Annotated in this window: 37 protein-coding genes; 23 read left to right on the plus strand and 14 right to left on the minus strand. The window is 63.2% G+C overall.

Going from position 1 to position 43,039, the window contains the following annotated elements; translation table 11 throughout:
* Positions 1-97: 97 nt before the first annotated feature.
* From HX839_RS06800 to HX839_RS06825, 6 genes are all read left to right on the plus strand, one after another.
* Complete coding sequence (locus HX839_RS06800; RefSeq protein ID WP_008439430.1) at positions 98-961, plus strand: YicC/YloC family endoribonuclease; 864 nt, start codon at positions 98-100, stop codon at positions 959-961.
* An 11-nt stretch (positions 962-972) separates the two neighbouring features.
* Positions 973-1,593 carry a guanylate kinase gene (gmk, locus tag HX839_RS06805; protein ID WP_003213284.1) on the plus strand — a complete coding sequence of 207 codons (621 nt, stop codon included), beginning with the start codon at positions 973-975 and terminating at the stop codon, positions 1,591-1,593.
* Positions 1,594-1,760: 167 nt separating this feature from the next.
* Complete coding sequence (rpoZ, locus tag HX839_RS06810; RefSeq protein ID WP_003176920.1) at positions 1,761-2,024, plus strand: DNA-directed RNA polymerase subunit omega; 264 nt, start codon at positions 1,761-1,763, stop codon at positions 2,022-2,024.
* A gap of 60 nt (positions 2,025-2,084) precedes the next feature.
* On the plus strand, positions 2,085-4,190 hold the full coding sequence (spoT, locus tag HX839_RS06815; protein WP_008439435.1) for a bifunctional GTP diphosphokinase/guanosine-3',5'-bis pyrophosphate 3'-pyrophosphohydrolase: 2,106 nt from the start codon (positions 2,085-2,087) through the stop codon (positions 4,188-4,190).
* A 24-nt stretch (positions 4,191-4,214) separates the two neighbouring features.
* Positions 4,215-4,595 carry a RidA family protein gene (locus tag HX839_RS06820; RefSeq protein WP_003213288.1) on the plus strand — a complete coding sequence of 127 codons (381 nt, stop codon included), beginning with the start codon at positions 4,215-4,217 and terminating at the stop codon, positions 4,593-4,595.
* Positions 4,596-4,658: 63 nt separating this feature from the next.
* Positions 4,659-5,402: a hypothetical protein gene (locus HX839_RS06825; RefSeq protein WP_177066880.1), complete on the plus strand. Its 744-nt coding sequence runs from the start codon at positions 4,659-4,661 to the stop codon at positions 5,400-5,402.
* A 43-nt stretch (positions 5,403-5,445) separates the two neighbouring features.
* Here the strand turns inward: HX839_RS06825 and HX839_RS06830 are convergent, their stop codons facing one another.
* A complete protein-coding gene (locus HX839_RS06830) occupies positions 5,446-6,297 on the minus strand; it encodes an SDR family oxidoreductase (protein ID WP_008439436.1) in 852 nt (283 codons plus the stop codon).
* Positions 6,298-6,486: 189 nt separating this feature from the next.
* On the opposite strand from HX839_RS06830, the gene exbB reads away from it, so the two are divergent.
* The 9 genes from exbB to HX839_RS06875 all read left to right on the plus strand — a co-directional run bounded on the left by exbB (position 6,487) and on the right by HX839_RS06875 (position 15,124).
* Positions 6,487-7,473 (plus strand): tonB-system energizer ExbB, encoded by a 987-nt coding sequence (gene exbB, locus HX839_RS06835; RefSeq protein ID WP_087693713.1) that lies wholly within the window; start codon positions 6,487-6,489, stop codon positions 7,471-7,473.
* A gap of 6 nt (positions 7,474-7,479) precedes the next feature.
* Entirely contained in the window at positions 7,480-7,905 is a 426-nt protein-coding gene (exbD, locus tag HX839_RS06840) for a TonB system transport protein ExbD (RefSeq protein WP_177066881.1), read from the plus strand.
* Positions 7,902-8,651, plus strand: a complete 750-nt coding sequence (locus tag HX839_RS06845) for an energy transducer TonB (RefSeq protein WP_003213297.1) — start codon at positions 7,902-7,904, stop codon at positions 8,649-8,651. The genes exbD and HX839_RS06845 overlap by 4 nt, the downstream gene beginning before the upstream one ends.
* A gap of 167 nt (positions 8,652-8,818) precedes the next feature.
* On the plus strand, positions 8,819-9,154 hold the full coding sequence (locus tag HX839_RS06850; protein ID WP_003213299.1) for a cupredoxin domain-containing protein: 336 nt from the start codon (positions 8,819-8,821) through the stop codon (positions 9,152-9,154).
* A 3-nt stretch (positions 9,155-9,157) separates the two neighbouring features.
* A complete protein-coding gene (locus tag HX839_RS06855; protein WP_177066882.1) occupies positions 9,158-9,976 on the plus strand; it encodes an FTR1 family protein in 819 nt (272 codons plus the stop codon).
* Positions 9,977-9,995: 19 nt separating this feature from the next.
* Positions 9,996-10,526 carry an iron transporter gene (locus HX839_RS06860; RefSeq protein ID WP_087693714.1) on the plus strand — a complete coding sequence of 177 codons (531 nt, stop codon included), beginning with the start codon at positions 9,996-9,998 and terminating at the stop codon, positions 10,524-10,526.
* 114 nt (positions 10,527-10,640) lie between these two features.
* Positions 10,641-11,561: a hydrogen peroxide-inducible genes activator gene (locus HX839_RS06865; RefSeq protein WP_003213305.1), complete on the plus strand. Its 921-nt coding sequence runs from the start codon at positions 10,641-10,643 to the stop codon at positions 11,559-11,561.
* 8 nt (positions 11,562-11,569) lie between these two features.
* Positions 11,570-13,645, plus strand: coding sequence for an ATP-dependent DNA helicase RecG (recG, locus tag HX839_RS06870; RefSeq protein ID WP_003213306.1), 2,076 nt, complete (start codon positions 11,570-11,572; stop codon positions 13,643-13,645).
* Positions 13,646-13,723: 78 nt separating this feature from the next.
* Positions 13,724-15,124, plus strand: a complete 1,401-nt coding sequence (locus HX839_RS06875; protein ID WP_003213308.1) for an aminoacyl-tRNA deacylase and HDOD domain-containing protein — start codon at positions 13,724-13,726, stop codon at positions 15,122-15,124.
* Between the two features lie 135 nt (positions 15,125-15,259).
* Here HX839_RS06875 and HX839_RS06880 read toward each other — a convergent pair whose 3' ends face one another.
* The 13 genes from HX839_RS06880 to tagH form a co-directional block, all read right to left on the minus strand.
* Entirely contained in the window at positions 15,260-15,640 is a 381-nt protein-coding gene (locus tag HX839_RS06880) for a hypothetical protein (RefSeq protein ID WP_008439448.1), read from the minus strand.
* Between the two features lie 125 nt (positions 15,641-15,765).
* Positions 15,766-16,689: a type VI secretion system-associated lipoprotein TagQ gene (gene tagQ / locus HX839_RS06885; protein WP_003213311.1), complete on the minus strand. Its 924-nt coding sequence runs from the start codon at positions 16,687-16,689 to the stop codon at positions 15,766-15,768.
* An 84-nt stretch (positions 16,690-16,773) separates the two neighbouring features.
* Entirely contained in the window at positions 16,774-18,486 is a 1,713-nt protein-coding gene (locus tag HX839_RS06890) for an SUMF1/EgtB/PvdO family nonheme iron enzyme (protein ID WP_003213313.1), read from the minus strand.
* On the minus strand, positions 18,479-19,663 hold the full coding sequence (locus HX839_RS06895) for an ABC transporter permease (RefSeq protein ID WP_177066883.1): 1,185 nt from the start codon (positions 19,661-19,663) through the stop codon (positions 18,479-18,481). Before HX839_RS06895 ends, HX839_RS06890 begins: the two co-directional genes overlap by 8 nt.
* Entirely contained in the window at positions 19,663-20,367 is a 705-nt protein-coding gene (locus tag HX839_RS06900; protein WP_008439454.1) for an ABC transporter ATP-binding protein, read from the minus strand. Before HX839_RS06900 ends, HX839_RS06895 begins: the two co-directional genes overlap by 1 nt.
* Positions 20,367-23,375 (minus strand): serine/threonine-protein kinase, encoded by a 3,009-nt coding sequence (locus HX839_RS06905; protein ID WP_177066884.1) that lies wholly within the window; start codon positions 23,373-23,375, stop codon positions 20,367-20,369. Before HX839_RS06905 ends, HX839_RS06900 begins: the two co-directional genes overlap by 1 nt.
* A complete protein-coding gene (locus tag HX839_RS06910; RefSeq protein ID WP_003213320.1) occupies positions 23,372-24,091 on the minus strand; it encodes a PP2C family serine/threonine-protein phosphatase in 720 nt (239 codons plus the stop codon). The genes HX839_RS06905 and HX839_RS06910 overlap by 4 nt, the downstream gene beginning before the upstream one ends.
* The gene (tagF, locus tag HX839_RS06915; RefSeq protein WP_102370167.1) at positions 24,092-24,745 is read right to left on the minus strand and encodes a type VI secretion system-associated protein TagF; all 654 of its coding nucleotides are present in this window, start codon (positions 24,743-24,745) and stop codon (positions 24,092-24,094) included.
* Positions 24,742-28,242: a type VI secretion system membrane subunit TssM gene (gene tssM, locus HX839_RS06920; RefSeq protein ID WP_177066885.1), complete on the minus strand. Its 3,501-nt coding sequence runs from the start codon at positions 28,240-28,242 to the stop codon at positions 24,742-24,744. The genes tagF and tssM overlap by 4 nt, the downstream gene beginning before the upstream one ends.
* Positions 28,239-29,528 carry a DotU family type VI secretion system protein gene (locus HX839_RS06925; protein ID WP_008439459.1) on the minus strand — a complete coding sequence of 430 codons (1,290 nt, stop codon included), beginning with the start codon at positions 29,526-29,528 and terminating at the stop codon, positions 28,239-28,241. The genes tssM and HX839_RS06925 overlap by 4 nt, the downstream gene beginning before the upstream one ends.
* A 6-nt stretch (positions 29,529-29,534) precedes the next feature.
* The gene (gene tssK / locus HX839_RS06930; protein ID WP_003213330.1) at positions 29,535-30,869 is read right to left on the minus strand and encodes a type VI secretion system baseplate subunit TssK; all 1,335 of its coding nucleotides are present in this window, start codon (positions 30,867-30,869) and stop codon (positions 29,535-29,537) included.
* A gap of 14 nt (positions 30,870-30,883) precedes the next feature.
* Positions 30,884-31,390, minus strand: a complete 507-nt coding sequence (gene tssJ, locus HX839_RS06935) for a type VI secretion system lipoprotein TssJ (RefSeq protein ID WP_003213332.1) — start codon at positions 31,388-31,390, stop codon at positions 30,884-30,886.
* Positions 31,391-31,442: 52 nt separating this feature from the next.
* Entirely contained in the window at positions 31,443-32,774 is a 1,332-nt protein-coding gene (gene tagH, locus HX839_RS06940; protein WP_177066886.1) for a type VI secretion system-associated FHA domain protein TagH, read from the minus strand.
* Positions 32,775-33,177: 403 nt separating this feature from the next.
* On the opposite strand from tagH, the gene tssA reads away from it, so the two are divergent.
* The 8 genes from tssA (at position 33,178) to tssH (ending at position 43,006) form a co-directional block, all read left to right on the plus strand.
* On the plus strand, positions 33,178-34,197 hold the full coding sequence (tssA, locus tag HX839_RS06945) for a type VI secretion system protein TssA (protein ID WP_177066887.1): 1,020 nt from the start codon (positions 33,178-33,180) through the stop codon (positions 34,195-34,197).
* Positions 34,198-34,251: 54 nt separating this feature from the next.
* Complete coding sequence (gene tssB, locus HX839_RS06950; protein WP_003213340.1) at positions 34,252-34,758, plus strand: type VI secretion system contractile sheath small subunit; 507 nt, start codon at positions 34,252-34,254, stop codon at positions 34,756-34,758.
* A gap of 2 nt (positions 34,759-34,760) precedes the next feature.
* Positions 34,761-36,257, plus strand: coding sequence for a type VI secretion system contractile sheath large subunit (tssC, locus tag HX839_RS06955; RefSeq protein WP_003213343.1), 1,497 nt, complete (start codon positions 34,761-34,763; stop codon positions 36,255-36,257).
* 153 nt (positions 36,258-36,410) lie between these two features.
* On the plus strand, positions 36,411-36,899 hold the full coding sequence (locus HX839_RS06960) for a type VI secretion system tube protein Hcp (RefSeq protein WP_003213345.1): 489 nt from the start codon (positions 36,411-36,413) through the stop codon (positions 36,897-36,899).
* A 78-nt stretch (positions 36,900-36,977) separates the two neighbouring features.
* On the plus strand, positions 36,978-37,493 hold the full coding sequence (tssE, locus tag HX839_RS06965; protein ID WP_003213348.1) for a type VI secretion system baseplate subunit TssE: 516 nt from the start codon (positions 36,978-36,980) through the stop codon (positions 37,491-37,493).
* Positions 37,490-39,349: a type VI secretion system baseplate subunit TssF gene (tssF, locus tag HX839_RS06970; RefSeq protein ID WP_003213350.1), complete on the plus strand. Its 1,860-nt coding sequence runs from the start codon at positions 37,490-37,492 to the stop codon at positions 39,347-39,349. Before tssE ends, tssF begins: the two co-directional genes overlap by 4 nt.
* A complete protein-coding gene (gene tssG / locus HX839_RS06975) occupies positions 39,313-40,356 on the plus strand; it encodes a type VI secretion system baseplate subunit TssG (protein WP_177066888.1) in 1,044 nt (347 codons plus the stop codon). The genes tssF and tssG overlap by 37 nt, the downstream gene beginning before the upstream one ends.
* Positions 40,349-43,006: a type VI secretion system ATPase TssH gene (gene tssH, locus HX839_RS06980; protein WP_177066889.1), complete on the plus strand. Its 2,658-nt coding sequence runs from the start codon at positions 40,349-40,351 to the stop codon at positions 43,004-43,006. Before tssG ends, tssH begins: the two co-directional genes overlap by 8 nt.
* The last annotated feature ends 33 nt before the right edge of the window (positions 43,007-43,039 follow it).

Consider the following 43,039-nt stretch of genomic DNA (forward strand, 5'->3'; position numbering starts at 1 on the left):
CGTCCCCTTGAGCTACAATCCTGCGCCTTCGCAGCCTGTCGGCTTCAATCTACCCATCAGCCCGCCTGTTTGCGGGACTGCATCGCGAGGTACCTCCATGGTGCACAGCATGACCGCCTTCGCCCGCGTCGAAAAAGCCGGCGTCCAAGGCACCCTGAGCTGGGAATTGCGCTCGGTCAACAGCCGCTACCTGGAGCCGCACCTGCGCCTGCCGGAATCGTTTCGCGACCTCGAAGGCGCGGTTCGTGAGGCACTGCGCCAGGGCATCTCCCGCGGCAAGCTGGAATGCACCCTGCGCTTTACCGAGGAAACCACCGGCAAGCCGTTGCAGGTGGATCGCGAGCGCGCCGCCCAATTGGTCGCCGCCGCCGAAACCATCGCCGGCCTGATCAAGCAGCCTGCCGCCATCAACCCGCTGGAAGTCCTGGCCTGGCCCGGCGTGCTGGTGGCCGACGCCACTGACCCACAGGCGTTGAACGCCGAGGCGCTGGCCCTGTTCAACCAGGGCTTGAAAGAACTCAAGGCCGGCCGCGAGCGTGAAGGGGCCGAACTGGCCCGCCTGATCAGCGACCGCCTGACCTCCATTGAAGAAGACGTGGTGACCCTGCGCGAACTGGTGCCGCAGATGCTTGCCACCCAGCGCCAGAAGGTCCTGGACCGCTTCGCCGACATGCAGGCCGAACTGGATCCGGTGCGTCTGGAGCAGGAGATGGTCCTGCTGGCACAAAAGAGCGACGTTGCCGAAGAGCTCGACCGCCTGAGCACCCACATCCTGGAAGTGCGCCGCGTGCTCAAGTCCGCCGGTGCCGCCGGTCGGCGCCTGGACTTCCTGATGCAGGAACTCAACCGCGAAGCCAATACACTGGGCTCCAAAGCCTTTGATCCGCGCAGCACCCAGGCTGCGGTCAACCTCAAAGTGTTGATCGAGCAAATGCGCGAACAAGTACAGAATATCGAGTAAGGCACCCTGACATGACCCACAGCACCGGCACCCTTTACATCATTTCTGCCCCATCGGGCGCGGGCAAAAGCAGCCTGGTCAAGGCCCTGACCGACGCTGACGAGCAGATCCGCATCTCGGTGTCCCACACCACCCGCGCCATGCGCCCGGGTGAAGTGAACGGCGTGCACTACCACTTCGTCGAGCGCACCGAGTTCGTCAAGATGATCGAGCACGGTGATTTCCTGGAGCGCGCCGAGGTCTTCGGCAACCTCTACGGCACCTCGCAAAGCCACCTGCAGCAGACCCTGGACGAAGGCCACGACCTGATCCTGGAAATCGACTGGCAGGGCGCCGAGCAAGTGCGCCAGCTGATGCCCAAAGCTCGCTCGATCTTCATCCTGCCGCCTTCGCTGGAAGCGTTGCACCAGCGCCTGACCAATCGTGGCCAGGACAGCGACGAGATCATCGAAGGTCGCATGCGTGAAGCCGTCAGTGAAATGAGCCACTACGTCGACTACGACTACCTGATCATCAACGACGATTTCGCTCACGCGCTGGACGATCTGAAAGCGATTTTCCGCGCCAATCAGCTCCAGCAAAAGCGTCAGCAGCAGCGTTTCGGCAAATTATTGGCCGAACTGCTCGGCTGATTGGCTCTTCCCAAAACCGCTGCAGGGGCTTTACATTGGCACTTGTAGCGCGTTTGCGATGGCCTGCGAAAAATCAGCGCTTCCCTAAACGCTGGTGATTTTTTAAACTGTTCAGTCCGCTCGCCCAACCGGGCAGCGCGCATATTGCATTCGCTCCGAGGAATACCATGGCCCGCGTAACCGTTGAAGACTGCCTAGAACACGTGGATAACCGCTTTGAGCTGGTCATGCTCTCTACCAAGCGTGCCCGTCAACTGGCCACTGGCGGCAAAGAGCCCCTGGTCCAGTGGGAAAACGACAAGCCTACCGTTGTAGCCCTGCGTGAAATCGCTGAAGGCCTGATGAGCTACGAGTTCATCGCCAACGCCGAAATCGTTGAAGACGAACCGCTGTTTGCAGCGTTCGAGGACGAGTCCAACGAGGCCGTCTAAGCCTATGCCTGGTCGACGTAGCACGGCGCGGGGTCACAGCCAACGGCAGGAGTTAATACTTTGCCGAGCATAGACGCCCTCGCCGATCGCTTATCGACCTACCTCGGCCCAGACCAGGTCAACCTGGTCCGCCGAGCGTATTTCTACGCCGAACAAGCCCACGACGGCCAACGCCGCCGCAGTGGCGAGGCGTATGTCACGCATCCTCTTGCCGTGGCCAATATTCTTGCCGACATGCACATGGACCATCAGAGCCTGATGGCCGCGATGCTGCATGACGTGATCGAAGACACCGGCATTGCCAAGGAAGCGCTCAGTGCGCAATTTGGCGAAACCGTGGCCGAACTGGTCGACGGGGTCAGCAAACTGACCCAGATGAACTTCGAGACCAAGGCCGAAGCCCAGGCGGAAAACTTCCAGAAGATGGCCATGGCCATGGCCCGGGACATCCGGGTGATCCTGGTCAAGCTGGCCGACCGGCTGCACAACATGCGCACGCTGGAAGTGCTGTCCGGTGAAAAACGCCGGCGCATCGCCAAGGAAACCCTGGAAATCTACGCGCCCATCGCCAACCGGCTGGGCATGCACGCCATTCGTATCGAGTTCGAAGACCTCGGCTTCAAGGCCATGCACCCGATGCGTTCCGCGCGCATCTACCAGGCAGTGAAACGCGCCCGGGGCAATCGCAAGGAAATCGTCAACAAGATCGAAGAATCCCTGAGCCATTGCCTGGCGATCGATGAGATCGAGGGCGAAGTCAGCGGCCGGCAGAAACACATCTACGGCATCTACAAGAAGATGCGCGGCAAGCGCCGGGCCTTCAACGAGATCATGGACGTGTACGCGTTCCGGATCATCGTCGACAAGGTCGATACCTGCTACCGCGTGCTGGGTGCTGTACATAATTTGTACAAGCCCCTGCCCGGACGCTTCAAGGATTACATCGCGATTCCCAAGGCCAACGGCTACCAGTCGCTGCATACCACGCTGTTCGGTATGCACGGGGTGCCGATCGAGATCCAGATCCGTACCCGCGAAATGGAAGAGATGGCCAACAACGGCATCGCCGCCCATTGGCTGTACAAATCCACCGGCGACGAGCAGCCAAAAGGCACCCATGCCCGCGCCCGCCAGTGGGTCAAGGGCGTGCTGGAAATGCAGCAACGTGCCGGCAACTCCCTGGAATTTATCGAAAGCGTGAAGATCGACCTGTTCCCGGACGAGGTCTACGTGTTCACGCCCAAAGGCCGGATCATGGAGCTGCCAAAAGGCTCCACGGCGGTCGACTTTGCTTACGCGGTGCACACCGACGTGGGTAACAGCTGCATAGCCTGTCGGATCAATCGTCGACTGGCCCCGCTGTCGGAACCGCTGCAAAGCGGCTCCACGGTGGAGATCGTCAGCGCACCGGGCGCGCGCCCGAACCCGGCCTGGCTCAACTTTGTGGTCACCGGCAAGGCTCGCACCCACATCCGTCACGCCCTGAAACTGCAACGCCGTTCCGAGTCCATCAGCCTGGGCGAACGCCTGCTGAACAAGGTGCTCAACGGCTTCGACAGCTCCCTGGACAAGATCCCGGCCGAACGCGTGCAGGCGATGTTGCACGAGTACCGCCAGGAACTGATCGAAGACTTGCTGGAAGACATCGGCCTGGGCAACCGCATGGCCTATGTGGTCGCGCGCCGCCTGCTGGGCGAAGGCGAACAGTTGCCAAGCCCCGAAGGCCCGCTGGCGATTCGCGGCACCGAAGGCCTGGTGCTCAGCTACGCCAAGTGCTGCACGCCGATCCCGGGCGACCCGATTGTCGGCCACTTGTCCGCCGGCAAAGGCATGGTGGTGCACCTGGACAACTGCCGCAATATCAGTGAAATCCGCCACAACCCCGAGAAATGCATCCAGCTTTCGTGGGCAAAGGATGTCACTGGCGAATTCAACGTCGAGCTGCGGGTCGAGCTGGAACACCAGCGCGGCCTGATCGCCCTGCTGGCCAGCAGCGTGAACGCGGCCGACGGCAATATCGAGAAAATCAGCATGGACGAACGCGATGGCCGCATCAGCGTGGTCCAACTGGTGGTCAGCGTGCACGATCGCGTGCACCTGGCCCGCGTGATCAAGAAACTGCGCGCCCTGACCGGGGTCATCCGCATCACCCGCATGCGCGCCTAGCCCATCCATTACAAGGAGTCATTCATGACCAAGACTGTTATCACCAGCGACAAGGCACCAGCAGCAATCGGTACTTATTCCCAGGCGATCAAGGCGGGCAATACCGTCTACATGTCCGGCCAGATTCCACTGGACCCAAAAACCATGGAGCTGGTTGAAGGCTTTGAAGCCCAGACCATCCAGGTCTTCGAAAACCTGAAGTCGGTTGCCGAAGCTGCGGGCGGTTCGTTCAAGGACATCGTCAAACTGAACATCTTCCTCACCGACCTGAGCCACTTCGCCAAGGTCAACGAGATCATGGGCAAGTACTTCGAACAGCCGTACCCAGCCCGCGCCGCCATCGGCGTTGCCGCCCTGCCAAAGGGCGCGCAGGTTGAGATGGACGCCATTCTGGTCATCGAGTAAAACATCCGGCGCAGCGCTTCCACGGGAAGGCTGCGCCGAATTGGTTCTTGGAAGGATTTCGTAATGCGCAAAGCGCTCGTTGCCTCTTCGTTGCTCGCCCTGTTGCTCGGCGGCTGCGCCAGCAATCCCGCCGACCTGGATGTGAGCGGCACCTGGATCAACCAGGCCGCCATCGACGCGGCAGCCAAGGGCGGCCCTTTGCGTGAAGCCCTGCAGAGCTATGGTCCGAACCTCGAATGGGAGGTGAACACCAAAGCGTCCCAGGCCCGCTACTACAACGGTTTTGAAGTAGCTGAAGGCAAATTGCTGGGTGAAAAATCCGGCGCCTGGAGTGTCGATTTCTACGGCAGTTCCGCCACTGAACTCAAGCGCAAAGGCAAACAACTGCTGCAAGGGGCCAATGATAACGAGCCCGAGCAACTGTTCGCCCGTGCCAAGGATCCAGCCCCCGAAGGCGCGCCACTGGGTGCCAACTTCGAACGCACCCTGTACGCCGCCTACATGGGCGGCACCTGGAAAATCAGCAGCGGCACTGGCGAAGGCGCCACCGTACAGTTCCAGGCCAATGGCCAGGTGACCGGCTTGCCCGGCGCCGATCAGTACTCGCTGTGCCTGGCGGGCGATTGCGCCTCCATGAGCGGCGGCTACGACAGTATCTGGCTACAGTTGAACGGCCAGGGCAACCCGTGGATCTTTGCGCGCAAGGGCAAGCAAATGGAGATCTTCCAGGCGATCAACACCGCCCAGGCCGACGAGGTACCCTCGTTTACCCCCGGGCCACGACAGTGGTTGCTGGAAAAACAGTGACGCAAAAAAGGAGCCCTCAGGCTCCTTTTTCTTCACGCCGCGATCAACCCTCCAGGATCGCCGCATACCCTTCGCGATAACTCGGATAACGCGGCACCCAGCCCAACGCCTTGGCCCGGGCGTTGCTGCACTGCTTGCTACCGGCGCGTCGCACGCTGGCGTTCTCGGCCCATTCGGTCACGCCAAGGTACTCGCGCAACCAGGCAACCACCTCGGCCAGCGGGGCCGGAGCATCGTCGACGCCGATGTAGCACTTATCCAGCACACCGCCCTGCTCCACGTGCTGCAGCAAAAACGCCAGCAAACCCGCCGCGTCATCCGCGTGAATCCGGTTGCCATATAAAGGCGGATCAATCGCCACGCGATAGCCCTGGCGCACTTGGCTCAACAACCACTCCCGACCTGGACCATAAATCCCGGTAAGGCGCACGACACTGGCGGGAATGCCGCTATCCAACGCCACTTGCTCGGCTTCCAGCATGACTTGGCCGGAATAACCGCCTGCCTTGGTCTCGGAGCTTTCGTCGACCCACTCACCGTTCTGCTGCCCATACACACTGCTGCTGGACACAAACAACAGGTGCTTGGGCTCCTGGCCGTAGTCGTTCAGCCACTCCAGCACATGCCGCAACCCTTGCACGTATGCCGCACGATAACCCGCCTCGTCGTGATCGGTGGCGGCCGCGCAATACACCAGGTAATCCACCCCGCCCACCGGCCAGGTATCGGGACAGTCTTCATTGAACAGGTCGCCGGCAATCCCGATAACGCCCTTGGGAAGGCGCGAAATATCCCGCCGCAGGCCATGAACCTCCCAGCCCTGGGCCAGCAATTGGGTGGCCAGACGGCTACCGACATCGCCGCAACCGGCAATCACCACAGAAGGCGCAGACATCACAAAACTCCGTTCTTAAAGGTCAAGGTTAGCCCCCGCAGATGACCAGCGGCCAGCAAAACGACAAATAAAGTAACTGTATTACTTCTGTTAACAAGAATTACTTGCAATAATAACCGCCCATTTGTCCTCGACCCGTTACGGTCTGGAAGGACGCTCACTCATTTTTTTCTCTCAGGTCCGGCCAGCATGACACGCAATACATCCCCCGCTTCGCCAACCAAGCCTCACAGCCCATCCCGCGCCTGGCGTGCGATTGCTGCAGTGCTGTTCAGCGTCCTGCTGGCACCGACCGCCGCGTTCGCCGACAACACCGCGCCGGCCGCCCCGCCTGCAGCGAGCGCGCCAGCTACAGAGCAAAACGCTCCTGCGCCAGCCGCTGCACCGGCCGCGACCGACCCGGCCCTGGCCGCCGAAGGCGCACCGGCTGACGAATCCGGCGTCGTGCTGGAAGAAGACAACAGCCTGGGCATGGCCCACGACCTGTCGCCGTGGGGCATGTACCAGAACGCTGACATCATCGTGAAGATCGTGATGATCGGCCTGGCCATCGCTTCGATCATCACCTGGACCATCTGGATCGCCAAGGGCTTCGAGCTGCTGGGCGCCAAGCGTCGCCTGCGCACTGAAATCGTCCACCTGAAAAAAGCCACCACCCTGAAAGAAGCCAGCGAAAGCGCGGCGAAGAAGGGCACCCTGGCGCACCTGCTGGTTCACGACGCACTCGAAGAGATGCGCCTGTCTGCCAACACCCGTGAAAAAGAAGGCATCAAGGAACGCGTCAGTTTCCGTCTTGAGCGCCTGGTTGCCGCCTGCGGTCGCAACATGAGCAACGGCACCGGCGTGCTGGCCACCATCGGTTCCACCGCGCCCTTCGTCGGCCTGTTCGGTACCGTATGGGGCATCATGAACAGCTTCATCGGCATCGCCAAAACCCAGACCACCAACCTCGCCGTCGTGGCTCCCGGCATCGCCGAAGCCCTGCTGGCAACCGCACTGGGCCTGGTTGCCGCGATTCCTGCGGTGGTGATCTACAACGTCTTCGCCCGTTCGATCGCCGGCTACAAGGCTCAGGTATCGGACGCTTCGGCAGAAGTCCTGTTGCTGGTCAGCCGTGACCTCGATCACCTGCCTTCCGAGCGCAGCTCGCAACCGCACATGGTGAAAGTGGGGTAATCGGCCATGGGCCTGCATTTGAATCAAGGCGACGACGAGCTCGTCGAGAACCACGAAATCAACGTCACGCCGTTTATCGACGTGATGCTGGTGCTGCTGATCATCTTCATGGTGGCAGCACCGTTGGCCACCGTGGATATCAAGGTCGACCTGCCCGCTTCCAGCGCGAAACCTGCGCCGCGGCCGGAGAAACCGATATTCCTCAGCGTGAAGGCGGACCGGCGTCTGTTCCTGGGCGAAGAAGAAGTCAAATCCGACACCCTGGGCGCGGTGCTCGACGCCAAGACCCAGGGCAAGAAAGACACGACCATCTTCTTCCAGGCCGACAAGGGCGTGGACTACGGCGACCTGATGAGCGTGATGGATGCCCTGCGGGCAGCCGGCTACCTCAAGGTAGGCCTGGTCGGACTTGAGACGGCAGCCAAGAAATGATCACGACGCGCCACAAACTGACGCGTTATGGCACCAGCCTTGCCGTCGTGCTGGGCGTCCACGCCGTCGCGATCATCATCGCGCTCCAGTGGTCGGCGCCACATATGGTCCAGCTGCCTCCGGCCGCCATGGTCATCGACCTGGCACCGATGCCGGCGCCACCACCTCCGGCCCCGCCGAAGGTGATCACGCCGCCACAGCCGCCTGCGCCAGTCGAAGAGCTGCCATTGCCGAAACTGGCCGAGGCACCTAAGCCGACGATCCAGGTGCCAAAGCCGGTCAAGCCCAAGCCAAAACCACAGCCGCCCAAGCCTGTGGAGAAGAAGCCCGATCCGCCCAAGGAAAAACCTTCCGAAGAGCCGCCGAGCGAAACTCCGCAGAACAACGCGCCTACGGAAAAATCCGCCCAGCCACAACCGGGCCCTTCACCGCAGCAGATCGCGGCCAAGGCCACCTGGGAAAGTACCCTGCTGGGCCACCTGCAGAAGTACAAGAAGTACCCGCCGGGCGCCCAGGCGCGTGGCAAGGAAGGCCTGAACCGCCTGCGTTTCGTGGTGGATGCCGATGGCAACGTGCTGTCCTACGAACTGGTGGGCCGCTCCGGCAACGCCGACCTGGACCGCGCCACCCTCGACATGATCCGTCGTGCCCAGCCGCTGCCCAAGCCGCCGGCCGACATGTTGAAAGGCGGGAGCATCGAGATCGTTGCACCATTCGTTTACAACATCGAAAAACGTCGCCGCTAAACCCTACCGTGGGCACTCTCGGGTGCCCACGGCTGTTGCTCCCTCCCCCCGCATCACCGCAACCTGAACCAGACTTGAACGAGTCAACACCTAACTCGATCTTCACTTGTAACACTTAAAGACAACGCTAATTATCCGCGAATAGTTCTCATTAGCGGACATTCGGCATGCCCAACCTTGCCCGGCTGGCTCTCCTCCTACTGGCTTTACCCGTCGCTGCACAGGCGGACCAGCTGGTCACCCTGGTCATTCAGAACCACACCTTCAGCCCCTCGACGTTCGAGGTGCCGGCCGGTGAGCGCTTTCGCATTCAACTCACCAGCCACGATGAAAGCGTCGACGAGTTCGAAAGCTACGACATGAAATTCGAAAAAATCATCGTCCCCGGCAACACCATCACGGTGTTTGCCGGCCCGCTGCATCCCGGCACCTACACCTTCTTCGATGACTACCACCCCGACCAGGCCAAAGGCACGGTCACCGCCGTCGCGGCCAAGGAGTAAGCCATGCTGGCCTGTCTGTTGATCGTGTTTCGAGAAGTGCTGGAAGCCGGGATTGTGGTGGGCATCGTGATGGCCGCCACCCAGGGCCTGGCAAGACGTGGGCTGTTCATTGGCGGCGGAATCGCAGCCGGCGTGCTCGGTGCCGGCATCCTCGCACTATTTACCGGCGCAATTACCCAGGCGCTGCAGGGCTTTGGCCAGGAGATTTTCAACGCAGCCATCCTGGTAGTCGCCGTGGTCATGCTGGGCTGGCACAACTTATGGATGGCCAGTCATGGTCGCGAGCTGGCGACCCAACTGCGCAGCGCCGGCAATTCAGTACTCAAGGGTGAAAAATCACTCTGGGCCCTGGCCGTGGTCATCACCGTGGCCGTGCTGCGCGAAGGCTCGGAAATCGTGCTGTTCCTCTATGGCATCGCCGCCTCCAGCCAGACAGACCCACTGTCGATGTTGGCCGGCGGCGTGCTCGGCATCGTCGCCGGCGCCGCGCTGTCCTGGCTGATGTACCGCGGCCTGGTCGCCATCAGCCTCAAGCGCCTGTTCTCGATTACCGGCTGGATGATCGCCTTGCTTGCCGCCGGCATGGCTGGCCGGGCCGCCGCGATCCTCGCCGGTATCGACCTGATTCCCGCCTGGGGCTACCAGCTCTGGGACACCTCCTGGCTGGTCTCCGATGGCAGCCTCACCGGCCGCGCATTGACCGCGCTGGTGGGCTACACCGACCGACCTCTGGGCGTTCAATTGGTGGCGTGGCTCGTCACCCTCTCGGTCCTGGTGCTGGGTAACCGTTTACTGCATTCACGCCCGACACAATCACATTAACCGCCCCAGGAGCCCCACCATGAAACACCTGCGCAACCCCTTCGCCGCCGCACTGCTGCTCGTCAGCGCCGTGGCCGCTTCCTCCCTCGCCCAAGCCCGCGAATACCCGATTGGCGGACCGGTGCAGATCAATGACATGGAGATCGCCTCCTCGTACCTGGTGGGCATCGAAATGGCGCCCATGCCGCCAGGCATGGTGATGAGCAAGGACTCGGTACACCTTGAGACCGATGTGCACGCCACCGCCGACAACAAATACGGCCTGTCCAACGGTGAGTGGGTGCCCTACCTGACCATCAGCTACTCACTGGTCAAGGAGGGCTCGCCCGACTACAAGGAAATCGGCACGCTGTTGCCGATGGTGGCCAAAGACGGCGCCCACTACGCCAACAACGTGAAAATGGACGGCCCCGGCACCTACACCGTGGTGTTGCGCTATGAAAGCCCACAGATCAAGGGCTTCTTCCACCATGTAGACAAGGAAACCGGCGTGCCTGAATGGTGGGCTCCCTTCACCGAAACCTTCACCTTCAAGTACCCGCAAAAGTGAAATACGGGGCGGCGATACCCGATTAACCGGTGTCGCGGCCCCTACGCTGTCTGATAACGTGCGTCTATCGATTGCAGCCGGTATGCTTGGCCCGCAACCTCATGGACGCCCGCTATGACTCTTACAGAATTACGCTACATCGTTACCCTCGCCCAAGAGCAGCACTTCGGCCACGCGGCCGAGCGTTGCCACGTCAGCCAGCCGACGCTATCGGTGGGTGTGAAGAAGCTTGAAGACGAACTCGGTGTGCTGATTTTCGAGCGCAGCAAAAGCGCTGTGCGCCTGACGCCCGTCGGCGAAGGCATCGTCGCCCAGGCCCAGAAGGTTCTGGAACAGGCCCAAAGCATTCGCGAGCTGGCCCAGGCCGGCAAGAACCAGCTGACCGCCCCGCTGAAAGTCGGCGCCATCTACACCGTCGGCCCGTACCTGTTCCCGCACTTGATTCCGCAACTGCACCGCGTCGCGCCGCAGATGCCGCTGTATATCGAAGAAAACTTCACCCACGTGCTGCGCGACAAACTGCGCAACGGCGAGCTGGACGCGATCATCATCGCCCTGCCGTTCAACGAGGCGGATGTGCTGACCCTGCCGCTCTACGATGAACCGTTCTACGTGCTGATGCCGGCGTCCCACCCATGGACGCAGAAAGACACCATCGACGCGGGCCTGCTCAACGACAAGAGCCTGCTGTTGCTGGGCGAAGGCCATTGCTTCCGCGACCAGGTGCTGGAAGCCTGCCCGACCCTGACCAAGGGCAACGACGGCGCCAAGCACACCACCGTGGAGTCCAGCTCCCTGGAAACCATTCGCCATATGGTCGCCTCCGGACTGGGTATCTCGATCCTGCCGCTGTCGGCGGTCGACAGCCATCACTACGCCCCCGGCGTAATCGCCGTGCGCCCACTGACGCCGCCGGTACCGTTCCGCACCGTGGCGATTGCCTGGCGTGCGAGCTTCCCGCGTCCGAAAGCGATTGAAATCCTCGCCGACTCGATCCGCCTGTGTTCGGTGGCCAAGCCGCCTGCTGCGAGCTAAGTAACGGTATGACTGAGCTGTCGCAGGTATCGGTGACGGCACTCAAGGGTGTCGGGGAGGCCATGGCCGAGAAGTTGGCCAAGGTCGGGCTGGAAAATCTCCAGGACGTGCTGTTCCACCTGCCCCTGCGTTACCAGGACCGCACCCGCGTGGTGCCCATCGGCCACTTGCGCCCTGGGCAGGACGCCGTGGTTGAAGGCACCGTCAGCGGCGCCGACGTGGTCATGGGCAAGCGCCGCAGCTTGGTGGTGCGCCTGCAAGACGGCACCGGCGGCCTGAGCCTGCGCTTCTACCACTTCAGCAACGCCCAGAAGGAAGGCCTCAAGCGTGGTACCCGCGTGCGCTGCTACGGCGAAGCCCGGCCCGGCGCTTCGGGGCTGGAAATCTATCACCCGGAATACCGCGCGATTACCGGCGACGAACCGCCGCCGGTAGACACCACCCTCACGCCAATTTACCCGCTCACCGAGGGCCTGACCCAGCAGCGCTTACGCCAACTGTGCATGCAGACTCTGACGATGCTCGGGCCAAAAAGCCTGCCCGACTGGCTGCCCCAGGAACTGGCGCGCGACTATCAACTGGCGCCGCTGGATGATGCGATCCGCTACCTGCATCACCCACCCGCCGATGCCGACGTCGACGAGTTGGCTCTCGGGCATCACTGGGCCCAGCATCGCCTGGCGTTCGAAGAACTGCTGACCCATCAACTGTCCCAGCAGCGCCTGCGCGAGAGCATGCGTTCGCTGCGCGCGCCGGCCATGCCCAAGGCCAAGCGCCTGCCTGCGCAATACCTGGCCAACCTGGGGTTTGCACCGACGGGCGCCCAGCAACGGGTCGGCAACGAAATTGCCTACGACCTGAGCCAGAAAGAACCGATGCTGCGGCTGATCCAGGGCGACGTGGGCGCGGGTAAAACCGTGGTCGCCGCCCTCGCCGCGTTGCAGGCCCTCGAAGCCGGCTATCAGGTGGCGCTGATGGCGCCCACCGAGATTCTCGCCGAGCAGCACTTCATCACCTTCAAGCGCTGGCTCGAACCGCTGGGCCTGGAAGTCGCGTGGCTGGCCGGCAAGCTCAAGGGCAAGAACCGCGTAGCCGCCCTGGAGCAGATCGCCGCCGGCGCCCCGATGGTGGTGGGCACCCACGCGTTGTTCCAGGACGAAGTGAAGTTCAAGAATCTGGCGCTGGTGATCATCGACGAACAGCACCGCTTCGGTGTGCAGCAGCGCCTGGCCCTGCGCCAGAAAGGCGTGGGCGGCCGCATGAGCCCGCACCAGTTGATCATGACCGCCACACCGATCCCGCGCACCCTGGCCATGAGCGCCTACGCCGACCTCGACACTTCGATCCTCGACGAACTGCCGCCGGGCCGAACGCCGGTCAACACCGTGCTGGTCACCGACACCCGCCGCGTCGAAGTCATCGAACGGGTACGCGGCGCCTGCGCCGAAGGCCGTCAGGCGTATTGGGTGTGCACGCTGATCGAAGAATCCGAAGAGCTGACCTGCCAGGCCGCCGAAACCACCTATGAAGACCTCACCAGCGCCTTGGGTGAACTCAAGGTCGGGCTGATTCACGGTCGCATGAAGCCGGTGGAAAAGGCCGCGGTAATGGCCGAGTTCAAGGCCGGCAACCTGCAATTGCTGGTGGCGACCACGGTGATCGAAGTCGGCGTCGACGTCCCCAACGCCAGCCTGATGATCATCGAGAACCCCGAGCGCCTGGGCCTGGCGCAACTGCACCAATTGCGCGGCCGCGTCGGCCGGGGCAGCGCCGCCAGCCACTGTGTGCTGCTGTACCACCCGCCGCTGTCGCAGATCGGTCGCCAGCGCCTGGGGATCATGCGCGAAACCAACGACGGCTTCGTGATCGCCGAAAAAGACCTCGAACTGCGCGGCCCCGGCGAGATGCTCGGCACCCGCCAGACCGGCCTGCTGCAATTCAAGGTCGCCGACCTGATGCGCGATGCCGACTTGCTGCCCGCCGTGCGCGACGCGGCCCAGGCGTTACTGGAGCGTTGGCCGGAACACGTCAGCCCGCTGCTGGATCGCTGGCTGAGACATGGGCAGCAATACGGCCAAGTGTGACGGCTGACTCACTTAGACAACCCTCACTTGTATCAAGCTGGTTATACTCCAATGACTGTAGGAAATTGGATTCAGGCCATGTCAGAAGTTGCCCTCGCCACAGCTCCACCGACTGCACCCTCGGTGATTCGGACGCTGCTTGCAAAGCTCGCCATCAGCTACACGGAAGTTACCGAACGCCCCGGCCTGAACCCGGCGCAGAAGGTTCAAGCCGTACTGCTCGATGATGCCGTGGGTGCGCTCATGGTGCTGTTTCCACAGAACCAGTTGCTGGACCTTAATCGCCTCGCCGAGCTCACCGGTCGGCGCCTCAAGGCCGTGTCGCCGGAGCGCCTGGAGCGCATGCTCGGCAAGCACAGCCTGAGCCTGCTGCCCGGCCTGCCGCCGCTGACCAGTTCTCCCTGCCTGTACGAAGAAAGCCTGTTGCGTGAGCCGACCGTGCTGGTGCACTCGGGCGAAGCCGGGCTGCTGCTGGAGATTTCCAGCGACGCGTTCAAGAGCATGCTGACCAAGGCCAGCGCCGCGCATTTCGGCGAGCCGCTGAGCAACATCCGGCCAAACCTGGATCGCCCCAACGACGACCGCGAGGAAATCACCCAGGCGATGCAGGCGTTCACCGCCCGCCGTATCCAGCAGCGCCTGGAAGCCACCATCGAAATTCCACCGCTGGCCGATACCGCGCAAAAGATCATCAAGCTGCGGGTCGACCCCAACGCCACCATCGACGACATCACCGGCGTGGTCGAAACCGACCCGGCCCTGGCCGCCCAGGTGGTGAGTTGGGCCGCGTCGCCCTACTACGCCTCGCCGGGCAAGATCCGCTCGGTGGAAGACGCCATCGTGCGCGTGCTGGGCTTTGACCTGGTGATCAACCTCGCACTCGGCCTGGCCCTGGGCAAGACCTTGAGCCTGCCCAAGGACCACCCGCAACAGGCCACGCCGTACTGGCACCAGTCGATCTACACCGCCGCCGTCATCGAAGGCCTGACCCGCGCCATGCCCCGCGCCCAGCGCCCGGAAGCCGGGCTGACGTACCTCGCCGGCCTGCTGCACAATTTCGGCTACCTGTTGCTGGCCCACGTCTTCCCGCCGCACTTCTCACTGATCTGCCGGCACCTGGAGGTCAACCCGCACCTGTGCCACAGCTACATCGAGCAGCATCTGCTGGGCATCAGCCGCGAGCAGATTGGTGCGTGGTTGATGCGCTATTGGGACATGCCGGACGAACTGTCCACCGCCCTGCGCTTCCAGCACGACCCGACCTACGACGGCCAATATGCGGAATACCCGAACCTGGTGTGCCTGGCGGTGCGCTTGCTGCGCAGCCGCGGCATCGGCTCGGGGCCGGATGAATCCATCCCGGACGAACTGCTTGAGCGCCTGGGGCTGACCCGGGACAAGGCAGAGGACGTGGTGAGCAAGGTGCTGGACGCGGAAACGTTGTTGCGCGAGTTGGCTTCGCAGTTCAGTCAGGGATAAATCGGGCGCCTGTTACACCGTATTCGCGAGCAAGCCCGCTCCCACATTCGACCGAGTTCCAACTTTGGAATGGGATTGAATGTGGGAGCGGGCTTGCTCGCGAATGCAGGCGACGCAGTATTGCTGAAGAACCCCCTAGCCTTTGGGCTTTTTCTTCGGCTTCAAATACTTGGTCAACCCCTGGAACCAGATCACCAGCGCCGGGTTGCCCTTGATCTGGATCGACTTGTCCTGAATCCCCGTCATGAACGCCAGTTGCTTGTTCTTCGCCTGCATCGTGGCGAAGCCGTAGGCGGCGTCTTTGAAGGCGATGGCAAACGCAGGCGCGGGATGAACACCCGAGCGGCTGGTAATGCGCTGGTCTTTGACGATGAAGTGACGGGCAACCTTGCCGTCGAGGGTCTGCAACTGGAACGCCAGGTCCTTGTCACCCAACTGCTGCTGGAACGCAGGGTTGGTGCGGCTGGCTTTGCCCATCAACAGGCCAAGCATCCAGAGAAGAAAACGAAATTTCATGCACACGGCCTCAGTGTAATTATTGGGTGGCCGCAGCAGTTTAACGATTTGTGCAAATAACGCTACCGATCTCCCGTTTTAGCAGGAGATCGGCTGGCGTTTAACGCTTATAGCAACAACTTTCCTCAGACGTTAGGGCAAGGAACCGGTGCCCAATCCGCCAGGTTCGGATCACGGCAAGTGCCTTCGATCTGCGCTTTACCGGCGCTGGCAACCTGCTTGCTTTCAGCTTGCTTGGTCTGGGCGGTCTGGATGGTTTTCTCGGTGGCTACGGCTTCTTTCGGCACGGTTGGCAGTACCGGCTTTTTCGCGACTTTTACCGGCTTCTTGCCTTTGGCTGGCGTCACCACCGGCGTGGTATCGGCAGTCGCAACAGTGACCACGTCAGCACGTTGTACGCCCACTTGTTGCAGATCCTGCTCGTACGCCTGGGTGTAGTTGTTCAGGTCTTCGCTGGCCTTGCCGTTCACCGCGACGATCAGGTCGTTGGACTCTTTCAGGCCCGAGACGATTTCTGCCAGGCGCTTGCGGCCTTCAACGTCGTTGACGGTCTTGGCCTTGCGGTCGGCCACCAGCTTGGTGAACGCGCTCTGGTAGCACTGCTGGGACGCCTTGGCGTACGCGGTGCTGCGGTCGATGTCCGAAGCGCGCTTGTTGACGTCGGTGGCGTAGGAGGCGATGCGCTGGTTGTCATCGGTGATCTGCTTCTGGCGCTCGGTGTAGTAACCCGCAGCACCACCGGCCAGGGCGCCGCCCGCTGCACCGATGGCAGCGTTGCGGCCGCGCTTGTCGGAGTCGCCGGTCAGGGCGCCCAGCAATGCACCACCGGCCGCACCCAGGGCGGCGCCGGTGACCACCGACTTGGTCAGGTCCGAATCGGTAGCACGCAGGTGCTGCACCGGCTCGTAGCAGTTCGGGTAGTACTCGACCTTGGTGGTCGAGGCGACCTTGTTGGTCGGCGACGTTGCGCAACCGGTCAGCACCGTGCTGAAGCCTGCGGCAATCAGCAGCAGATGACGCTTGGAAACCGCCTTACGGGAAAAAATCATCGTTGTGTTCTCTTTTAAGTTTGACTTGCCCAGCACGGCCCACCGCCGCCTGAGTCCCTTCCAAGCTCGCCGTACAACCAGCGGTCAAGACCGCTGACCGCTCGCTGCGAGCAATTCCTTCAAAATCGTCGCCGGGTCGGCCCGCTGTTGCTTGCGGTAGTTGCCCACATGGCGAACGAATAACGTCGCACGCGTCACCAGGCTCTTGCCCAGTACCGGCTTGCGATCCAACTCTTCCTTGATCCGTTGAAACTGCGCCTGGATCACCGCATCGGTGTAGCGCGTGCCGGTGGCCAGGTTGTCGATGTAGATCGCCACCGCGCCGTCCAGCGCACTGCGCCCATTGGTGATCGCCGTGGCGAACAGCTGCGCGCTGGCCTCGTCCTTGGCGTCGATGGCCTGTTGGCGGCTCTTCTGCAAATTGATCAGGCGGATGTTGTAGTTGTTGATGGTCTCGGCCACCAGGGCCGCGGACTGAATCAGGTTGCCGGCCGCTTCTTCGCGCTGCTGGGCGATCAGCGAGACGTTGCGCTTGAGCTCTTCGTTGACCAGGCCGAGCTCGGCTTGCAGGCGCGGGTCGACGCTGGCGGCAATGATGCTGTCCAGGCGCTTGGTCGGGTCCTGGGCGTCGTCGATGGCATCGGTCAGCGAGGCCAGGCGACCTTCCTTCTGCCACTGGGCGAACAGTTCCTTGTAGCGCGAACGCGGTGCCGACAAGGCGCCAATCGCCACGCGAAAGCCGGTGGTCTCGTTGCTTTGTTCGGTGCCGTCGGCGGCAAACAACGGGTACTCGCGGCGCATGCCGGTGAACAGCGTGCCCTCGCCTTCCAGGTAATTACCGCCCTTGACCACAAAGCCGCCGTAGGTGCCCTGACGACGCCCGGCGTGCACCAGTTGGAAGGATTCCTGGACCATTTCCGCTGCGTTGCCGATCACATCGAACATGCCGATCGGGTTGGGCAGCTTGGTGCCAATGGGCATCAGCCGTGCGGCCTGGCCGGTGCCACCCGCGACCTGATTGAACACCGCGTAATCGGCAAGGGGGCCGTCGCTTTCGCTGCCCTCGGTACGCCGTGGAAACAGCCGGCCTTCAAGGTCCTGACGGCTGACCGCCTGGCCACCGCGCGCGGCAAACTCCCACTCCACTTCGGTAGGCAGGCGCACAAAGCCCAGGCCGCCGTCATCTGCCGAAGCACCGCGACCACTCACCGGCAGCAGCTCGCGGTGGTATTTCATCAACCAGGCGCTGTACACCGCCGAGAAGCGTTCGGCTTCAAAGCGCGACAGCTTGACCTTGGGCAAGCGCGCCGCCATCCCGGTAGGTACATCGCACGCCGGGGCGGGTTCGCCACTGGCCAGGGATTGCGCCTGGGACATGACCTGCGCATATTGCCGCGCAGTGACTTCGTACTTGCCGATGAAGTACAGCATCGGCTTGAGCGGGGTCTTGGCGTCGGTCTTCGGCATCAGCGGCGCAATGACCTTGTTCCAGTCCTTGGGCAGGTCCTTGAGGGTGAACTGGCCGTTGATGAAGTCGCGGCGATAACCGGAAATGAACGACTGCTGATAGCCCGCTTCACCTTCGCTGAACGGGTAGCCGAGGCTGATCTCGCGGTCATCCAGAGTGCCCTGGGCCAGCACGTAGGCATAGCGGAACACCATGTTGCCTTCGCAGGGCAGCGGCAGGCTGACGTCATCCGGCAACGGCTTGGGGTTGTCCAGCTTGTCGCTCGCCTCATCGGCCCAGGCCACACAGGACAGGGTCAGCGCCATGGCGGCGCCCAGTAACTTATACATCTCTGATTCCTTCAGAAGCCTGGATACGCGCCACACGCCAACCACCACACGCCGCCGCCACGGCGCTGACGCCGAGGACAGCTGCCAGGGCCAGGCCGTAGTGACGCGCCAGCAGGTGACTGGCGTATTCGCCCGGCACCTGCACGAATAATTGGTTCAGGCCGGACTCTGCCAAGCCATATAAAAGCCCACTCAATACAGCGGCAAACCCCGCGCTGTAGAGCGCCTGCAACACCACAAACAGCAACAACCCGGCGGTGGAAAACCCCAACAGCCGCAATACCGACAGCTCCCGACGCTTGCGTGCAACCGACGCCAGCGCCCCGGCAAAGATCGCGGCAAACGCGCCCGCCAACGCCAGCCCGGCGATGATCCAGAACACGATCGACAGGTTGCGGCTCAACGACTGCACCTGGGCGATGGTCTGGGCCTGGGTCGACACCAACAGATTCTGCCCGGCGAAATACACCCGCAGCGGCTCCACATCCACCAGGCGCCGCGCATACAAACGGAACGCCGGGTATACCCGTTGCTCGCTGACGCCCATCGCATCGCCGTCCCAGCCAAACGCCGGCACCGCGCGGCCATCGCGATAATCTTCCGCTGCTTCCAGCAAGCCCAAGGGTGCAAACAATCCATCCCGGGCGAAGGCTTCCAGCGGCGCTACCTGCAGCACTTGAACCCGCAGGCGTTGCGACTCGATGCGCCCCGCCACCTGGCGCCCAAAACTCGCCTCCAGCCAATCCCCGGCCTTTGCCCCGAGCTTTTCGGCAGCGGTGTGGCTCAGCACGATCTGATCCAGGCCCTTGGGCATCGGCAGGCCGGCCAGCAATGGGTCGTTGGCGGCGGTCGGCAGCATCTCCACCGTCACCGCCCCCAACTGCGCCGTCGCCGCAATCTGCCGGGTGCGCGGCAAGGCGAACGCCACGTCGCTGCGCTGGCGGAGCTGCTCGACAAATTCACTGCTGAATCGACCACCGCCCAACGGAATAATTTCCCGGGTGGCCGGGTCGTTCTCCAAACGTTCGGTCAAACTGCTAACCAGTCCAAATTTCAGGCCGAACAACACCAGCAACGGCGCGATCACCGCCACCAGCGCCAGCACCGAACACACCGACAGCCACGCATCGTTGCGGTAATCCTGCCAGGCCAGGGAAGCCACCAGGGCGATACGCATCAGCACGCCTCCCCAAGGGTGGCGGTGACGCCGCCGTCGGCGTCGCGACGGCAACTGATGCGCCGCACCTGCAAGCCGCTGGCCCGGGCCAGGGGTTCATCATGGGTGGCGATCACGCAGCACGCGCCGTTATGCCGGGCCTGGGCCAACAGCGCCTGCATCACCCGCTCGGCGTTCAACGGGTCGAGCGCAGCGGTGGGCTCATCCGCCAGCAACAGCTGCGGACCGTGGGCCAGGGCTCTTGCGCAACTGACCCGCTGACGCTGGCCGACGGACAACGCCGCCGGCTTCTTGTCCAACTGATCAGTGATTTCCAACTGCTCGGCCAACCGCGCCACGCTGCCGTCGTCTTTCAAACCCAGGAGTTGCCGCGACAACGCAATGTTGCCGCGCACATCGAGAAAGCCCAGCAGGCCGCCGGTTTGCAGCACGTAACCCAGGTGCCGACTGCGTAGCTCCGCCAGCGCGCTTTGCTGGTCACCACGCCAAAGCCCGGCAATGTCGACGCGGTTGAAATCGAACTGCCCGACCTGGTCCGGCGCCAACACCAGCGCGAGCAAATCCAGCAAGGTGCTCTTGCCACAGCCACTCGGCCCGACCACCGCCAACTGTTCACCCGCACGCAGTTGCAAGCCCGGTATCACCAGGCTGTAGCGCTGGGCACCAACGCCCCGGCTCTTGTGCACTGCGCTCAAGTTCAGCATTACGGCAGCGTCGACAGCGGCACGCGGTACAACGCATCACCCGGCTCGGCATCGCCGAAACGGACCCAGTTGGCCACATCGTTATGGAAGGTTTCGTAGAGGCGGATCTTCGAATCCAGCTCGTCGATAAAGTCTTCCTGCTCGGCCACGCTCAACGACAGCCACAAATCCTGGGTCATGTTCAGCGACTTGCTGCGGTACGGCAGGCCTTCCAGGTATTCGCCAAGGATGCCGCCGTCCGCCAGGTTGCCGCCCTTTTTCAAGGCCTGTGGATCACGGCTCATATAGGCCGAGGCGCTGGCGATTTCCTGGAAGAAATCCTTCGGTGAGGTCTGGGTTTTGCGCGCGGCGTCGACGATCAGTTTCAAGGACTGCTGCAAATCGTTGAGCTGCAATTTGGTCAGCATCACGCACACCTGAAAGGCCGGCAGCGCGGTATTGGTCAGGTCGCGATCGGCGGTCCAGGCACTCACCAGTTGCGGTGCCTGGCTCGCGGTTTTGCGGCCAAGGAAATCCATGTGCATCGCGTAACCGACGGCGGCGGATTTGTCCGCCAGGGTCGGCGCGGCACTGAGCAGCGGCACCGGCTGCGGCGTGTTGCTGCGCACCTGATGCACCAGGTTGGCGAACACCGTGCCGATCTCGTCGACCCGCTCGCCGAACTTGCGCACATCGCCACCGGGCACCGGCGTGTACAGGTCGCCGATCTGCGGGTTGGCATCGGCGGTCAGGGTGCGGTACTGGGTTTCGGCGCCGCTGTGGGTTTTCTTCCCGGCGTCGGTGCGCAGGTGCAAGGCGTAGATCTTGATCTGCTTGCCCAGCGCCGCCTGGCGCACTTCGGCTTCGTTCATCTGAGTGGTGGCGAACGGGTCGTTCTTGCGCAGCGCACCGGCGTCGGTCACCAGCAGGATCAAGCGCCCGCCGTAGCCGGACCAGTCCATGCCTTCCACCGCCTGCATGACACCGGCGAACGCGTCTTCGTTGAACGAGTGGCTGGACACCGTCGACGCTTTGACCTGCCGCGCCATGTCGAGGAAGCGCTGCGGGTCGCGCCCTTGGTCGAGGGTGATCAGGGTCTTGGCCACATACTCCAGGCCGGGGGTTTTCTTGATGCTGTTGCGAAAACCCACCAGGCCAAAGCTCACGCTGTCCAGTTCGCCACGCTCGGCGATGCGGGTTTGCAGCTCGTGGACCACGTCGCGAACCTGGTCGATGTAGGGCTGCATCGACACCGTGGTGTCGACCACCAGCACCACGGCCGTGCGGAAGGCATCGGCGCTGGCGTCGGTCACCGGCGTTCGAGCGACAGCCTTGGCGATGACATCAGGTGTGCTGCCAGGGTCGATGGAGGCGACGTTGAGCAGCTGCACCGGCTGGCCGTTTTCGTCGAAGCTCTCCTTGGAGTCGAAGATCGGCAGCAAATAGAACTGGTTCTGCGGGACGGCGCTTGCGGTCGGCTCCAGGGCCAGCACCTGCTGGTTGTCCTCGGTGTTTTTCTGCACCTTGAGCAGCAGGTTTTTCGCTGCGGCAGGATCGGCCAGCAGCTTTTCCACTTCCGCAGATTGGCGCAGGAACATCACCGGCGCCCGGCCCGAACGCTCGGTGAACTTGAGCACCAGGCTCTGCTTCCAGTCGCTGGCTTGCGCCGCCGGCAGCCAGCCGTCGCTGCGCCCGTCGGTGGCGGCGCCAACCCGTAGCCAGGGGCTGCCGTCGACGTCCTTGCGTTGGTAGACATAGAGCACGGAAAACGCCGGCAAACCTTCGCCAGGCGCCCCGCCCGCTTCGTGGGAAAGCTTGGCGCCGGGCTTGCTCAGTACCCGCTGGAACAAGGTTTTCTTGCCGGCCATCAGCAACGGGCGTTGACCGCCGTCAACCTGCGCCGCTACCGGTTGCGCGGCAGGCGGCGCGATGGTCTTGGCCGCCTCGGCAACCGGCGGCGCGGCGGCTGGCGCGTCATCTTTCAACCACCAGTAACTTGCGCCCGCAATTGCCAGCGCGACCGCCACGGCAACTGCCGCCAACGCCAGCACCGGCCCACGGTTTTGTCCGGCCACGGCAGAGTGTTGCGTCGGCGTCACCACCGGTTGCCGCACGGGTTGTGGCTGCGGCTTTTCGGTCGGGATTTCGATGGAAACCGGCGTGAGTCCGGCCAGGTCATTCGAGACCGCCACCGGAATCGGCAGAGGCCGAATCAACGTCGCCTCGACCTGCTCCTCCTTCGGCAACTGATCCAACGCCCGCAACAACGCCGACGCATCCGGGAAGCGTTCCGCCGGGTCTTTGGCCAGCAGCTTGCGCAGCACCTCCTGATAACGCCCATGGTGCACCGGCAACTCAGGCAGCGGTTCAGTCAGGTGTGCCAGTGCTGTGGAAAGCGCATCGGTGCCGTTGTAAGGCAGCTTGCCCACGAGGATTTCATAGAGCACCACGCCCAACGCATACAGGTCGGCGCGCCCATCAATCTCCTGGCCCCGGGCCTGCTCCGGACTCATGTAGCTCGGCGTGCCGACGGCAAATCCGGCCTGGGTGAACTGCGTGCGGTCATCCAGGGACTTGGCGATACCAAAGTCCGACAACACCGCCGTGCCATCCGCGCGGAACAGAATGTTCGCCGGCTTCACATCGCGGTGTACCAGGCCCTGGGCGTGGGCATAACCCAGCGCCGAGGCGATCTGGCGGATATACGTCAGCCCTTGCTCCGGCGTCAGGCCCGCGGCGATGCGCTCCTTGAGCGTGCCATTGGGCAGGTATTCCATGGCCATGTAGTACAGCTCACCGACATTGCCGATGTCATGGATGGTCACGGTGTGCGGGTGGGAGAGGCGCGCCAGGGTCTTGCCTTCGCGCAGGAAGCGCTCGCAGAAGCTCGGGTCGGCCGCCAGCGCAGCCGCCATGATCTTCAGCGCCACCTTGCGCTCCAGGGAACGCTGGGTCGCCAGGTACACGCTGGCCATGGCGCCAACGCCGATTTCGCCTTCGATGTCGTAGCCGGGAATGATGATGTTCATGTCGACACCTTCACAACGATGGCGGTGATGTTGTCCGGCGCGCCGCGATTGAGCCCCAGGTGCACCAGGCTGCGGACGATTTCGTCCGGCTCGGCATGGCTCAGTACTTCGCGGATCTCGTGGTCTTCGACGGTCTTGTTCAGGCCGTCGCTGCACAGCAGGTAACTGTCGCCGGGGGCGATCAACAGGTCGACCGACGACAACGCCAACTGTGCTTCCACGCCAATCGCGCGGGTGACGATATTCGCCCGTGGATGCACCCGCGCATCGGCTTCGCTGAGCAGGCCGCTGTCCTGCAAGTCCTGCACGTAGCTGTGGTCGCGGGAAATGCTTTCCAGCAGGCCGTCGCGCAGGCGATACAGGCGGCTGTCGCCGGCCCACAGGCACACGCCGCGCAAGCCTCGGGTGGCGAGCAACACCACGGTGCTGCCCATCATGGTCACGCCACGGTGGGCGGTTTCTTCGCGCACCGCGCCGTTGACTCGCAGCAGGTCGCTGCGCAACGCCGCCGTGTATTCCTCAAGGGAACGGCCCACGGGAATGCTGCGCAGGCTGTCGACAATCAGGCTGCTGACGTAATCCCCCGCCGCGTGCCCGCCCATGCCGTCGGCCACCACCCACAGGCCGTTTTCCGGCAGGTCGAGGCAAGCGTCTTCATTGACTTGGCGAACCATGCCGACGTGGCTTTTGCTGGCGGATTTGAACGTGGACCGCATCTACACAACACCTTCTTGGCCGAGCAAAAATTGCGCAAAATCGTCGGCAGCAGGCAAGCCCTGACACCGCATTAAACCGGGAGAAATCTGTTGCGAACCACGGCCCCACCACAGGCTCGCGCCTTCGCAGGCCTGTTCGGCAAGCGCAGTCATCCGCGCCTGCGGGTCTGTGGCGTTGACACGCTGCAAGCCCGCAAAGCGACTACCCAAGGTGCGAGGTTGGCAGGCTGGAGCGCCGAGGGATTCGATCCCGCCGCTGAAACCTTCGAAGCTGGCGCCGGCGTCCAGCGTGCTCAGCAACAACTCTTCCACCTGTTCAAACCAGGCGTCCGGGCCGCCAACGACGGAGGCCGGGTCGGTGTCGTGATCCAACAGCGCAGCCACCGTCAGCGGGAAATAGCGCCCCACCCGGTCGATGCTCGGCATCACCACGCCCACCGCCGCGTCCGGCCCGCACACACCCGGCGCCAACACGAAGCGCCACAATGGGCTGACCAGGTAAGCATTCAGCCAGTCAGCCCCGAGGCGGGTCTGGCTGGCGAGCAATCCGGACGCCAGCCAACTGTCCCAAGGGCCGATAAAACTCTGGGGCAGCGCGCGGCTGACAAAGTCGCCGCGGCACGCCAACTTGCCGTAGAAACCCAGCGTGGTCATAGCCGCTCCGGCAGGCTGAAGCCGTTAAGCACGCGGCTCTTGAACGGGTTGAAGGCACTGTTGGCCCGCAACTCGTAGGAGATGCTCGCGCCGTCGACCCGCAGACGCAGGTTGAAGCGGTCCGGCGAATTGCCGGCGGTCAGGTCCGATTGCTCCAGCAGACGAAACCAGGCCCACGGGCCGTCCAGCGTCACGCCGGAGCGCCCGCTGGCTGACGGCGGCATGATGGAAATGCGCACCACGCCAATGCTGCCGGGATTCGGCCACTGCATCGCGACCGGGCGGCTCGGGCCGTGGTCATAGCTCAGTTGCTGGCCGTCCAGGTCCAGCAGGAACTGGGTGATGGTCGCGTCCATCGCCACCGGTTTGAGTTCAAAGCGCACGATCGGCTGGGTGCCACCGGCACGGAAAAACGCATCCCGAATGGTCGCCGCGCGCTGGAAGGTTTGCAGCACGCCCGGCGCGATGCCGAGCTTCTGCGCCGCGCCCGGCTGCCAGCGCCAGGTTTGCGTGGAGGTGTCGACGTAAGGTTGCAGGTACTTGCGGAAGTAATTGTCCATCACCCCGCCCACCCCGAAGAACTGGCCGAAGTCATCCAGGGTCGCGTCCCGCGCACTGCCGGGCGACATCGGATAACGCCCGGCCAGGGACTGGCGATACACGTTCACCACTTCGCTGACCCACGCCGCATTCAGCTGGTTGCGCACCCCGCCCATCATGCTGTTGGTGGTGGAGTTGACCACTGACTTGACCATGCCCTGCACCAGCGGCGGCTGGCGTTCGGCATTCAGGCTGACCCGCGTGGCCGCAGCCGCCGCCTGGTTTTTTGCTTCGCCGAGCAACGCATCGCCGCTGGCACCGACCATGGCGCTGACCTGCACATACAACGCATTCATGTCCGCCAGCAGGCCATCAATGGCCGCCGGTTCACCTTCGTTCTTGCTGACGATGCTGTTGAGTTCGGCGAAGTGCGCCGTCACCGGATCTTCACTGGCCGCTGGTGCATTCGCAGTTGGCTGGTCCTGGCCAAGCAGGCTGCCGAGGCGTTCCTTGAGCTTGTCCACGCCACCTTCCACCGGCGCGCCCTTGGCGGCCAGCAAGCGTTCTTCCGCTTGCAAGTCGGTCTCTTTGGAGACCGCCACCAGCAGCTTCTTCAGCGGCGAGGTCGGCCCGGAAATCACCCGCAAGACGTCGGCCGCCTGGGCCACGCTGGTGATCGGCACAAAGTCGATATCCGCCAGCAACGCATCCCACTGGCGTTGATAGTCCTGGAAGTACAGGCGGCGCACATCGGCGGCGAGGCTGACGACGTTTTGTTGGTCGGCCTGCTCGCGGCCCAGCACCCATTGCTCTTCAGCGAGGGTGCCGGTCTGGTTCAGGCTGGTCAGCAGGAAGCCCTGGCGATAACCCTTGGCGGTGAAGAAACCGCTCAACGGTTCGCCCAACGGCTTGCCGCTCTTGCGACTGAACACCAGCGCGGCATCGCGGCCCGCCGCTTCGTTGATGCGAAAGTCCGGCACGCCTTCCGGCAGTTTCTGGCGCTTGATGCGGTCGTAGACGCGCTGGGCCACCGGCAGTTGCTGCAGTTGCCGGCGCAGGTCGTCGATCAAGCGCGGGTCGAGACGGGCGCTGGGCGGATGCCGCTCGAACAAGGCCTGCAAGTGCCCGATCAGGGCCTGCCGTTGGTCCGCCGGCAGGTCGCGCGGCAGGTTGCGGTCCCAGTCGAGGGCGATCCAGGCCTTGATGAAGTCCGGGTCGTAATGCTCGCTGTCGGCGAGCATCAGGTAGGCCTTCAAGCCTTCATAGAGGAAGTCGGAATTGCCGCCGCCGTGCAGTTGCTCTTCGATGCGCGTCACCAAACGGGGCGCGAACACGGCGATCAACAGCTTGCGGTAGACGCTGGAGGATTCGGCTTCGAGCATGTCGCCCTGATACAGGCCCAAGCCTTCGGACCAGCTCGGCGAGTCGCCCGCGAGGTTCTTCACGGCGTTAAGCAGGGGCAGCACCGCGAGTACTTCGCGCTGTGCCGGGCTGAGGTTCTGCACGGTCTGGCCCAACGGCGCGACCTTCTGGTCAACCTGGGCGATGTAGGCCTGGTTGGCGCGATAACTCACCCACCACAACGTGCTGACGACCAGTACCAGCGCCACGGTTGCGGCCAGCACACCCCGGGCAATCCACTTGCGACGGCGCTCGACCTTCGGGTTGACGCCCACCAGGCCACGCTCGGCAAACGCCACGGCGGTGAACAGTTTTTCGATGAAGTAACTGCGCCCGGTGCCGGTCTGGCGCGCCAGGTGCTGGCGGTCCAGGTTCATGCTCTGGGCCATGGCGCCGATCAGGCGGTCAATCGGGCTGCCTTCCTGGGTGCCGCTGGTGAAGTACACACCGCGCAGCAAGACGCGCTCTTCAAAGGCATTGGGTTTGAACACGCCTTCGAGGAAGCCTTGCAGGCAATCCTTCAACGCGCCGAACTGCTGCGGGAAACCGTAGATCAGGTCGCGCCGCGCCGGGTCGCGTTCCTGTTGCAGGCGCTCCACCAGGCGCTCGTTGAGGCGCTGTTCCAGGCCGGCGAACTCGCTTTGCAGATGGGCCAGCGGGCTGTCGCTGTTCTTGCCGTCGTCCAGGGCGAAGGTCATGCCCCACACTTGGGCGCGCTCTTCCTTGCTCAGGTTGTCGAAGAACTCCATGAAGCCCGGCACCAGGTCGAGCTTGGTGAGCATCAGGTAGATCGGGAAGCGCACGCCCAGTTGGGTGTACAGCTCCTGGATACGCAGGCGGATCGCGGCGGCATGGGCGGCACGCTCGGCGTCGCTGCCCAGCAGCAGGTCCGAGAGGCTGATGGCGATAAACGCACCATCAATCGGGCGCCGGGAACGCTGCTTTTTCAGCAGGTCGAGAAAGCCCAGCCAGGCGGCTTTATCCACCGTGGAGTTGCTGTCCTGGGTGGTGTAGCGGCCAGCGGTGTCGAGCAATACGGCCTGATCGGTAAACCACCAATCGCAATTGCGCGTACCGCCCACGCCCCGTACCGCACCGGCACCCAACTGCGCCGCCAAGGGAAAGTGCAGCCCGGAATTGACCAGCGCGGTGGTCTTGCCCGAGCCCGGTGGGCCGATGATCACATACCACGGCAGCTCATACAGGTTGCGGCGCTCGTCACCGCCCAGCTTGGCCTTTTTCAACAGGGCCAGGGCTTCGTCCATGCGCTGGCGCAGGGTCGCCAGCTCTTCGGCGGTGGCGACGCTGGCAGGGTCTGGCGGGGTTTCCGCCGCGAGGCTGCGCATCACTTCGGCAGCCTGGCGCCGGGCCTGGATAATCCGGAATACGCGGTAGGCAATCCACACCGCGAACACCAGGATGATCAGCGCCCAGCGGCGCCCTTCCGGCACCAGCACATCGAGCAACGGGCCCACAAACCAGATGATCAGGCTCAAGGCGATCAGGCCCAGCAGCGGGATCACCCAGCGAATCACAAAACTGAAAAACGCCTTCACTCGACGCCCTCCGCCAATACGGTGATTTCTACCCGGCGATTGCGCGCACGGCCTTCGGCTGTGGCGTTGGTCGCCACCGGCTCGGTGTCGCTGCGGCCTTCGGCGCTGAAGCGTTCCGGCTGGCCGGTCTTGGCCGCGAGAATCTCCAGCACCGACTTGGCCCGCGCCTCGGACAGCGCCCAGTTGGACGGAAAGCGCAGGGTCGCAATCGGACGGTTATCGCTGTGGCCGGTGACCCGCACCTGGCCCTTGACCTTGCGGATGGCGTCGGCAATACGCAGCATCAGCGGCTGGAAGTCATCGACGATGCTGGAGCTGGCCGAGGCGAACAGTTCATCACCACGGATGGTCACCACGGAGCGGTCGACGGCATCTTCCACGGCTACGCGACCGGCCTTGATGTCTTCCACCAGGAAGCCTGCCAGACGCGGTCGCTCAATGATTTTCGGCTGGGCCACCGGACGGTCGATGGCCTGCACCGGGATCTCCCCCAGGGCATGAATATTCTTGAACACCGGCTCGGCATCCGACGCCAGTTTCATCCGCAACCCGAACAGCAATGCCAACAGCAGTGCCAGGCCGATGGCCACGGCGATCCACGGCGGCATGAACTGCGCCAGGCGATCACGGGCCACGGTCACGCCGCGCCAATGGGGTGACAGCTCGCGCTCATGCTCGCCACGGGCACTGCGAATCGCCGCAGCGGTACGCTCGCGCAAGGCTTCCAGCTGGCTGCGGCCATCGTTCATCACGCGGTAGCGACCTTCGAAACCCAGGCACAGGCACAGGTACAGCAGTTCCAGCAGGTACAGGCGTTCCCGCGGGCTTTGCAGGCAGTGATCCAGCAATTGGAAGACCTTTTCGCCGCCCCAGGCTTCGTTGTGCACGGTGATCAGCAGGCTCTGCTTGCCCCAGTCACTGGCACTGCCCCACGGCGTACTCAGCACGGCTTCATCGAGGGCGGTGCACAGCGCGTAACGCGCCAGCAGCACATCGTTGCGGGCCACGCCGGCCGCCTCGGCACGTTCTTCGAACTGGCGCAGGTAAGCCAGCAACTGCGCACGCAGGCTCGCTGGCGCAGGGTGCGAGATCGTGTTGCGCAGGCGCGTCAGCAGCGACAACAACGGGCCGGCAGCGCTTTCCAGCGGGTTCAGGCCCTGGGCCTTGCCGGTCAGGATCGGCGCAGCGGGCATCGACAGCGGCGCCGGCTCTGCGCGAACAGGCTCCGGCGCGCGGCCACCGGGACGCGGCATGAACTGGGTGCGGTCATCGTCATTCGGATGCATCGCGGATTACCCTCGGATGGCCCAGAAAGCCAGGTTCAACCCCGGGAACTGGCCGGCGATGTGGAACGCAAAGCCACCGGAATTACCCAGTTGCTGCCAGTGCTCGCTGCCCCGGTCCAGCTCGTAGTAGGTGGAGCCTGCGTGGTACGGAATCTGCCGTGGCGCCACCGGCAGCGGCAGCAGGCCGATGCCCGGCAGTTGCAGGTTGACCAGGTCGCGGATGTGTTCCACCGAGCCGACTTTGCTTTGCTGGCCGAAGCGTGCGCGCAGGGTTTCGCCCGGCACATCGGCGCGCACCACCAGGATGAAACTGGCGCTGTCGATCAGGGTTTTGTCGGCCAGCATCGCCACGTGCACGCCGTAGGCTTTCTCGACAATCGGGATCGGCGTGGCCTTGCTGTCGATCAGCATCGACAGCGCCTCGCGCAGGGCCTGCATCACCGGGGTGAAGCTCAAGGCCAGGTCGTCATGCTGGTATTGCGGGTATTCGTGGGGGCGGCGACCCGTGGTGGAGAAGGTCGAGAACTCGCCGGCCAGGCTCACCAATTCACTGAAGAAACGCTCCGGGTGCAGCGGGCTCAACTGACTCAGGTGCTGGATCAGCGGCTGGGCGCGGTTGACCAGTTGCAGCAGCATGAAGTCGGCAATCTCCGAAGCACCACCGGCGCCCGAAGCCACCACGCGCCCGGCCAACGCTTCGCCGCGCTGGTGCAGCAGGCCCAGCAGTTCGCTGCGAAACGCGGTCAGCGGTTTGCTGGCCGTCACGTCGAGGACCGGCGGGATGTAGCTCTCGTCCAGCACCAGGGCGCGGTCGGCGCGTTTTTCCTTGATGCGCACCAGGCCAATGGCCGCGTAATCGCTGATCCCATCCTGGGCGGTCAACAGGCGCAAGGCGCGGGAGCCGACCGCCACCGGCGCACGGTTTTCGAAGGGCGCGTTGTCGTCGCGCACTTCACGCACCTGGCTGACATAGCGCGCGGCTTCCAGGGCCTCGCCTTCGTCGACGGTGTCGCGGGCGCCGGCACGCTTGAGGGGCAACGCCAGGTACACCAGGCCATCGCGCAAGTTGTCGTCGATATTCAGCGGGCTCGGCGCCAGGTCGTCCTGGGGGATATTGAACGGCGTGCCATCCGGTAACAGGCCACGTGCCGAGACGATCGCCAGCTTGCCCTGGGCCAGCAGGCCCTGGTCGATCAACAGTTCGGAAAAGCCCCAGGCCCCCGCCGACAACGGGCGGCTGCGCGCATCGATCAGGTTTTCCAGGTAACGGTCATGCTGCTGGAAGTGCTGCGTTCCGATGAACATGCCTTCCGACCAGACCACGCGATTGTTCCAGGACATGGGGGCTCCGATTCTTATTGGGCAGGGCTGGATGGGGGGACCACGACGTCGGCACGCACGGCATGCACATCGAGGCTGATCTGGTATTCGGTGTATTGGCGTGCCGGCACGTTGAGCACCGTGCGCCACTCGGCGCGGTCCAGTTCGCGATAGCCCACCAGCAGGCCGATCTGGCGGGTGGACGGGTCGAGGTCGCGCTGGATGCTCAATTGCTGGCCGGGCAGGATCACCACTTCGTCCTGGTCGAGCAGGTCGAGGCCGAGGGTCGACTGTGCGCGATCGGCCAGGGCGAAGTAGTCGGAACGGCTGAAGGTGGCGGCGTTTTTCAGTTCGAAAATCCGCACCCGTACCGGGGCTGCCTGGCCATTGGCGCCGGGGTTGAGCCCGGCGATGGCATGGAAATGCAGCTCGACGGCGGCGGTGTCTGCCTCAGCTTCGGCGGCCTCGGGCTTGGCCGCATCCTTGGCACACGCCGTCAGCAGAAGCGCGGTGGCGACTGCGAGTAAAAACCTGGGAATCATCCTGCGTCCTCAATGACGTACTTAGCTATCCGTTGTTCCATGTACTGCGTTGTTAGTGACGCTGTCGGCTGCTGTGCGCTTCGTAGGCACGGCTGAATTCACGCCCGAACAGGTCCTGGAAATCTTCCTGGGCCTCGCGGGAAATATTGCTGTAGAGCTCGGTGAACTGCTGCCAGTACTGGGCCTGTCGCGAGCCGTTGAAAATGCTCGACAGCCCGCCGGGCTTGCCCATGCGCTCTTCGAGCTGCGCCGGTTCAAAGCGCGTCAGCAGGTGCTTGATGGCGGCTTCGACCCCGGCCATGACGGCCAGTTGGTGGGCGCGCAGATCGTCGAAACTGTCGCGCACCGCCAAGTCCGGCGCCATAAACGCCTGATTGCTGTGGCGTAGGAGCAGCAGTAGCGCTTCATCGGCATTCGGGGCGAATTTCAACGGATTGTTTTCCACCGGTTGAATCACCGTCTGCTGCATGCGGAACTCGCCCTTGAGGCTGCTGCGGGCACGCAACACGTCGATCAGGCCTTCGACCATCAGCCGGTAACTGCGGCCGATGCTTTCCATCTGGGCTTCGGCCTGGGCCTTGTCCAGGCGCAACTGATCGAGGCCCGCACCGCGCAGGAAGGCTTGCAACAGGTCGGGCTGGCTGGCATCAGCCACCGGGAGCGGGCGCTCGACCTTGGGCGGCTCGATGACCGGCGGCTGTGGCGGTGTTGGCGGCAGCGGTGCGACAGGCTTGGGTGCCGGGGCATCGCCGAACAAATCCCAGTCTTCGGGGATTACTGAGCCCGAGACCACCGGCGCAGGCGGTTCAGCCACGGGCAGCGGTGTCGGCGGGCGGAAGTCGTGCTGCTCGGCCGGCACGTGATCGTGCACGGTGGCCGGCGGTACGCTGGTGGGCGCGAGGAAGTCGAACAGGTCCGGCAGGGTGTCCATCGACGAGGCGCCCTGGAACTGCGGCGCGATCACCGGAGGTGGCGTCGGGGCCTTCACGGCGGCGCCCATCAGGGCTTCGAAACTGTTGGAAGCGTCACTGGTGAAAGACGGGGTATCTGTCACTTTCAGGTTGAAATCGATACGCGCCTGGATCTCGTAATCGCCGATGCGGATCAGTTCGCCGTCCTGCAATGGCTCGCTGCTTCCCCGCCGCAAACGAATACCGGCATGCACTAACTCAACTCCATTAGTGCTGTTATCAGTTAAGTAGTAACGACCATCTTTGTACTGAATAACGCAATGTTGCGTGGAAACAAGACGTTCTGGATCAGGCAGTACCCAGTCATTTTCGGAACCGCGGCCAATAGCCATCACTCCCTGGTCCAGGGACTTTTCAGAACACTGGCCAGGGGTAATCTTGTGATAACTAGTGATAGTCAAGCACAGCGACATCTTGCCTCCTTGCTGATACTTCGCGCGCGGCCGTTCCCTGGGAGAAATGCTCCGAGAGATCCACGACAGATCCTTCCAAAACCTTGAAAGCCTGCTTCAACCCGCGTAATTGCTGATCTTAACCGGCCTGTATGACAAAAATCCTGCCTCGGCACCTGCTTCGACTGATCAGTCGCACAAGATGTTAAGCACCGCACATCTGTCATAGAGGGCGAATAGCTTACCTTGACAAGGCATAAGTACTACACCAAAAATGCACAACTTCTTGAACACCAATGATGGCACTTTGAAATCAACATGATGTCAAAGCGCTAAATAAGACCAAGAAAACATGCAAAGTTCCTCGCGCAACTAATGCATGAGTTGCCCGTCATCTAACGGGCTGATAGGGAGATCGAATTTAGTGGATGTGCCTCTGCTGCTCGCCGCCGTTTCCGCGACTTCGCCCTGTGGCGAAGACTTGGAATATGACGCCGATTACTTGCATCTTGAGCGTGCCGCACAGGGTCAACCCGAGCGCAGCATGGGCGACTCGATCCTGCCTGCCGAACCTCCGGAATGGCGCAGCATCCAGCAGCAAAGTCTCGACCTCCTGCAACGCAGCAAAGACCTGCGCATCACCCATTTCCTGTTGCAAGCCGCCCTCGCCCTCCAGGGCATTGCAGGGCTTGCCGACGCACTCGCGCTGATCAACGCGCTGCTGCGCGAATACTGGGCGGACCTGCATCCGCGCCTGGATGCCGATGACGACAACGACCCCACCGTGCGCATCAACGCCCTCAGCGGCGTGGCCAGCGACGCGAACATCCGTCTGCTGCGTGAGGCTATCCTCACCCGTTCCCGCACCTTCGGGCCCGTCAGCCTGCGCGCCGCGCTGAATGCCAGCGGGCTGCAGAGTTTCCCCGGCGAAAACCTCGGTGCCGAACAGCTTAACGGCGCATTCCTCGACAGCGATGCCGAGCAGCTGCAAGCCACCCGCGACGCGCTGAACGCCGCCCGCGACGCCTGTGAGGCCATCGAACAATACGTCAGCGACCAGGTAGGTTCCGCCCAGGGCGTGGACCTCGCCCCCTTGAAGCAACTGCTCAAGCAGGCCGCGCAGATACTTAACCAATACGCCCCACACAGCGGCGCTGCCAGCGAGCCCGAGGTTGTCAGTGACGACAATGCCCCCTCGGTTGAATACGCCGCCGCGCCCGTTGCAGCACGCCCGACCGGCGACATCGCAAGCCGCGATGAAGTGCTGCGCAGCCTCGACAAGATCCTTGCGTACTACACCCGGCACGAGCCTTCGAGCCCGCTGCCGGTGCTGTTGAACCGAGCAAAGAATCTGGTGCACGCCGACTTTGCGGCCATCGTGCGCAACCTGATTCCCGACGGCATGTCCCAATTTGAAAATCTGCGCGGGCCGGACAGCGAATAAGCGTACGGATCGCGCAGTTACAACACCGTCGCTCAAGCGACCAGGAGCAGCAACGTGGCGAAGCAAAGTTCTCAGAAATTCATCGCGCGCAACCGTGCGCCTCGGGTGCAGATCGAGTACGACGTCGAGCTCTACGGCGCCGAGAAAAAGGTCCAGCTGCCCTTCGTCATGGGCGTGATGGCCGATCTCGCCGGCAAGCCCGCCGAACCTCTGGCGCCTGTGGCCGACCGCAAGTTCCTTGAAGTGGACGTCGACAACTTCGACTCGCGCCTCAAGGCCATGCAGCCACGCGTCGCGTTCCACGTGCCCAACGAGCTGACCGGCGAAGGCAACCTGAGCCTGGACATCACCTTCGAAAGCATGGACGACTTCAGCCCCGCCGCTGTGGCGCGCAAGGTCGATTCGCTCAAGCAACTGCTCGAAGCCCGCACCCAGCTGGCCAACCTGCTGACCTACATGGACGGCAAGACCGGCGCTGAAGAAATCATCATGAAGGCGATCAAGGACCCGGCACTGCTTCAGGCACTTGCCAGCGCGCCCAAGCCTGCAGGGGAGCAGTAATCATGACTGACAATACCGCCCGCGAAGGCACCCAGATCCTGGGTACCACCGAAGAAGCCAGCGAGTTCGCGAACCTGCTGCTGCAAGAATTCAAACCCAAGACCGAGCGTGCCCGCGAAGCCGTGGAAACCGCTGTGCGCACCCTGGCCGAGCAGGCTCTGGCCCAGACCGACCTGGTGTCCAACGACGCGATCAAGTCGATCGAATCGATCATCGCCGCCATCGACGCCAAGCTCACCGCCCAGGTCAACCAGATCATCCATCACCAGGATTTCCAGCAGCTGGAAAGCGCCTGGCGTGGCCTGCACTACCTGGTGAACAACACCGAGAGCGATGAGCAGCTGAAGATTCGCGTGCTCAACATCTCCAAGCCGGACCTGCACAAGACCCTGAAGAAATTCAAGGGCACCGCGTGGGACCAGAGCCCGATCTTCAAGAAGATGTACGAAGAAGAATACGGCCAGTTCGGCGGCGAACCTTACGGTTGCCTGGTGGGCGACTACTACTTCGACCAGTCGCCTCCCGACGTGGAGCTGCTGGGCGAGCTGTCGAAAGTCTGCGCCGCCATGCACGCACCGTTCATTGCCGCCGCTTCGCCAACCGTGATGGGCATGGGCTCGTGGCAGGAACTGTCGAACCCGCGCGACCTGACCAAGATCTTCACCACCCCGGAATACGCCGGCTGGCGCTCGCTGCGTGAATCGGAAGACTCGCGCTACATCGGCCTGACCATGCCGCGTTTCCTGGCGCGCCTGCCGTACGGTGCCAAGACCGATCCGGTGGAAGCCTTCGCCTTCGAAGAAAACACCGACGGTGCCGACAGCTCCAAGTACACCTGGGCCAACGCCGCTTACGCGATGGCGGTGAACATCAACCGTTCGTTCAAACACTTCGGCTGGTGCTCGCGCATCCGTGGCGTGGAGTCGGGCGGTGAAGTCGAGAACCTGCCGGCCCACACCTTCCCGACGGATGACGGTGGCGTGGACATGAAGTGCCCGACCGAAATCGCTATCAGCGACCGCCGCGAAGCGGAACTGGCGAAGAACGGTTTCATGCCGCTGCTGCACAAGAAAAACACCGACTTCGCTGCCTTCATCGGCGCCCAGTCGCTGCAGAAACCGGCCGAATACGATGACCCGGACGCCACCGCCAACGCCAACCTGGCCGCGCGCCTGCCGTACCTGTTCGCCACCTGCCGTTTCGCTCACTACTTGAAGTGCATCGTGCGCGACAAGATCGGTTCCTTCAAAGAGAAGGACGAGATGCAGCGCTGGTTGCAGGACTGGATCCTCAACTACGTCGACGGTGACCCGGCGCACTCCACCGAAACCACCAAGGCCCAGCATCCATTGGCTGCCGCCGAAGTGATCGTGGAAGACGTCGAAGGCAACCCGGGGTACTACAACTCCAGGTTCTACCTGCGCCCGCACTACCAGCTCGAAGGGCTGACCGTGTCGCTGCGCCTGGTATCGAAACTGCCTTCGGCGAAAGGCGCGTAACACCGTCGCTCGTTCCCACGCTCCGCGTGGGAATGCCGCCCGGGACGCTCCGCGTCCCAGTGACGCAGAGCGTCACAAGATGCGTTACCACGCAGAGCGTGGGAACGATCAGCGTTAACAAATTCTGTGGCTGAGACCACACAGGGAGAAAACATGGCTGTTGATATTTTCATCAAGATCGGCGACATCAAGGGCGAGTCCATGGACAAGGCCCACAAGGACGAAATCGACGTGTTGAACTGGAGCTGGGGCATGGCCCAGTCCGGCAACATGCACGTGGGCGGTGGCGGCGGTGCGGGCAAGGTGAACATCCAGGACCTGTCGCTGACCAAGTACGTCGACAAGGCCTCGCCCAACCTGATGATGCACTGCGCGAGCGGCAAGCACATCGACAAGGTCACGCTGACCGTGCGCAAGGCCGGCGGTGAAAGCCAGGTCGAGTACATGATCATCAACCTGGAAGAAGTGCTGGTCACCTCCCTGAGCACCGGTGGTTCGGGCAGCGATGACCGCCTGACCGAAAACGTGACCCTGAACTTTGCCCAGGTGATGGTGGACTACCAGCCACAGAAAGCCGACGGCACCAAAGACGGCGGCGCGATCAAGTTTGGCTGGAACATTCGCTCCAACACCAAACGCTGATTGCCCCTGTAGCCGCCACCCCAAGTGGCGGCTGCAAGCCCCCTGTTCCTCTCGCAACCCGTCCGTGGAGCTGCTTTGGTGGTAACTGAAATTGCTTCCCGCGATCGCCTGCAACCGTCCCTGCTGGACCGGTTGACCGACGATGACCCGACCAATCCCAAGGAAAGCGCCGACAAACGCGTGCTGTCCCTGAGCCAATTGAAAGCCTCGGTGCTGCGTGACCTGACGTGGCTGCTCAACACCACTTCACTGCTCAACGCCGATGCCACGCTGCACACGCCTGCCGGTACGTCGGTGGTCAATTACGGGCTGCCGGCGCTGGCGGGCAACAGTGTCTCCAGTGTCGACATCAGCGCCCTGGAAGCCTTGATTCGACAAGCCATCGCCACCTTCGAGCCGCGCATCCTGCGCCACACCTTGCGGGTCAAGGCACGCGTCGGCCACGGTGAGATGAACCACAACGCCCTGAGTTTCGAGATCGAGGGCGACCTGTGGGCGCAGCCGGTGCCGTTGCGCCTGTTGCTGCAAACCGACCTGGACCTGGAGTCCGGCCATGTGCGTGTGGTCAATGCCGACCAGCGGAGACGCCCATGAACCCGCGCCTGCTGGAGCTGTACAACCAGGAACTGCACCACGTGCGCGAAAGCGCCGCCGAGTTCGCCAAGGAATACCCGAAGATCGCCAGTCGGCTGACCCTGTCCGGCATGGACTGCGCCGACCCGTACGTCGAACGCTTGCTCGAAGGCTTTGCGTATCTCACGGCCCGGGTCCAGCTCAAGCTCGACGCCGAGTACCCGACCTTCACCAACAACCTGCTGGAGATCGCCTACCCGCACTACCTGGCGCCGACCCCGTCGATGACCGTGGTGCAGTTGCAGGCCGATCCCGATGAAGGCTCCCTGGCCAGTGGTTTTCCACTGCCCCGCGACACCGTCCTGCGCGCCGCCTTGGGCCGCGAAACCCAGACCTGCTGCGAATACCGCACCGCGCACCCGGTGACGCTGTGGCCGTTGCAGGTCGCCCAGGCCGAGTACTTCGGCAACCCGTCCGCCGTGCTCGGGCGTTTGGCTGCCAGCGAACCCAAGGCCAAGGCCGGCCTGCGCCTGACCTTGCGTACCGGCGCCGAGCTGCCGTTCAACAGCCTGGCGCTGGATAATTTGCCGTTGTACCTCAGCGGTGCCGACGAACAACCGTTCCGCCTCTACGAACAACTGCTGGGCAATGCCTGCGCGGTGTTCGCGCGCAAGCCCGGCGGTGACTGGGTTGAGCGCCTGCCGCCGGAGGCCTTGCGCTCCCGGGGTTTCGATGACGCCGATGCGGCGATGCCGGTGGTGCCGCGAGCGTTCCAGGGCTATCGCTTGCTCCAGGAATACTTCGCCCTGCCCCACCGTTTTCTGTTCGTCGAATTCGCTGAACTGAGCCGCGCCGTCAAACGCTGTGACGGCCAGGAACTGGAACTGATCGTGCTGTTCGACCGTCACGATCCAAGCCTGGAAGGCAGCGTCGGCAAGGCGCAATTCGTGCCGTTCTGCACCCCGGCAATCAACCTGTTTCCCAAGCGTGTGGACCGGATTCATTTGTCCGAGCGGGTCAACGAACACCATGTGATCGCCGACCGCACGCGACCGATGGATTTCGAGATTCACTCCTTGAGCGGCATCACGGGCCACGGCACCGGACCGGAGCAACCGTTTTTGCCGTTCTATGCAGTACGCGATCCGTCGCGCTATGGCCGTGACCAGGCTTACTACACGGTGCGTCGCGAACCCCGCGTGTTGTCCAGCGACCAGCGCCGCAACGGGCCGCGCTCCACCTATGTGGGAAGCGAAACCTTCGTCAGCCTGGTGGACACCCAGCAAGCCCCGTACCGCCATGACCTGCGCCAACTGGGCGTGACCGCACTGTGCACTAACCGCGACTTGCCGCTGTTCATGAGCGTGGGCAACGGCAAGACCGACTTCACCCTGGCCGACAGTGCGCCGGTCTTGGCCGTGCGCTGCGTCGCCGGGCCAAGCCGCCCGCGCGCCAGCCATGCCCATGACGCCAAGGCCTGGCGTCTGATCAGCCAGTTGTCGTTGAACTACCTGTCGCTGAGCGAGCAAGGCCAGGGCGCCGCCGCGCTGCGTGAACTGCTGCGCCTTTATGGCGACAGCAACGACGCCGCCCTGCAATTGCAGATCGAAGGCCTGCGGGAAGTCAGCAGCAAGGCGGTGACCCGGCGCCTGCCGATGCCCGGCCCGATTGTGTTTGGCCGCGGCCTTGAGATCACTCTGGAATTTGATGAAAACGCGTTCCGCGGCACCGGCGTGTTCCTGCTCGGTGCGGTGTTTGAACGGTTCCTGGCACGCTACGTGTCGATCAACAGTTTTACCGAGACGGTGATCCGTACCACCGAACGCGGCGAGATCATGCGATGGAAAGCCAAGCCCGGACGCCGTCCGACCCTGTGAGTACCCTGGATGCGATGCATCAGGAGCCCTGGGAATATGACTTCTTCCAGGCGCTGCGGCGCATCGAGTGCGAATCGCCGAACCTGCCACGCCTGGGGCATTCCCTGCGCCTGGCGGATGACCCGCTGCGTCTCGGGCAACAGGCCGATTGCACCTTTGCGCCGGCCACACTGGCCTCGGTCGAACCTGGGGCCGAAGGCCAGCCGGCACGGCTGGAGCAGTTCTTCTTCGGCCTCGGCGGCCCCAACGGCCCGCTGCCGCTGCACATCACCGAGTACGTGCGTGAGCGCCAACGCAACAACGCCGACAGCACCAGCAAGCGCTTCCTGGATGTGTTCCACCACCGCCTGCTGACCCTGTTTTATCGTGCCTGGGCCGAGGCACGGCCTACCGTCAGCCATGACCGCCCGGACGATGACTACTGGTCGGCGCGCCTCGCCGCATTGAGCGGTCGCGGCACCCCGAGCCTGCTCAACCAGGGCCTGATCCCCGACACGGCGAAGCTGCATTACAGCGGCCACCTGTCGGCACAAACCCGCTATCCGGACGGCCTGAAGGCGATTCTCGGCGAGTACTTCGGCCTGCCGGTGGAGATCGAAGAGTACGTCGGCCAATGGCTGGAGCTGCCCGAGCGCAGCCGCGTGAGTGTCAGCGCCAACCAGCTGGGCGTGGACTTTTGCCTGGGCAGCCATGTGTGGGACCGCCAGCATAAATTCCGCATTCGCCTGGGCCCGCTGAAGCTCGATGACTACATGGGCATGCTGCCCGGCAGCCAGCCGTTCAACGAGCTGGTGGCGTGGGTCGCCGAGTACCTGGGCCACGAACTGGACTGGGACCTGAATCTGGTTCTGCAACAACCGGAAGTGCCGGCCCTGCAACTCAACGGCCAGTTCCGCCTGGGCTTCAACACCTGGCTCGGCCAACCCGAGCATGACGCCAACGACCTAATCCTGGCCCGGCATTACGCCGAACACGCCAACACCTCAAGGAATCCAGAGCATGGGTGAAATCAGTCGCGCCGCACTGTTCGGCAAACTCAACAGCGTGGCCTACAAGGCCATCGAAGCCGCCACCGTGTTCTGCAAGCTGCGGGGCAACCCGTACGTGGAACTGGCCCACTGGTTTCACCAGTTGCTGCAACTGCAGGACTCTGACCTGCACCGCATCATTCGACAGTTCAATGTCGAGCCGGCGCGTCTGGCCCGCGACCTGACCGAAGCCCTGGACCGCCTGCCCCGTGGCTCGACGTCGATCACTGACTTGTCGTCCCATGTGGAAGAAGCGGTCGAGCGTGGCTGGGTCTACGGCAGCCTGATGTTTGGCGAAAGCCAGGTGCGCACCGGTTACCTGGTGCTGGGAATTCTCAAGACGCCGAGCCTGCGCCATGCGCTGTTGGGCTTGTCCGGTGAGTTCGACAAGATCAAGGCCGAAGCCCTGAGCGAACGCTTTGATGAATACGTCGGCGACTCGCCCGAAAATGCACTGAGTGCCAGCGACGGTTTCAACGCCGGTGCTGTACCGGGCGAGGCCAGCGGCGCCATGGCCCCGAGCGCGATGGGCAAGCAGGAAGCCCTCAAGCGCTTCACCGTCGACCTGACCGAACAGGCCCGCAGCGGCAAGCTCGACCCGATCGTCGGGCGTGACGAAGAGATTCGCCAACTGGTGGACATCCTCATGCGTCGCCGCCAGAACAACCCGATCCTTACCGGTGAAGCCGGCGTCGGCAAGACCGCCGTGGTCGAAGGCTTCGCCCTGCGCATCGTCGCCGGCGACGTACCACCCGCGCTGAAAGATGTGGAACTGCGCAGCCTCGATGTCGGCCTGCTGCAAGCCGGCGCCAGTATGAAAGGCGAGTTCGAACAACGCCTGCGCCAGGTCATCGAAGACGTCCAGGCCTCGCCGAAACCGATCATCCTGTTTATCGACGAAGCCCACACCCTGGTAGGTGCCGGTGGCGCCGTCGGGACCGGTGACGCGGCCAACCTGCTCAAGCCTGCCCTGGCCCGTGGCACCTTGCGTACCGTGGCCGCCACCACCTGGGCCGAGTACAAGAAGCACATCGAAAAAGACCCGGCCCTGACCCGTCGCTTCCAGGTGGTGCAAGTGGCCGAGCCGTCGGAAGACAAGGCGTTGCTGATGATGCGCGGCGTGGCCTCGACCATGGAAAAACACCATCAGGTGCAAATTCTCGATGAAGCCTTGGAAGCTTCGGTGAAGCTGTCCCACCGCTACATTCCGGCGCGTCAATTGCCGGACAAATCCGTGAGCCTGCTGGACACCGCCTGCGCCCGCGTCGCCATCAGCCTGCACGCGGTGCCGGCAGAAGTCGACGACAGCCGCCGCCGTATCGAGGCACTGGAAACCGAGCTGCAAATCATCGCCCGCGAGCACGCGATCGGCATCGCCATCGGTGCGCGCCAGACCAACAGCGAAGCGCTGCTGAGCGCCGAACGCGAGCGCCTGGCCACCCTGGAAAGCCGTTGGGCCGAAGAGAAAACCCTGGTGGATGAGTTGCTCGCCACCCGTGCGACGTTGCGCGAAAAATCCGGTGTCGTGGACAGCGGCGATGATCAATTGCGTTCCCAATTGGTAGACCTGCAACAACGCCTCAGCACCCTGCAAGGCGAAACCCCGCTGATCCTGCCGACCGTGGACTACCAAGCGGTGGCCTCGGTGGTCGCCGACTGGACCGGCATCCCGGTGGGCCGCATGGCCCGCAACGAACTGGAGACGGTGCTCAACCTCGACCAGCACCTGAAGAAACGCATCATCGGCCAGGACCACGCCTTGCAGATGATCGCCAAGCGCATCCAAACCTCCCGCGCCGGCCTCGACAACCCGAGCAAGCCGATTGGCGTGTTCATGCTCGCCGGCACCTCCGGCGTGGGCAAGACCGAAACCGCCCTGGCCCTGGCCGAAGCCATGTACGGCGGTGAGCAGAACGTGATCACCATCAACATGAGCGAGTTCCAGGAAGCCCACACCGTGTCCACCCTCAAGGGTGCGCCACCGGGCTACATCGGCTATGGCGAAGGTGGCGTGCTGACCGAAGCCGTGCGGCGCAAACCCTACAGCGTGGTGCTGCTGGACGAGGTGGAAAAAGCCCACCCGGACGTGCATGAAATCTTCTTCCAGGTGTTCGACAAAGGCGTGATGGAAGACGGCGAAGGCCGGGTGATCGACTTCAAGAACACCTTGATCCTGCTGACCACCAACGCCGGTACCGAGTTGATTTCCCGGGTCTGCAAAGACCCGGCGAACATCCCCGAGCCCGAGGAAATCGCCAAGGCCCTGCGCCAGCCGCTGCTGGAGATTTTCCCGCCGGCGCTGCTCGGCCGCCTGGTGACCATTCCGTACTACCCGCTGAGCGACGAGATGCTGAAAGCGATCACCCGCCTGCAACTCAACCGCATCAAGAAGCGCGTGGAGAACACCCACAAAGTCGCCTTCGATTACGACGACGACGTGGTCGACCTGATCGTGTCCCGCTGCACCGAAACCGAAAGCGGCGGGCGGATGATCGACACCATCCTCACCAACAGCCTGCTGCCGGACATGAGCCGCGAATTCCTCACCCGCATGCTCGAAGGCAAGGCGCTGGCGGGCGTGCGAATCAGCACGCGGGATAACGAATTGCACTACGACTTCAACGATTGACCTGACGGAATGCGATCAAAACTGTGGGAGCGG

This window comes from Pseudomonas sp. I8001, assembly GCF_013385345.1.
Lineage (GTDB): Bacteria > Pseudomonadota > Gammaproteobacteria > Pseudomonadales > Pseudomonadaceae > Aquipseudomonas.

Bases quoted from the DNA above. Each gene is read 5' to 3' on its own strand.
- rpoZ (WP_003176920.1), top strand. From the start codon at position 1,761: ATGGCCCGCGTAACCGTTGAAGACTGCCTAGAACACGTGGATAACCGC.
- gmk (WP_003213284.1), top strand. From the start codon at position 973: ATGACCCACAGCACCGGCACCCTTTACATCATTTCTGCCCCATCGGGC.
- tssC (WP_003213343.1), top strand. From the start codon at position 34,761: ATGACTGACAATACCGCCCGCGAAGGCACCCAGATCCTGGGTACCACC.
- exbB (WP_087693713.1), top strand. From the start codon at position 6,487: ATGACACGCAATACATCCCCCGCTTCGCCAACCAAGCCTCACAGCCCA.
- tssF (WP_003213350.1), top strand. From the start codon at position 37,490: ATGAACCCGCGCCTGCTGGAGCTGTACAACCAGGAACTGCACCACGTG.
- HX839_RS06910 (WP_003213320.1), bottom strand. From the start codon at position 24,091: ATGCGGTCCACGTTCAAATCCGCCAGCAAAAGCCACGTCGGCATGGTT.
- HX839_RS06860 (WP_087693714.1), top strand. From the start codon at position 9,996: ATGAAACACCTGCGCAACCCCTTCGCCGCCGCACTGCTGCTCGTCAGC.
- HX839_RS06925 (WP_008439459.1), bottom strand. From the start codon at position 29,528: ATGCATCCGAATGACGATGACCGCACCCAGTTCATGCCGCGTCCCGGT.
- tagF (WP_102370167.1), bottom strand. From the start codon at position 24,745: ATGACCACGCTGGGTTTCTACGGCAAGTTGGCGTGCCGCGGCGACTTT.
- HX839_RS06960 (WP_003213345.1), top strand. From the start codon at position 36,411: ATGGCTGTTGATATTTTCATCAAGATCGGCGACATCAAGGGCGAGTCC.
- HX839_RS06895 (WP_177066883.1), bottom strand. From the start codon at position 19,663: ATGCGTATCGCCCTGGTGGCTTCCCTGGCCTGGCAGGATTACCGCAAC.
- exbD (WP_177066881.1), top strand. From the start codon at position 7,480: ATGGGCCTGCATTTGAATCAAGGCGACGACGAGCTCGTCGAGAACCAC.
- HX839_RS06865 (WP_003213305.1), top strand. From the start codon at position 10,641: ATGACTCTTACAGAATTACGCTACATCGTTACCCTCGCCCAAGAGCAG.
- HX839_RS06850 (WP_003213299.1), top strand. From the start codon at position 8,819: ATGCCCAACCTTGCCCGGCTGGCTCTCCTCCTACTGGCTTTACCCGTC.
- HX839_RS06825 (WP_177066880.1), top strand. From the start codon at position 4,659: ATGCGCAAAGCGCTCGTTGCCTCTTCGTTGCTCGCCCTGTTGCTCGGC.
- tssH (WP_177066889.1), top strand. From the start codon at position 40,349: ATGGGTGAAATCAGTCGCGCCGCACTGTTCGGCAAACTCAACAGCGTG.
- HX839_RS06800 (WP_008439430.1), top strand. From the start codon at position 98: ATGGTGCACAGCATGACCGCCTTCGCCCGCGTCGAAAAAGCCGGCGTC.
- tssG (WP_177066888.1), top strand. From the start codon at position 39,313: ATGGAAAGCCAAGCCCGGACGCCGTCCGACCCTGTGAGTACCCTGGAT.
- HX839_RS06845 (WP_003213297.1), top strand. From the start codon at position 7,902: ATGATCACGACGCGCCACAAACTGACGCGTTATGGCACCAGCCTTGCC.
- HX839_RS06900 (WP_008439454.1), bottom strand. From the start codon at position 20,367: ATGCTGAACTTGAGCGCAGTGCACAAGAGCCGGGGCGTTGGTGCCCAG.
- tssK (WP_003213330.1), bottom strand. From the start codon at position 30,869: ATGTCCTGGAACAATCGCGTGGTCTGGTCGGAAGGCATGTTCATCGGA.
- tssJ (WP_003213332.1), bottom strand. From the start codon at position 31,390: ATGATTCCCAGGTTTTTACTCGCAGTCGCCACCGCGCTTCTGCTGACG.
- HX839_RS06875 (WP_003213308.1), top strand. From the start codon at position 13,724: ATGTCAGAAGTTGCCCTCGCCACAGCTCCACCGACTGCACCCTCGGTG.
- HX839_RS06830 (WP_008439436.1), bottom strand. From the start codon at position 6,297: ATGTCTGCGCCTTCTGTGGTGATTGCCGGTTGCGGCGATGTCGGTAGC.
- recG (WP_003213306.1), top strand. From the start codon at position 11,570: ATGACTGAGCTGTCGCAGGTATCGGTGACGGCACTCAAGGGTGTCGGG.
- tagQ (WP_003213311.1), bottom strand. From the start codon at position 16,689: ATGATTTTTTCCCGTAAGGCGGTTTCCAAGCGTCATCTGCTGCTGATT.
- HX839_RS06855 (WP_177066882.1), top strand. From the start codon at position 9,158: ATGCTGGCCTGTCTGTTGATCGTGTTTCGAGAAGTGCTGGAAGCCGGG.
- HX839_RS06890 (WP_003213313.1), bottom strand. From the start codon at position 18,486: ATGTATAAGTTACTGGGCGCCGCCATGGCGCTGACCCTGTCCTGTGTG.
- HX839_RS06820 (WP_003213288.1), top strand. From the start codon at position 4,215: ATGACCAAGACTGTTATCACCAGCGACAAGGCACCAGCAGCAATCGGT.
- HX839_RS06880 (WP_008439448.1), bottom strand. From the start codon at position 15,640: ATGAAATTTCGTTTTCTTCTCTGGATGCTTGGCCTGTTGATGGGCAAA.
- HX839_RS06905 (WP_177066884.1), bottom strand. From the start codon at position 23,375: ATGAACATCATCATTCCCGGCTACGACATCGAAGGCGAAATCGGCGTT.
- tagH (WP_177066886.1), bottom strand. From the start codon at position 32,774: ATGTCGCTGTGCTTGACTATCACTAGTTATCACAAGATTACCCCTGGC.